Annotated in this window: 54 protein-coding genes (2 of these 54 cut by a window edge); 20 read left to right on the forward strand and 34 right to left on the reverse strand. The window is 47.3% G+C overall.

From position 1 onward, the window contains the following. The 12 genes from BCF53_RS06370 to BCF53_RS06425 all read right to left on the reverse strand — a co-directional run. Positions 1-731, reverse strand: partial view of a hypothetical protein gene (locus BCF53_RS06370; protein ID WP_132700693.1) — the 5' portion only. Its footprint begins 247 nt before the window's first position; only the first 731 of its 978 coding nucleotides appear in the window; the start codon lies at positions 729-731; its stop codon lies beyond the left edge, outside the window. Next, a complete protein-coding gene (locus tag BCF53_RS06375) occupies positions 731-2,773 on the reverse strand; it encodes a glycosyltransferase family 47 protein (protein ID WP_132700695.1) in 2,043 nt (680 codons plus the stop codon). The genes BCF53_RS06370 and BCF53_RS06375 overlap by 1 nt, the downstream gene beginning before the upstream one ends. 17 nt (positions 2,774-2,790) lie before the next feature. Beyond that, on the reverse strand, positions 2,791-3,747 hold the full coding sequence (locus tag BCF53_RS06380; protein ID WP_132700697.1) for a sulfotransferase family protein: 957 nt from the start codon (positions 3,745-3,747) through the stop codon (positions 2,791-2,793). Continuing rightward, positions 3,748-5,940 carry a coiled-coil domain-containing protein gene (locus BCF53_RS06385; RefSeq protein WP_132700699.1) on the reverse strand — a complete coding sequence of 731 codons (2,193 nt, stop codon included), beginning with the start codon at positions 5,938-5,940 and terminating at the stop codon, positions 3,748-3,750. A gap of 11 nt (positions 5,941-5,951) precedes the next feature. Then, entirely contained in the window at positions 5,952-7,085 is a 1,134-nt protein-coding gene (locus tag BCF53_RS06390; protein ID WP_132700700.1) for a hypothetical protein, read from the reverse strand. Positions 7,086-7,237: 152 nt separating this feature from the next. Beyond that, on the reverse strand, positions 7,238-8,725 hold the full coding sequence (locus tag BCF53_RS06395; protein WP_132700702.1) for a coiled-coil domain-containing protein: 1,488 nt from the start codon (positions 8,723-8,725) through the stop codon (positions 7,238-7,240). Between the two features lie 28 nt (positions 8,726-8,753). Continuing rightward, a complete protein-coding gene (gene rfbB, locus BCF53_RS06400; protein WP_132700704.1) occupies positions 8,754-9,848 on the reverse strand; it encodes a dTDP-glucose 4,6-dehydratase in 1,095 nt (364 codons plus the stop codon). Then, the gene (gene rfbD, locus BCF53_RS06405; RefSeq protein ID WP_132700705.1) at positions 9,841-10,734 is read right to left on the reverse strand and encodes a dTDP-4-dehydrorhamnose reductase; all 894 of its coding nucleotides are present in this window, start codon (positions 10,732-10,734) and stop codon (positions 9,841-9,843) included. The genes rfbB and rfbD overlap by 8 nt, the downstream gene beginning before the upstream one ends. Continuing rightward, positions 10,731-11,291 carry a dTDP-4-dehydrorhamnose 3,5-epimerase gene (gene rfbC / locus BCF53_RS06410; protein WP_132700706.1) on the reverse strand — a complete coding sequence of 187 codons (561 nt, stop codon included), beginning with the start codon at positions 11,289-11,291 and terminating at the stop codon, positions 10,731-10,733. Before rfbC ends, rfbD begins: the two co-directional genes overlap by 4 nt. After that, a complete protein-coding gene (gene rfbA / locus BCF53_RS06415) occupies positions 11,291-12,211 on the reverse strand; it encodes a glucose-1-phosphate thymidylyltransferase RfbA (protein WP_132700938.1) in 921 nt (306 codons plus the stop codon). The genes rfbC and rfbA overlap by 1 nt, the downstream gene beginning before the upstream one ends. A gap of 49 nt (positions 12,212-12,260) precedes the next feature. Then, on the reverse strand, positions 12,261-13,001 hold the full coding sequence (locus BCF53_RS06420; protein WP_132700707.1) for an ABC transporter ATP-binding protein: 741 nt from the start codon (positions 12,999-13,001) through the stop codon (positions 12,261-12,263). After that, positions 12,998-13,768, reverse strand: coding sequence for an ABC transporter permease (locus tag BCF53_RS06425; RefSeq protein WP_132700708.1), 771 nt, complete (start codon positions 13,766-13,768; stop codon positions 12,998-13,000). The genes BCF53_RS06420 and BCF53_RS06425 overlap by 4 nt, the downstream gene beginning before the upstream one ends. Before the next feature lie 355 nt (positions 13,769-14,123). On the opposite strand from BCF53_RS06425, the gene BCF53_RS06430 reads away from it, so the two are divergent. After that, positions 14,124-15,488 carry an MBL fold metallo-hydrolase RNA specificity domain-containing protein gene (locus BCF53_RS06430; protein WP_207902666.1) on the forward strand — a complete coding sequence of 455 codons (1,365 nt, stop codon included), beginning with the start codon at positions 14,124-14,126 and terminating at the stop codon, positions 15,486-15,488. A gap of 326 nt (positions 15,489-15,814) precedes the next feature. Here BCF53_RS06430 and cysD read toward each other — a convergent pair whose 3' ends face one another. The 11 genes from cysD to BCF53_RS06485 form a co-directional block, all read right to left on the reverse strand. Next, positions 15,815-16,732, reverse strand: coding sequence for a sulfate adenylyltransferase subunit CysD (cysD, locus tag BCF53_RS06435; protein WP_132700709.1), 918 nt, complete (start codon positions 16,730-16,732; stop codon positions 15,815-15,817). A gap of 95 nt (positions 16,733-16,827) precedes the next feature. Further along, positions 16,828-17,613 (reverse strand): 3'(2'),5'-bisphosphate nucleotidase CysQ, encoded by a 786-nt coding sequence (gene cysQ / locus BCF53_RS06440; RefSeq protein ID WP_132700711.1) that lies wholly within the window; start codon positions 17,611-17,613, stop codon positions 16,828-16,830. A 15-nt stretch (positions 17,614-17,628) separates the two neighbouring features. Next, positions 17,629-19,365 (reverse strand): SLC13 family permease, encoded by a 1,737-nt coding sequence (locus BCF53_RS06445; RefSeq protein WP_132700712.1) that lies wholly within the window; start codon positions 19,363-19,365, stop codon positions 17,629-17,631. 9 nt (positions 19,366-19,374) lie between these two features. Further along, the gene (gene cysN, locus BCF53_RS06450) at positions 19,375-20,781 is read right to left on the reverse strand and encodes a sulfate adenylyltransferase subunit CysN (RefSeq protein WP_132700713.1); all 1,407 of its coding nucleotides are present in this window, start codon (positions 20,779-20,781) and stop codon (positions 19,375-19,377) included. An 11-nt stretch (positions 20,782-20,792) separates the two neighbouring features. After that, positions 20,793-21,410, reverse strand: a complete 618-nt coding sequence (gene cysC / locus BCF53_RS06455; protein WP_132700714.1) for an adenylyl-sulfate kinase — start codon at positions 21,408-21,410, stop codon at positions 20,793-20,795. Between the two features lie 40 nt (positions 21,411-21,450). Next, positions 21,451-22,620, reverse strand: coding sequence for a nucleotide sugar dehydrogenase (locus BCF53_RS06460; RefSeq protein WP_132700716.1), 1,170 nt, complete (start codon positions 22,618-22,620; stop codon positions 21,451-21,453). Between the two features lie 274 nt (positions 22,621-22,894). Then, positions 22,895-23,647, reverse strand: a complete 753-nt coding sequence (locus tag BCF53_RS06465) for a hypothetical protein (protein ID WP_132700717.1) — start codon at positions 23,645-23,647, stop codon at positions 22,895-22,897. 27 nt (positions 23,648-23,674) lie between these two features. After that, positions 23,675-24,523: a glycosyltransferase family 2 protein gene (locus tag BCF53_RS06470; RefSeq protein ID WP_132700718.1), complete on the reverse strand. Its 849-nt coding sequence runs from the start codon at positions 24,521-24,523 to the stop codon at positions 23,675-23,677. Between the two features lie 150 nt (positions 24,524-24,673). Further along, positions 24,674-25,324, reverse strand: a complete 651-nt coding sequence (locus BCF53_RS06475; protein ID WP_132700719.1) for a hypothetical protein — start codon at positions 25,322-25,324, stop codon at positions 24,674-24,676. A 223-nt stretch (positions 25,325-25,547) separates the two neighbouring features. Further along, positions 25,548-26,342, reverse strand: a complete 795-nt coding sequence (gene apbC, locus BCF53_RS06480; protein ID WP_132700721.1) for an iron-sulfur cluster carrier protein ApbC — start codon at positions 26,340-26,342, stop codon at positions 25,548-25,550. A 56-nt stretch (positions 26,343-26,398) separates the two neighbouring features. Beyond that, positions 26,399-27,802: a mannose-1-phosphate guanylyltransferase/mannose-6-phosphate isomerase gene (locus BCF53_RS06485; protein WP_207902667.1), complete on the reverse strand. Its 1,404-nt coding sequence runs from the start codon at positions 27,800-27,802 to the stop codon at positions 26,399-26,401. A gap of 180 nt (positions 27,803-27,982) precedes the next feature. Between BCF53_RS06485 and metG the strand changes: the two genes are divergently transcribed. The 9 genes from metG (at position 27,983) to BCF53_RS06530 (ending at position 37,300) form a co-directional block, all read left to right on the forward strand. After that, positions 27,983-30,037, forward strand: a complete 2,055-nt coding sequence (gene metG / locus BCF53_RS06490; RefSeq protein WP_132700722.1) for a methionine--tRNA ligase — start codon at positions 27,983-27,985, stop codon at positions 30,035-30,037. 204 nt (positions 30,038-30,241) lie between these two features. Further along, a complete protein-coding gene (gene rsxA / locus BCF53_RS06495; RefSeq protein ID WP_132700723.1) occupies positions 30,242-30,823 on the forward strand; it encodes an electron transport complex subunit RsxA in 582 nt (193 codons plus the stop codon). 3 nt (positions 30,824-30,826) lie between these two features. After that, positions 30,827-31,420, forward strand: a complete 594-nt coding sequence (gene rsxB / locus BCF53_RS06500) for an electron transport complex subunit RsxB (RefSeq protein ID WP_132700725.1) — start codon at positions 30,827-30,829, stop codon at positions 31,418-31,420. Then, the gene (gene rsxC, locus BCF53_RS06505) at positions 31,417-33,207 is read left to right on the forward strand and encodes an electron transport complex subunit RsxC (protein ID WP_132700726.1); all 1,791 of its coding nucleotides are present in this window, start codon (positions 31,417-31,419) and stop codon (positions 33,205-33,207) included. The genes rsxB and rsxC overlap by 4 nt, the downstream gene beginning before the upstream one ends. Continuing rightward, the gene (gene rsxD, locus BCF53_RS06510) at positions 33,207-34,235 is read left to right on the forward strand and encodes an electron transport complex subunit RsxD (RefSeq protein WP_132700727.1); all 1,029 of its coding nucleotides are present in this window, start codon (positions 33,207-33,209) and stop codon (positions 34,233-34,235) included. The genes rsxC and rsxD overlap by 1 nt, the downstream gene beginning before the upstream one ends. Then, positions 34,228-34,905: an electron transport complex subunit RsxG gene (gene rsxG / locus BCF53_RS06515; protein ID WP_132700729.1), complete on the forward strand. Its 678-nt coding sequence runs from the start codon at positions 34,228-34,230 to the stop codon at positions 34,903-34,905. Before rsxD ends, rsxG begins: the two co-directional genes overlap by 8 nt. After that, entirely contained in the window at positions 34,902-35,612 is a 711-nt protein-coding gene (locus BCF53_RS06520; RefSeq protein ID WP_132700730.1) for an electron transport complex subunit E, read from the forward strand. Before rsxG ends, BCF53_RS06520 begins: the two co-directional genes overlap by 4 nt. 29 nt (positions 35,613-35,641) lie before the next feature. Next, the gene (gene nth, locus BCF53_RS06525; protein WP_132700731.1) at positions 35,642-36,277 is read left to right on the forward strand and encodes an endonuclease III; all 636 of its coding nucleotides are present in this window, start codon (positions 35,642-35,644) and stop codon (positions 36,275-36,277) included. A gap of 90 nt (positions 36,278-36,367) precedes the next feature. Next, positions 36,368-37,300, forward strand: a complete 933-nt coding sequence (locus BCF53_RS06530; RefSeq protein WP_132700733.1) for a DegV family protein — start codon at positions 36,368-36,370, stop codon at positions 37,298-37,300. A 27-nt stretch (positions 37,301-37,327) separates the two neighbouring features. Here BCF53_RS06530 and BCF53_RS06535 read toward each other — a convergent pair whose 3' ends face one another. Both BCF53_RS06535 and BCF53_RS06540 read right to left on the reverse strand, forming a co-directional pair. Continuing rightward, positions 37,328-38,335, reverse strand: coding sequence for a DUF4062 domain-containing protein (locus BCF53_RS06535; RefSeq protein ID WP_132700734.1), 1,008 nt, complete (start codon positions 38,333-38,335; stop codon positions 37,328-37,330). 66 nt (positions 38,336-38,401) lie between these two features. Next, positions 38,402-39,001, reverse strand: coding sequence for an NUDIX hydrolase (locus BCF53_RS06540; protein WP_132700735.1), 600 nt, complete (start codon positions 38,999-39,001; stop codon positions 38,402-38,404). A 107-nt stretch (positions 39,002-39,108) separates the two neighbouring features. Between BCF53_RS06540 and BCF53_RS06545 the strand changes: the two genes are divergently transcribed. Both BCF53_RS06545 and BCF53_RS06550 read left to right on the forward strand, forming a co-directional pair. Next, positions 39,109-39,639: an NUDIX hydrolase gene (locus BCF53_RS06545; RefSeq protein WP_132700736.1), complete on the forward strand. Its 531-nt coding sequence runs from the start codon at positions 39,109-39,111 to the stop codon at positions 39,637-39,639. A gap of 129 nt (positions 39,640-39,768) precedes the next feature. Then, positions 39,769-41,145, forward strand: coding sequence for a WS/DGAT domain-containing protein (locus BCF53_RS06550; RefSeq protein WP_132700738.1), 1,377 nt, complete (start codon positions 39,769-39,771; stop codon positions 41,143-41,145). 52 nt (positions 41,146-41,197) lie between these two features. On the opposite strand, the gene BCF53_RS06555 is transcribed toward BCF53_RS06550, so the two are convergent. Continuing rightward, positions 41,198-42,088, reverse strand: a complete 891-nt coding sequence (locus BCF53_RS06555) for an esterase/lipase family protein (RefSeq protein ID WP_132700739.1) — start codon at positions 42,086-42,088, stop codon at positions 41,198-41,200. A gap of 6 nt (positions 42,089-42,094) precedes the next feature. After that, positions 42,095-44,110 carry an SDR family oxidoreductase gene (locus tag BCF53_RS06560; RefSeq protein WP_132700740.1) on the reverse strand — a complete coding sequence of 672 codons (2,016 nt, stop codon included), beginning with the start codon at positions 44,108-44,110 and terminating at the stop codon, positions 42,095-42,097. A 120-nt stretch (positions 44,111-44,230) separates the two neighbouring features. Between BCF53_RS06560 and BCF53_RS06565 the strand changes: the two genes are divergently transcribed. Beyond that, positions 44,231-44,929 (forward strand): FFLEELY motif protein, encoded by a 699-nt coding sequence (locus tag BCF53_RS06565; RefSeq protein ID WP_132700742.1) that lies wholly within the window; start codon positions 44,231-44,233, stop codon positions 44,927-44,929. Here BCF53_RS06565 and BCF53_RS06570 read toward each other — a convergent pair. Next, positions 44,896-45,675, reverse strand: coding sequence for a tetratricopeptide repeat protein (locus tag BCF53_RS06570; protein ID WP_132700743.1), 780 nt, complete (start codon positions 45,673-45,675; stop codon positions 44,896-44,898). The two genes, BCF53_RS06565 and BCF53_RS06570, sit on opposite strands and share 34 nt — an antisense overlap. Before the next feature lie 103 nt (positions 45,676-45,778). Here BCF53_RS06570 and BCF53_RS06575 point away from each other — a divergent pair, with 103 nt between their 5' ends. Next, positions 45,779-46,234, forward strand: coding sequence for a phasin family protein (locus BCF53_RS06575; protein ID WP_132700744.1), 456 nt, complete (start codon positions 45,779-45,781; stop codon positions 46,232-46,234). A 192-nt stretch (positions 46,235-46,426) separates the two neighbouring features. Next, positions 46,427-47,620 (forward strand): patatin-like phospholipase family protein, encoded by a 1,194-nt coding sequence (locus tag BCF53_RS06580; protein WP_132700746.1) that lies wholly within the window; start codon positions 46,427-46,429, stop codon positions 47,618-47,620. A 9-nt stretch (positions 47,621-47,629) separates the two neighbouring features. Here BCF53_RS06580 and BCF53_RS06585 read toward each other — a convergent pair whose 3' ends face one another. Further along, positions 47,630-48,241 carry a TetR/AcrR family transcriptional regulator gene (locus BCF53_RS06585; RefSeq protein ID WP_132700747.1) on the reverse strand — a complete coding sequence of 204 codons (612 nt, stop codon included), beginning with the start codon at positions 48,239-48,241 and terminating at the stop codon, positions 47,630-47,632. 123 nt (positions 48,242-48,364) lie between these two features. Between BCF53_RS06585 and BCF53_RS06590 the strand changes: the two genes are divergently transcribed. Beyond that, positions 48,365-48,700 (forward strand): phasin family protein, encoded by a 336-nt coding sequence (locus BCF53_RS06590; protein ID WP_132700749.1) that lies wholly within the window; start codon positions 48,365-48,367, stop codon positions 48,698-48,700. A gap of 171 nt (positions 48,701-48,871) precedes the next feature. After that, positions 48,872-49,654, forward strand: coding sequence for a hypothetical protein (locus BCF53_RS06595; RefSeq protein ID WP_132700750.1), 783 nt, complete (start codon positions 48,872-48,874; stop codon positions 49,652-49,654). Positions 49,655-49,700: 46 nt separating this feature from the next. Here the strand turns inward: BCF53_RS06595 and BCF53_RS06600 are convergent, their stop codons facing one another. Beyond that, positions 49,701-50,150 (reverse strand): hypothetical protein, encoded by a 450-nt coding sequence (locus tag BCF53_RS06600; protein ID WP_132700751.1) that lies wholly within the window; start codon positions 50,148-50,150, stop codon positions 49,701-49,703. A gap of 196 nt (positions 50,151-50,346) precedes the next feature. Here BCF53_RS06600 and BCF53_RS19190 point away from each other — a divergent pair, with 196 nt between their 5' ends. From BCF53_RS19190 to BCF53_RS06610, 3 genes are all read left to right on the forward strand, one after another. Continuing rightward, on the forward strand, positions 50,347-50,499 hold the full coding sequence (locus BCF53_RS19190; protein WP_165901829.1) for a hypothetical protein: 153 nt from the start codon (positions 50,347-50,349) through the stop codon (positions 50,497-50,499). 112 nt (positions 50,500-50,611) lie between these two features. After that, a complete protein-coding gene (glgC, locus tag BCF53_RS06605; protein WP_132700752.1) occupies positions 50,612-51,853 on the forward strand; it encodes a glucose-1-phosphate adenylyltransferase in 1,242 nt (413 codons plus the stop codon). A gap of 2 nt (positions 51,854-51,855) precedes the next feature. Beyond that, positions 51,856-53,337 carry a glycogen synthase gene (locus BCF53_RS06610; protein ID WP_132700753.1) on the forward strand — a complete coding sequence of 494 codons (1,482 nt, stop codon included), beginning with the start codon at positions 51,856-51,858 and terminating at the stop codon, positions 53,335-53,337. Positions 53,338-53,365: 28 nt separating this feature from the next. Here BCF53_RS06610 and BCF53_RS06615 read toward each other — a convergent pair whose 3' ends face one another. The 4 genes from BCF53_RS06615 to guaB form a co-directional block, all read right to left on the reverse strand. Next, positions 53,366-54,562: an MFS transporter gene (locus BCF53_RS06615; RefSeq protein ID WP_132700754.1), complete on the reverse strand. Its 1,197-nt coding sequence runs from the start codon at positions 54,560-54,562 to the stop codon at positions 53,366-53,368. A 3-nt stretch (positions 54,563-54,565) separates the two neighbouring features. Beyond that, entirely contained in the window at positions 54,566-55,072 is a 507-nt protein-coding gene (gene tadA, locus BCF53_RS06620) for a tRNA adenosine(34) deaminase TadA (RefSeq protein WP_132700756.1), read from the reverse strand. A gap of 57 nt (positions 55,073-55,129) precedes the next feature. Continuing rightward, positions 55,130-56,707 carry a glutamine-hydrolyzing GMP synthase gene (guaA, locus tag BCF53_RS06625; RefSeq protein ID WP_132700757.1) on the reverse strand — a complete coding sequence of 526 codons (1,578 nt, stop codon included), beginning with the start codon at positions 56,705-56,707 and terminating at the stop codon, positions 55,130-55,132. Between the two features lie 101 nt (positions 56,708-56,808). Continuing rightward, on the reverse strand, positions 56,809-57,671 hold the 3' portion of the coding sequence (gene guaB, locus BCF53_RS06630; RefSeq protein ID WP_132700758.1) for an IMP dehydrogenase. Its footprint extends 607 nt past the window's final position; 863 of the gene's 1,470 nt are visible here — the last part of the coding sequence; its start codon lies off the right edge, out of view — the gene reads right to left on this strand; its stop codon occupies positions 56,809-56,811.

Consider the following 57,671-nt stretch of genomic DNA (forward strand, 5'->3'; position numbering starts at 1 on the left):
GCCAAACTCTTTCCTTCCTTAACTAACTGCACCTTAAGGTTACACATACTTGGCCCGATAGAAGAAAGAGCCAAAACCTCAAGAGCTCTTTCACTTAAGACCTCGAAAGAAAAAGAGAATGAATGGTCTAAAGAAACATAATCATCCACGCTTATTACTTTTGGCAACCTTGGGTAATTTTCCGATTCAGCATAAGCCCAACAATCTAAACTATCAAAATCTAATTCATTTAGACGATGGTATAACACTTTCGCATACTCTCTAGCGCCAAATGAGTTTGTATGCACTACATCTCTAAGATACTTACTTGGTTCAACAACTATATCGCGAAGGTGTTCACACATATCTATAAAAGGGATAGCTAGTAAATTGCAACAATCAACAACCTGCTTATAGCACTCTCTCTGACCCTTTAAATCATCCGCCCTTGGAAAATGGACCCAAACTGGAAAAACGCCATTTTTTAGCAAATGCAAATTAAAACGCTTTATCTTCTCCTCACTAAAAACTTTCATGCTGGGAGTCAACCAATCAACAATACAAACGTCAGGCTTTGCCTTAACTAGACATTCGGCATATGCGTATCCTGCATAATCGAAGTGACTTGCTCCATATGAAAGTCTTTCAATTTCTACTTCCTCACACGGGGCATACAGCCTTTCTAAGTGATAAAAATAACCGCCCTTATCTTTTTGTGCTGTAACACTAGCACCGTAACAAAGCAATTTCATTAGCTCTCCCATGAAATGAGATTATCCATGGTTTTGAATAACTCAACTAAAGATGCACTACGACACTCAATTTCATCTTGAGTCATTCGCCCTAAATGCTCAAATAAAGCAGAGTCAATTTCACCAGTCCATAAGACACTTTGATTCAGTAACTCTCGACCCAGATTATTTTCCGAAAAAACAGACAAATCACCTAAGAAAACCACTGGAATAGAACCAACAGCGATAGACTCCCAAAAGCGTAAAGTATTAGGGCCCGCACCAATCGGGCATAATGAAAACTTAGAATCACTCAAAATCAAATTATAGCGATATGTTCTTTCCTGATGTTGATCCAAATATGCTGACTCAACCTTCCTACTTAACACCTGCTCTTCATACACTACTTTATTGAAGTGCCACTCACTACCTAAATCGACAAACACATCATCTCGACCAGATTCCTTAGCAGCTTCAAACAACCTAATACGGCTATCATCTAAATAGTGAGGCATATGAGCGCCAATAAACGAAGCTAAAAGCTTCTTTTCAGCAACAGGCTTTCGCTCCATACCTTTGCTTCGTTCAGGAGTTACATAATTTACAGCTATAAGCATCCAGCCATGCAGACGCAGCTCAGTACCAACTTCTTGCTGCTTCAACTCACTCTTTGAGTCCTTATGGGAAAGATGCAAATCAGTTACCCCAAGCTCTTGAGCAACCTCTAAAATCCTCACCCAGTGAATATGCTGGCAAACAGAATGAACCCTTAATTCAAAGCCATTATCAGAAGCAATAGCATTATAATATGCGAGAAGCGACTTAATCCTTGAAAGATATTTATCAGGGAAAACTTTCTTATCTATATAAGTCGCCCATGGCAGAGGAAGGTATGTATTAATTACTTTAACCTGAGAGTCGATATGATCTCCTGCGCGTATACTCTTATGATTATTGTAAGCTTGGAATTCTGTCGCACATGGGTACTGCCAAAAATTAACGTCATCCGCACTTCTCGGCTTATCTGACACTTCGTCAATATAAGATTCAACTATTATTGGAATTAACCCATGCACATTGGCAAGCTGAGGATTCTTACTATAAATATCTATTGGTAACGAGTTTCCCAATCCTCTTTCATAGCCATTTCTAAATAAAACAGCACCTTCATTTGAAGTCACTGTGAAGTTAGCATTAAATTTGTATAACATGTCACCCGATTTAAACGCATTCAAAGCTAATTCGGCACTAACAGACTTAAACTGAGCAGACACATTTTCCGTAAACTTGTTTTTTTCTTGCTGTTCTTTAATGCTTTCTCCTATCCACTTCTCCATAGATTTATTAATTGCGACCTTGTTCAATTTATTACTACGCTTTGTCCATACATCAAAATCTAAACTCGCCTCATCCTCTAGGTTATCGCCAGGGTAAACATAGGCAACCCCACCTAACAGGCGATCGTCAAGCTTCTTATCGTATGTTCTCATTTGGGATTCATGCATATGAATGCTTCGTAAGTGTTTTACTGGGTTAAACACCTTCCAGCCATAAATAGAGAACAAATAAGCGATTTTATTGTCGCAACGGGGTACACCCATGGGAAAATGCAGCAATGAAAGCAAACTGGCTGGCACTTCATCTTCAACCCGAACAGCCCATGTATCTTGAGACCAATGCGGGTTTGGGTGCATCTGGGTAGTACCCTGCAAATACTCCCAGCGAGATAGAGCAAGAAAGCCATTAGGCTCTTGTAACACTTCGCGAATAAGAGGTAAGGTATCGTCAAAATAGATATCGGAATTACACAATATACTAATTCCACTACTACACTTTTCTTGCGTTAGTTCCAGCCAACTTCGGTAGGTGAGACGTGAATTAATGTACAGCACCTGAATATTATCGGTTTCAACAGCGCACTCGCACCCATCATCGATAATTACAAATAACTTATCTATACTCTCATTTGTTGCATTCTTAATTAAACAAGCGTCAATTTCTCGCTGTCGTGCAACATCATTACATTGGTAATATGAAAAAAATACATTAATAGGCGGCTTCATGCTAAATATCTTACTTCCTAGTTAAATCCAAATTTTGCTGATATCTTTGGAAAAGATTCAGACATTTTTATCTCATTTTGGTAAGCCTCATCTAATTGCCTACGACTACGAGGACCAATTATATTAGATGACCTTCCACTATCACCTGTTACTCTAAAAATAGGGTAAAGAATATCAAAGCTTTCATCATAAGGAAGGTTAAGCTTTTCTGTCATTTTCATCATTTCATTGTGCGGCTTGGCAGTGAAATCTTCATATAAGAAAATTTCATCATCTGAAAACTGAGAAACAAGCACCAAAAACCGGCGACAATATTCCTCAAAACTCTTTGGTGAAAAATGAACCCAGTTATTTTTTACTAATGAAGCATATGCATCTATTGGGTTTCGAATTGTGAGTATAGATTTAACGTCATACGACTCGGAGAGAATCTGAGATACCACACTCTTTTGCGGCAGCTTTTCTGAAACGTTGAAGTCTGAATGAGTATGATCTCTTAATACAAGATGGCCGCCACTCTCATGAACATGTTCGAATACTGCGTCAATACTCTGTTTGAATATTTTTTTTGCCAGCGTCTTCTGATTAGGGACAGATGCATATTTAGACAAAGAAACAATGTCACTGGGTGAATATTTTGGCTTTTCACGCCCCAATGCAAGATCACTATAAGGATGAACTTCACTGAGTAAGAAAACGTTTGGCATTGCCGACATACATTTAGATATCAGGGTACCACCGCTGCAAGCCAAGTGATGTATAATTCTAATAGTAGGCTTCCTGGATGAGTGCTTCTGGCAGGCCTGCTCGCACCGGACCAACAAGGAATTGGTATCAACTATAGTTTCAATGTTATCTGGGACTCCAATATTCTCAGATTCATTTGGCTTTAATGAGGAAACAGAAGACGCCTCTATTAAGCCAACAGACTCATCAAGCAGCCTTTTAAACTCCTCAAAACTAGATGGCATCACTCAACTTCCTTCATGGGTATTATTAGCTTCTAAAAGTTCTGGGTGCTCTTTTTGCAGCTGAAAGTAATACTTTGAAGCCAATGTTAACTTTTCCTTTAACTCAGCTACTAAATCTACTAGACCCCTTTCTGATTCAACTTTCTCAGCATATAAGCTCCGTAGTTCGTCCAAATCTATTTGAGACTTAGCAAGCATCTTCTGACCCAAGCTAACCGCTCTATCTTTTTCTTCCAGCTTAGCTCTTAGCTCTTCTAATTGTTCCTTCAATGAATGAGCCCAATTATTATGCTCTTGGTACCTAGTATGCTCCTGATCACGCTGCTTTGTTACTTCTTCTAGTGAATTTTCTAAATTAACCTTCTCTTCACTTAATGAATTCAAGTTCTGCTGAAGCTTTCCAATTTTTACAGTAATTACTTCCGCCTCTTCCGTAAGCATTTGGTACTTTTCTTGGAAGCTACTAAGCTCATTGCTTAACGCTGAATTTTTATCAGTTTTTAGTTTAAGCTCCTGTTCAGTGTGAGCCAATAGCTCCTCTTTCGCACTTAAGGATTGCTCAATTACAGCTAAACGTTCATTAGCCTGTACGGCCTCAGCTCTCGCAGACTGAAGCTGCTCCGTGGCATCAACCAGCTCCACCTTTAAGGTATTTTTTTCTTCAGATTCTTTCTGGGAAAATAATTGAAGTTTATTAATCTTATTTTCCAGCGATTGTTGCTCTTGCGCTGAAGCGAGCAATTTTTGTTCTTTCTCTGCCAAGATATTTTCTAAGCGTGTAACACTAGACTTGTACTGAGAGTTTTCAGCTTTCAAACTATCCAGGCTTTGCTTTAGTTCCTTAGCTCCTTCTATCAGAGCTTCTTCACTGGATTTCAGTGTTTGAATTTGACTTTCAAGTTCGGAAGCTAACGCTTTGAAGGTATATTTTTCTTCGGTCTCTTTCTGGGAAACCGATTGAAGGTCACTAATCTGGTTTACTAGTGACTTTTGCTCTTGCTTTGAAGCGAGCAGCTTTTGCTCTTGCTCTGCCAGGGTACTTTCTAACCGTGCAACGTTAGACTTGTACTGAGACCTTTCAGCATCCAAGCAATTCTGGTTTTGGCTTAGTTCCTTAGATATTTTTTTCAGAGCTTCTTCACTTGATTTCAGAGTTTGAACTTGGTTTTCAAGCTCGGCAACTAACGTTTTACCGGCATCGCGTTCTAATTTTAAATTACTCAGCTCTGTTTTAAGAGAGTCGATTTGATCCTTCTGCGATACAAGTAATCCATTAAACTTAGCCTTTTCTGCTTCTAAGTTCTTGGCTATTTGGTTGGCGTTTTTATCTGCCTGAGTTTGCCTGGCTATAGCATTTTTCTTATCAATTTCAAAAGCAGCTGCTTTGTTGGTTATTTCCAGCAACTGAGCGCTAAGATTAGATTTATCGAGCTCTAGCTGGTTAATCATCTTTTGCAGTTTAACTTGCTCATCATCGCTTGCCTTTTTAAGCGCATTATTTTCAACCGCAAAACTTTCACACTTAAGCTGTAATGCCTTGTTTTTCTCTCGAAGTGCTTTTAACTCTAGCTTATTTGTATCTTTCACAAAGGTATAGCTTGTAAAGATGGAGCTTTCTTTAGCTTCATGCGCTAGTGCAAAGGCAGCCTTTAACGGCTGAATGTCGTTAAAAGGTACTTCCGCAGAGGGCATTTCGGCATCATTTATTGAAACAGCCTGTACCACTATTACAGTAAATTTATTTAACCACTCTGCATTTATAGCCGCCAATATGGAATTTTCTGCACCGTTCAGTTGCAATACAAGTATGTTTTGATTGCCTTCTTGTAGGCTTACACTTTGCAGTAAATCATTAATGCCTATGGCTTCTACTTCAGCATGCTCAACCTTTAGGTTCTTAAACAGCTTTTTAAATGCCAGCGGCTCTACAATACTGCTGAATTGCTGTGGCACAGAATTGTAAAAGGTTACATTTTTGGTTTGCTCAGCCACAACCTTGTTCACAACGCTTACTGTGCCGGAACCGTTAGTTTTAAGCGATAACTGCTGAGCCACACTTGGGTTAGCTTCCACCAGGTGTATGCTCTTCGCATTCAGTTGATGGTAGCCTTCAAGTTCGGTACATTGGCCAGCACCTATGTGAATAATAGTGCCTACATTATTCAGCGGTATGTTTAAATTTTTCAAACTGTTCATAGGCGGTTCACTTATTTAATACAAACGTTAATGTTCATCTGGTTGTTAGCTGGCTTCTGGTAATTGGTAAAAAGCCAATCACCCAAATCCTGGAATAACGCTTCACTGTAGCCGTTGGTACCGTTGGGTTCGCTGTTTAAAACAGCGTTTACCTGCTGAAGCACCAACAATAACTGGCCATGCAAAGTTTGCTCATTGGCTTCATACAGTTTTAACCCTAACCTTTTCGCCTCTCGGTTTAGCCATACATTGCTCATACTAATAACCGTAAGTTTATGCTGAGCGGCTAGCCATAGTACGCCCGAGCTTTGGTTCTTATAGGCATGTTCGGCATAGTTAAACAGCACTGCATGTGAGCGACTAAATAGCTTGTGCAACTCATCATGACTCATAAATTGATCAACTATCGTTAAACGCGAATGCTCTGCCGCCAATTGTTTAAGCCGGCTATCAATAGCACTCAGTACGGCCGAATTATTTGTAACTGTATATTGCACTACAAATTCAACATCGCTAAATGCCGGGTTTACCACCAAGCTCTTAGCAATTTTTGGTAGATCACCAAAGCCTTTGTCGAGTTTGGCATCACCGCTAAACAATATAACCCGCCTATTTTCACCGGCACTCGGCTGCTTCTGTGCTGGTTTACTACCGAGCAGAATGCAGGGGTGAACATCTAACGGCTGTGACAGTATTTTTGAATATACTGCAGCTAGCTCACCATCTGCGGCGTAAAGCTGTACATTTTTAAACTTGTTTAAGTACTTAAATGCCAGTTCAAAATTCAGTGCCACATTCGCACCGTTACTACCCACTATATTTTGGCTGTTATAAGGGTTGTACATTAAGCCAACAACAATAGGGGCTTTAGTCAATTCAGTATTTTTGAAACCTTCCAGCGCTAATGCCAGAGCGTAAGCATGCTGCCAGTTAAGCGTATGAAACCAAAATAGAACAGGCTGATTAAAACTTTTATAACGCTGCAGTACTTCGGTGTACTCTACCGATAACAACCGGATGTAAGGTTGCGTACTGGCAATATCGGCCGGCTTATAGAAATACTGATAAAAATCTGTACCAAAGTGTTTATAAAATTTGCAATGCCTGGCATTTAACGTTGCTACATATTCATCCGGGCAGTCCATATGGCCATACACATGGCAACAGGCTTTTTCACCGGTTACCAGGCGAGTACTCAACATTGCCTGTAGAGCTGCCGGGTGATGACCGCCCAGCTCTCTTAAGGCTGGGTCGCATAGCACAATCGTTAGCATCGTTAAGCGCTACCCAAGCTAGCTTAGTGCTTAAGCTTTGATAGCAAAGCAACAGAGTTTTTTAAGCGCAAGCCAGCAGGCGCTGACCGTAATGGTAATTGGCGCCATGTTCCCTGTTCGTGCAGTTTGCCGTAGTAAAACTCTAACTCTTCCTGTAATTGGTTAATTTGCAGCATACTCAGTTCATTTTCAGCCGTTAGCTCAGCCACTTGGGTTTGCAGGGTTTCAGCCGCAGCATTGGCTTTGTTAAGCTCGCTGAGTGCTTTTTGTGAAGCTTCGTCTGCTTTCGCGGCATGATCTTTCTGCTTGCTAGCCTCTAATACCGAGGTTTCTAACTCTTGTTGTAGCTGGTTAATTTGTAGGAGCAATAGCTCGTTTTCGGCAGCTAAATTTTGGTGCTCACCTTTTAGTTGACTTGCTTCTTGCTTTATAGAGGCATTCTCAGCTTCTTTTTGAGCAAGGCTTTCTTGGGCTTGTTTACTTGCTTGCTCCAGGCTGATTAGCTTACTAACTTGCTGTTCCAGCTCTTCCTGCAGCTGATTGATCTGCAACAGGCTCAACTCACTCTCATTTGTCAGATCTTTATTCCGCTCAGCCTGCTCAGCTAACGCTGCTTTAACTGCGTTGTATTCAGCAGCCTTCTGTGCGAGCTCATCTTCAGCGCTACTTAGCTGTTTCTGTTGGCTTTTCAGCTTACTTCCGGCCTGCTCCAGTTCTTCTTGCAGCTGATTTATCTGCAATGCGCTGAGCTCACCTTCAGATGAAAGCTCTGTTATTCGTGTTTGTAGATCTGAAGCGGATTGCTCCAATGCAGTTTTGGCAGCTGTATTTTCACTTGCTGTGTTTAGCAATAATTGCTGCCACTTTTTCACCCTTGCTTTCAGTTGTGCTTCCGCTACGTCTGTTTCTATCGCGCTTGCGCTTTCCAATTGCTCCAGCAATAACTGAGCTGCCGGGAAGTACTCCAGCTCTACTGTACGGGCGTAACAGGCCGCTACATCCGTAAGGGGCAGCGCAGTGCTATTTGTATGTTGTGAACCTTCTGCCTGAAGGTTAGGTATTTCGTTGGCAAGAACGGCCAATACTTCCTTCCCGCGGTTAAGAAGGGATTCGCTATTGAACATAAAGGCTGAACCCATATTTGCCATGTAGGTTTCGAACAGCTGATTATTCGCGGCTAACCAGGCATCAACCTCGTCAGCAAGGCTGGCTGCGGCTGATAATGCCCCATACTCGGGTGCAGAGTAAAAAAGTGCGTATGTAAGCGGCTGTTGCTCGTTTATTTTGGCAAGTTCAGCAACGGGCAAATCAGCCTGCCAATCTTCTTGAATATAAACCAGTGTACTATCTGCGCCTACGCTACCAGAACCGCCGGCCTTAGCAGATAAGCGAGATTGCAGTGACTGAAAGGAATCAACCAGCTCTACGTTGCCTTTGGTAGCCGTAAAGAGTGACCGAAAAGCGCTTATAAAACGATTTCCGTTTAAACCACAGGCGATTATTAGTTTCATTCTTAATTGCTCTCTATTCCGCAGCTTTTTAATTATGGGCACTATTTAAAATAGCGCTCCACCATGCATCGTTTGCCAGGTACCATTGAAGGGTTTTATTAATACCTGTTTCAAACGATTCCATTGGCTGGTAACCCAGCTCTGCCTTAGTTTTAGTTGCATCTATGGCATAACGCCTGTCGTGCCCGGCCCTATCGGTTACAAAGGTAATGAGCTGCTCTGCATTACCTTTAGCGGCAAGCTGTGCAGCCGGGTATTTCTTTGTAAGGCTATGGTCTTCTGCAAAGGCTTTATTCATCAGCTTGCATACAAGGTGAACTATATCTATGTTCGCCCATTCGTTGTGGCCACCAATGTTATAGTTTTCGCCCACCTTCCCTTTGTTTAATACAAGGTCTATGCCGCGGGCGTGATCTTCAACATAGAGCCAATCGCGAATCTGCTGGCCATCGCCATAAACAGGCAATGGCTTATCGTGAAGAATATTGGTGATAAGCAGCGGTATTAACTTTTCCGGGAAGTGATAAGGGCCGTAATTGTTAGAACAATTAGATGTTGTTACCTGCAAGCCATAGGTATGGTGGTATGCGCGCACCAGGTGGTCGGATGATGCCTTACTTGCAGAATACGGCGAGTTTGGCTCATAGGGGTTTGTTTCTTTAAATGGCGGGTCGCTGGGTGCAAGTGAACCATATACTTCATCGGTAGAAACATGGTGAAAACGATGATCAACCGCCGGTTGAGCATTTGTTTTAGGGGTATCTATCCATACTTTTTTTGCTGCCTTAAGCAAGCTGTAGGTGCCCAGAATGTTGGTTTCTATAAAGGCATCTGGCCCTGTTATAGAGCGGTCGACATGCGATTCTGCCGCGAAATGCACCAGCGTATTTATACCGTGCTCGCACAGCAGCTGCTCTACCAATGCGGTATCGCATATATTGCCATGAACGAAGGTTAGTTTAGGGTTAGATATTACATCGTTCAGGCTGGCTTTATTACCTGCGTAGGTTAGGGCATCTAAAACCACTACCTTGTCATTCGGGTAGTTGGCCAGCCAATAATGAACAAAGTTTACGCCTATAAACCCTGCACCACCTGTTACTAAAAGCGTTTTGTTAGTCATTAGCACTGTTACTTTCTGAAATTCTTTTTACATCATCCAACATAAACGATAGCTGCTTACGCCAGTGTATTGTAGCCAAACCGCTTGCCAATTCTGCAGGGGCTTTATCGAGCACTGAATAATGCGGGCGCTTAGCGGGTGTTGGGTAGTCGCTGGCCGGTATGGGCTTTATGGGTATTGCACTACTTAACAGGCCTTTTTCTACTGCAAGCTCTTGTATGGCAATTGCAAAATCGTACCAGGAAGCTACACCTGCATCTGTCCAGTTATATAGGCCATTTAGTTCCGGCTTAACAGCTATTGCCCATAACCATTGTGCCAGGCCTTTGGCCCAGGTTGGCGTGCCTACCTGGTCGTACACTATTCCCAGCTCCGGTTTTTCACGCATTAAGCGCAACATGGTTTTTACAAAATTGTTGCCATTGGCCGAATAGACCCAGGCAGTACGCACAATAAGGCTGCTTTCAGGCAACAGCTTTGCAACTGCTATATCACCCGCTAGCTTAGAGGCGCCATATACGCTAACCGGGTTTGGTTTACTCTCTGCTGTATAGGGTATTGTTTGTGTACCATCAAAGACAAAATCGGTTGAAACATGAAGTAAACGGGCTCCGGTTTGCCTACATGCCTCTGCTATATTGCGGGCTCCATCGCGGTTTACTGCGTAGGCGTTTTGTACATCTGCCTCAGCTTTATCTACGGCAGTATAGGCAGCTGTATTAATAACAACTTCTGGTTGAATACGTTGAATAGTATCTGCCGTTGCATGGGCATCGGTTATATCCAGATCTTCAATCCCTAAAGAATAGAGCTCAACAAAGGCTGGATTGGTTTGGCTTAGCTCCCAGGCTAATTGACCACCTTTGCCGGTAACAACAACCTTCATGAAGCCGTCTCGGTAAACGCTGGTGCAGAAAGGAATGGCAACCCTGAGTTATCTTTTTCAGAAACTATGGGGTTTTTACCATTTATAAGCGGCCATTCTATGGCCAGGTCTGCATCGTTCCACTTTACTGAAACATCGTATTCTGGCGCATAATAGTCGGTACATTTATATACAAACTCGGCTGTTTCACTGGTCACATAAAACCCATGTGCAAAGCCTTCTGGTACCCATAGCTGACGTTTGTTTTCTGCGGATAGAAAATACCCTACCCACTTACCGAACGTAGGTGAAGCTTTGCGCATATCAACGGCTACATCGAACACTTCTCCCTGAACAACTCGCACCAGCTTTCCTTGCGTATTCTTTGTTTGGTAGTGAAGACCCCGTAAAATCCCCTGGGTAGACTTTGAGTGATTGTCCTGTACAAAAGGTTTTGCACCTGTAACGTTCGCGAACTCATCCGCACGGAATGTTTCCATAAAAAAACCGCGATCATCACCAAATACTTTAGGTTCTAACAGCTTTACATCTTTAATGGGTGTTTCTATAAATTGCATTAAGACTTAACCCTTTTCAGCAGTTCACCAGACTTTCGGGTTTTATCATTTAGTACATCAAATAAATACCTGCCATAGCCTGTCTTTTTTAGGCCCTCGGCAATAACCGCCAATTGCTCATCACCAATAAAGCCCATTTGATAGGCCACTTCAGCTGGGCTACCAATTTTTAAACCCTGGCGTTTTTCTATCGCCTGTACAAATTGAGAGGCTGCCAGCAGGTTATCGTGCGTGCCAGTATCTAGCCAGGTAAACCCACGCCCCATAATTTCTACATTTAGCAAGCCCTGCTTTAAATAAAGCATGTTAAGGTCGGTAATTTCCAGCTCTCCACGCTGTGAAGGCTTTATTTCTTTAGCTAAATCGACCACGTTTTCATCATAGAAGTACAGACCGGTAACTGCGTAGTTCGATTTAGGTTCTTTAGGTTTTTCTTCCAAGCTGATGACTTTGTTATTGTCATCAAACTCTGCCACTCCATATGCTTCGGGGTTATCGACTCTATAGCCGAACACAGTCGCCCCTGAATCACGCTGAGCAGCATGTTGCAGCAAATCAAAAAAACCATGACCGTAGTAAATGTTGTCGCCCAGAACCAGTGTAGAGGGGTGACCATCCAGAAATTTTTCACCCAGAATAAATGCCTGAGCCAAACCATCCGGGTTAGGCTGCACGACATATTCCAGGTTTACACCCCAGCTGCTGCCATCATCCAGCAATCGTTGAAAGCTTTCTAAATCTTGCGGGGTGGTAATAACCAGAATATCGCGTATACCACTGAGCATTAGAGTGGTTAACGGGTAGTAGATCATTGGCTTATCGTAAATAGGCGTGAGCTGCTTGCTGATACCCTTGGTAATAGGGTACAGGCGGCTACCAGAGCCACCTGCTAATATTATGCCTTTGCGTTTCTTTGCCATACCCATACCCAATTGTTCATTATTAATAACGCTGTAGGTCACTACTGCTCTAAAGCGAATCCATAAAATCCTGATACTTTTTAGCGACTCTCCGGGTATTGCCAGAGGCCGCTACTGTACCCTGCTCAATCCAAATCGCTCTCTTACAAAGCTTTTTGACTTGCCCAGCACTGTGACTTACGAACACCACAGTTTGCTCGCCATTTATGCGCTGCAGTAGTACGTCTTCTGCCTTCTTTTTAAAGTGCTGATCACCCACACTGAGTACTTCATCTATTAATAGAAGATCTGTTTCACCTTTAACGCCTACCGAAAAGCCTAAACGCGAGCGCATGCCGGAGCTGTATGTTCTAACTGGCTGATCAAAAAAATCCCCCAGTTCAGAAAACTCCTGTATTTCAGGTATAAGCTTTTTTGCTTCCTTCTTTTTAATGCCTTGTAGCATAAGGCTTACCAAGGCGTTATCTCTGCCGGAAAGCTCACCATCAAAACCCAACCCAAGAGCTAATAAGGATCTGTTATTAATACCGGCAAACTGTAACTTGCCTTTATCGTGCTTGTATATTCCAGCCAAAATCCGCAATAGAGTCGACTTGCCACAGCCATTACGCCCCATCACACCAAAGGTTTCACCCTTATTAATTGAAAAGCTGATGTCCTTTAGTGCTGAGTGCCTGAACCTGCCCAGCAGACTCGTGCGCGTTGCATATGTTACGCTTAAATTTTCAGCAAACACTGCAACACTGGCATTTAGATTATCTTGCGCGGCTGAGGATATTGGACTATTCATGACAAAACCTTACGCGCTATAAATTTGCTTTGAACGGAATACAAGAAATGCATAAAAAACAACGCAACTAATGAACCCAGTAAAATCCACCCCAAATGGGCTATATCCGGAACGGCAGAGAACATTAATACCTGCCGGTAGGCATCTAACAAGAACGCCATTGGGTTATAGGTGAGCAGTAAATGCTGAGCCCCTGCTTCTAATGAGCGCACATCCCAGAACAAGCCACTTGAAAACATCAAAAAAGTTGTAGCCAAACTAATGACCATACGTAAATCACGTACATAAACAACAACCAGTGCTGCAAGCATAGCTAATGGCAACATAAGCAGGAAATTTACCGCAACAATCAATAGAAAATACAGCCAGTGAAAGGATGGCTCATACCCCTTAGCAATGAGCGCTATAACCATAAACAAAAACACGACCATTTGTTTCTGGGTGTTTTCCTCTACAACTACATAAGGGAAAATATGTTTTGGAAAGTCTCGCTGCCCCATAATACCTTTGCCACTGATTAGAGCATTGGCACTAGAGTTGATAGTCTTTATAAACCACAAAAATGGAATTTTGCCGACCATTAAGAAAACAATGAAATCGCCCCTACCTGAACCCAGAAGCACCTCGAACACGAAGTAAAACATGGCTACAAACAACATGGGTTCAATTACCCACCATAGATAACTCAGCACTAACCTGGATGCCTCGCTCTTCAACTTCATACTGGCCAGTGTTTGTGCAAGGGTTAAGCTTTGAAAATAATTCATACTTTAGAAGACATTACCAAAATTACACTTTTAAGAAGCAGCTCGGTAGTTAAGAGAGCATATGCTTCAGGAAAAATTGAACTACCATAGCAGCACTTTCGTGCATTTTTTGGACTAGCCAATCACAAACTCATGTAAAACCACAAATGGCGAATACTACATTGTTTCTGCACAGTTAGTGAATACATTTGACTACCATTTTAGTCATATCGTTACCGTTAAGCACCACCCAAACCAAAAAATCTATAGATTGCTTATTTGTTAAACAACCGAAACTATTACCAAAATTCCAACACCATTAAGCCATCGATATATGGTAATTTGGCACCACAATCATGTTAAAAGGATTTAACACTTGGAACCTATCAATATTCTTCATCATGGCGCTGTGAGTGGCGTTACCGGCAGCTGCCACCAGTATGTATCGGAATCTACCAACCTGCTCATCGATTGTGGCCTGTTTCAAGGGAGCGAAGCAGCACAGATTGATTTAGCCAACTTTCCGTTTGATGTTAGCCGCCTGAACGCCGTTGTGTTAACACACGGCCATATAGACCATATTGGCCGCATTCCCTGGCTGATCGCTGCTGGCTTTCGTGGGCCTATTATTTGTACAAAGCCTACTGCAAAGCTGCTGCCCATCATTCTGCGCGATGCGCTGTCTTTTCATATTCCCGGAAACGACACACTCATGAATTCCGTTATGGCGCGGTTAGAGCGTCAAATTATTGGCTATGATTACAACACTTGGTTTAAGCCTGATAATACTTCTACAGGTTGCACCCGTTTAAGGCTGCGGCCTGCCGGCCATATATTGGGCTCTGCTTACATTGAAATTGAAGAAAACGGCCACCGCACTGTGTTCAGTGGCGATTTAGGTTCGCCCGGTGCCGTATTTGTAGAACCGCCCGCCTCACCTGAACGTGCTGACACACTCATCATTGAAACCACCTATGGCGATAGGCTTCACACCCAGCGCAAAGAGCGCGAACAGCTGCTGGCTAAACTGATTAACCGGGCGCTTTCAGATAATGGAACATTGCTTATACCGGCGTTTTCACTGGGCCGAACGCAGGAATTACTCAGCATCATAGAAAACCTGCTGCACAACGGCAAAATTAGCTGGCACAGCACAACAGCCCTGCCTGTTATTTTAGATTCACCCTTGGCAGGCGAGCTAACTTCCGCATACCGATCACTGGCCAACTATTGGCCAGAAGAGCTGATAACCCGCAGGAACAGCGGGCGAATGCCATTGGCTTTCGATAATCTAATCACCGTAGAAGGCCACTCAGAACATAAAAAACTGGTTAAGCGTTTGGCGCAAACCGAGCAACCGGCCATTGTTATTGCCGCCAGCGGTATGTGCCAGGGCGGGCGCATTATGAACTACCTGGAAGCACTACTGCCCCTGAAAACAACTGAAGTTTTGTTTGTGGGTTATCAAGCCAAGGGGACGCTGGGTAGCGAACTACAAAATAGCAAACCGGGTGATACGGTGCGGGTTAATGACCAGCAAATAGAAGTAAATGCGCAAACCTGGTCGATCAGTGGGTTTTCGGCCCATGCGGATCAGGCTGATTTGTTAGCATTTATTGAAGGCATTAAACCAGAACCTGCTGAAATACGGCTGGTTCATGGCGATGAACAGGCTAAACGTACTTTTGCTGGTTTGATTAAAAAGGCGTTGCCGCGAGTGAAGGTTGTTGTGCCGGGGTGATGTTGTGGGTTGGGGTTGATGTCGGGCTACCGCGCAGGCGGGGATCCATCGTTCCATGCCACCTTAATAATGGATTTCCGCCTTCGCGGAAATGACGACTGTGGTATTTCTATTACTTTGAGTAAATACGTTTGCTGAGTCATACCAGTGCATTTTCCCATTGAAACCAGACGCTGCAATCCTTTCAAAGAATCCCGTTTATTTATTCCGGACAGTAGTGCGCCTTCGCGGTGGTCCGACATTTCGGGATGACGCGCTATTAAGCGCGCAAATCAGACCACGGTCGCCTTTCCGAAATGTCGAAGCACCGCGAAGGCGGGAATCTACTAGAAGTAGCCTTCCTGCTTTTTCTTTTCCATTGAACCGGCGGAATCGTGGTCGATTACGCGGCCCTGGCGCTCACTGGTCGTCGTCAGCAGCATTTCCTGAATCACTTCTGGCAATGTTGTGGCTTCGCTTTCTACAGCACCGGTTAGTGGGTAACAGCCCAAGGTACGGAAGCGTACCATTTTCATTTCTGGCACTTCACCTTCTTTTAATGGCAGGCGATCGTCATCGACCATAATCAGGCTACCATCGCGCTCGACTACCGGGCGCAGTGCTGACAGATACAGCGGCACCATTGGGATGTTTTCCAGGTGGATGTACTGCCAAATATCCAGCTCTGTCCAGTTGCTGAGCGGGAACACACGAATACTTTCGTTTTGGTTCACCTTGCCGTTGTAGTTATCCCACAGTTCCGGGCGCTGGTTTTTTGGGTCCCAGCGGTGGTTTTCATCACGGAAGCTGTAAATACGCTCTTTTGCCCGGCTTTTTTCTTCATCGCGGCGTGCACCACCAAAGGCAGCATCAAAACGGTATTTATCCAGTGCCATTTTCAGGCTCTGGGTTTTCATAATATCGGTATATTTGGCGCTGCCGTGATCAAACGGGTTGATGTTGTTTTCTACACCTTCCTGATTGATATGAACAATCAATTCCATACCCACTTCTTTGGCCATGCGGTTACGGAATTCAATCATTTCTTTAAATTTGAAAGTTGTATCAACATGCATCAGCGGGAACGGCGGCTTGCCCGGCAAGAACGCTTTTTTGGCCAGATGCAGCATTACCGAGCTGTCTTTACCAATGGAATAAAGCATCACCGGGTTTTCAAACTCGGCCGCAACCTCACGAATAATATGGATGCTTTCAGCTTCAAGTTGCTTAAGGTGTGTTAAACGTTCTTCAGATAATTGAGTCATTTTCACTTCCTAATCGGGTGCATACAAAATGCACTCTTTGTATTCAGGTTACACAACGGCAGGCTAGCCATGCCGCTTTTAAAATTCAAAGGCTGTTAGCTTGCCCAGGTACTGTCCGGTTTTGCACAACAAATAAAAAACGGGTTCAAGATATTTTCTTTCTGGTTATAGGTTAACGGCAATAGCGATTCATGCTGCAAACACTGGCCCCCTGCACCGCGCAGAACGGCATCTGCTGCGCCGGTATCCCACTCGCTTGTTAAACCCAAACGCGGGTACAAATGAGCTGCGCCTTCAGCAACCAAACAGAGTTTTAAAGAGCTACCCATGGAAACAATGTCGCAATTGGGCATGTTAGCAACAAACGTTTTGAACTCGTCACTCTGGTGCGAACGACTGCCTACCACCTTCCATGTAGCGCCCTGCTCCGGTATTTTCGCCACAGCAATTTTCTCGGCACCTTCTGCCGTCACTTTTTCAGCCTTGCCGGTTAAGGTGCCGCCGTGGTAAAGCCAGTTTAGTACAGGTGCATAAACAACACCCCAAACAGGTTCGCCATTTTTAATAAGTGCGATATTCACTGTAAACTCACCGTTCTTTTTGATGAATTCTTTGGTGCCATCCAGCGGGTCTATCAACCAGTATTCAGCCCATTGGCTACGCTCTTGCCAGCTTATATCAGCTGCCTCTTCGCTCAAAACAGGCAGCTCTGGTGTTAGTTCCTGAAGGCCGGCTACAATCGTTTTGTGCGATGCAAGGTCGGCTTCAGTCAGCGGGCTGGCATCCTCCTTGGTATAGGTTTCAAAATCTCGCTGGTAGATTTCCATAATCGCATTACCGGCACTGCGTGCCAGCTCGATTACTTTTTCAAATGGAACCATAAGTACTCCTAAACTCTAAAACCTGCCTAATAAAAAGACGATTGAAACAGTTACCGCTGCTGTTAAGCACAACAAAGGCAAGCCGCTTTTAAAATAATCACTGGGCGTATAATTACCCGGTGCCATAACCATTAGATTTGTCTGATACCCAAATGGCGATATAAAGCTGCTCGATGCCGCAATCATCACTGTTAAAGCTACCTGATCTACACTTAAGCCAGAAACATCACCTATTGCCAACGCGAACGGCAACATTATGGCGGCTGCAGCGTTATTGGTTAGTAGCTCTGTTAGCAGCCAGGTTGCAATATAAATGGAAACCAGAGACGTAATTGGCCCATTAATGAGCGGTCGCAATACCTCTACAGCAGACATAGCCAAGCCACTATCTACACTCGCTTTTGCTATCGCTAATGATGCAATAATTACCAGCAATAAATCATAAGGCAATTGCTGCACTGCATTTTTTGGTGTCGTAATGTTTAGTAACAACAACATAATTAAGTAAATTGATGTTGCCTTTAACAAACCCACCGAAGTAAAAGCGCCAATAAAAATAGCAGCCAACAGACCTATAATTGAACAAGCTTGAACTAAGGCGGCTTTTGTTTGCTTAACCTGGGATTGGCTCAGCAACTGGAAATCGCGTGCCGCATTAGAGTTTGACCAATGTGGCCCCGCACACAACACCATCATATCGCCAGGCTGTATGTTCCACTCACCAATCCGCCCTAAAATGCTTTTATCCTGATGCGCAACACTGACGATTGAAGCGTTATAAGACTCTCGAAAATCAATTTCTTTTGGTGTTTTGCCCGCCAAACCACTACTGGAAGGAACAATCACCTCATAGAAATTCAGCTCTGCCTGATTCGGTAATTCATTGATACTCATATTGAGCTGAGCCAGTTCATTACCTAAATGTGGCGAACCACTGAAGTGAAGTTCATCACCTTTTAAAATGAGAGTCTGCGATGCAGCGTCAATGACATCACCATTTTTTCGCTGAATCTGATACAGGTAGCCGTTTTCCAACTGACGCAAACCGGCATCTATAAGAGATTTACCAACAAAATCTGAATTAGTCAGAGTTGCGCGGAACAAATAGTTGCCATGTTGCGGTAGCGGTTCACTGCCACTTTTGAGCTTTAACTGCCTAATTAAGAATACGAAGTAAGCAATAGTCACAACCAGTATGGGAAAGCCAACGATTGCAGGGGAAAACAACGACAAACCATGCTCTACCTGATGCGATTGCAGCAACCCCAGCACAACAAGGTTTGTTGATGTTCCCACTAACGTTAAAGTTCCACCCACAATAGCGGCATAGCTTAACGGCAGTAAAAACTGATGCGCTTCCAGGTTGTTTTTTCTGGCCCATTGGCGAATTGGCTGAATGAGTAACGCAACAACCGGCGTGTTGTTGAGTACGCCGCTGATCAACGCAACCGGCATAAGAACCCGTAAAGAAAACCCAACCGCGCCCTGCCACTTAGAGGGCAAAAGCGCTTTTACCAGGCCATCAATTAGCCCGGCCTCAAAAAGGCTTTTTGAAATAACCAACATAACAATGAGTGTTAAAACACCTTCGTTGAGAATACCCTGAAAGGAATCCTCAACGCTGTTCACGCCAGTTAAATACAGCAACACAGCACCAACAATAAAATAGCGCCAGGCACGATTGTGATCTTTATAGGCAAATGCCAGTACTGAGATCAGCACCAGCAATGTCATCCATGCTTGCCAAACCATACTATTAGCCTAGATCTCTTTACAGCACCATTCCGGGAAGTGCTCGCGAATATAGTGGTTTAGCGCACGCTCCGCTTCGCTGTAGTCACGACCACCATGACGCATTTCGGCCGCAGATTTACCGCGCAACATACCTGCACCAACTGTAATATTTGTAAGGCGGTCAATCACAATGAAGTTGCCGGTGGAGCGCAGTTTATCGTATGCATCAAAGATCAATGCATCGTTCGTGTTCAGCACGCAGCGGCCAATTTCGTTGAGCCCCAACACATTTACACGGTTATGCTCCAGAGTGTTTACATCTACCTGGAACTCAATATTTTCAATACGACCCGGTGTTGTTAAGGAACCACACTTAATCAGATATTCTTTACCTGGCGTTAAGCGGTTTTCACTCATCCAGATTAAATCGACATCTACCCGTTTTGCGAGTACCGGTGATGTTCCGTTTGCCAGCATATCGCCGCGTGAACAGTCAATTTCATCTTCCAGCGCAACCACAACTGGCTGGCCAGTCACTGCTCGGTCTGCAGGCTCACCGGCTACATGAATAGACTTCACCTTAGAGGACTTGCCACTCGGGTAAGAAATCAGCGAGTCACCAATTTTTAATGGGCCATTGCGCAATGGGCCGGCAAAACCACGGAAGTTAAGATCTGGGCGGATAACCGTTTGAACCGGTATACGGGCACCTTCAAACTCTGCCGCATCGATAATTTCAACAGAATTTAACCATTCCATTACCGTTGGGCCGGTATACCAAGCCAGGTTTTCAGTCTTGTTTACGACGTTATCGCCCTTCAATGCTGAAAGCGGAATAAATTTAATTTCCGGGATATTCAGTTGCTTGGAAAACTCCAGATAGTCTTCTTTAATCTTCTCGAACACTTCCTGTTTGTAATCAACGGCATCCATTTTGTTTACGGCAATAATGACGTTTTTAATGCCTAGCAAAGAGCAAATAAAGCTATGACGGCGGGTTTGGGTAAGCACACCTTTTCGTGCATCAATCAGAATGACAGCCAACTGGGCCGTAGATGCGCCCGTTGCCATGTTTCGGGTGTACTGCTCATGCCCCGGAGTATCGGCAATAATAAACTTACGCTGCTCAGTACTGAAAAAGCGGTAAGCAACGTCAATGGTAATGCCCTGCTCACGTTCTGAGGCGAGGCCATCTACCAGCAAGGCTAAATCTAATTCACCTTCACCCGCTTTACCGATGCTTTGGCTTTCTTTGGTAATAGCAGCAAGTTGATCTTCAAAGATCATTTTAGAATCGTGCAGCAAGCGACCAATCAGGGTAGATTTACCGTCATCCACACTGCCGCAGGTAATAAAACGAAGTAAATCTTTATGCTCATGCTGATGCAAATATTCTTCAATGTTTTCTGCAATTAGGTCGGAATGGTGAGCCATTTTTGGTTCCTTTAGTTCAGAGCTTTTAATATAGCTTTTACACTGTCTTCGATATTAGAGCTGGAAGTATTGATTACAACTTCCGCAGTTTCAGGGGCTTCGTACGGGTCGCTGATACCGGTGAAATTTTTAATAACGCCTTGACGTGCCTTTTTATACAAGCCTTTAGGGTCGCGAGATTCACAGACATTCAATGGAGTATCCAGAAAAACCTCAACAAACTGGCCATGCTTAAACATTGAACGGACAATTTGCCTGTCCCGCTGATAGGGTGAAATAAATGCACAGATGACAATTAAGCCAGCATCTACCATCAGCCTAGCTACTTCACCAATGCGGCGAATATTTTCTGCACGATCTTTCTCGCTCATGCCCAGGTCTTTATTTAGGCCGTGACGAATGTTATCGCCATCAAGAAGAAAGGTAGCCGCATTGTTTTCAAACAAGACGGCATCTAGCGCATTCGCAATCGTAGACTTACCTGAGCCAGAAAGGCCAGTCAGCCATATGCACTTGGGGCACTGATTCAAACGATCTGCACGCATTTCATTGGTTATGGTTGAATGGTGCCATACGGCATCGGATGCCAGGTCGGTACACTTAACCTCATAAGGGGATTTTTTATTCATCCATCATGCCCTTTTCCATTTCTAATCTTTACAAATTTGATTAATCGTTACCGAACAGATCACGGGTATAGACTTTGTCTATAACGTCTTCTAGCACCTCTGATGGGCGGTTAGCCACGATAACATCAGAGATGCGCTTAAACTCCTCCAGGTCCTTAATTACTTTAGACCTGAAGAATTCAGATTCGGTTAGAACTGGCTCGTAGACTACTACCTCAATACCCTTGGCTTTTATTCTCTTCATAACACCCTGAATAGCAGATGCACGAAAATTATCAGAACCAGCCTTCATTACTAAACGAAATATACCTACAACTCTTGGGTTTCGCTTGATAATAGAGTCAGCAATAAAATCTTTACGGGTAGTATTGGCGTCGACAATAGCGCGCACCATGTTATTTGGTACATTCTGAAAGTTCGCGAGCAATTGCTTGGTATCTTTTGGCAAACAATAGCCGCCGTAGCCAAAACTAGGGTTATTGTAATGATTGCCGATTCGGGGGTCTAACCCAACGCCTTCAATAATCTGTCGTGCCTGCAAGCCGTGAGATTCAGCGTAGGAATCCAACTCGTTAAAATAGGCAACACGCATGGCCAGGTAGGTATTGGAAAACAGTTTAACCGCTTCAGCTTCAGTAGAATCAACAAATAGTGTTGGAATTTCCTTTTTAATTGCCCCCTCAGTCAGCAACTGAGCAAAACGTTCAGCCCGTTCGCTTATTTCACCCACGATAATACGGGATGGATAAAGATTATCGTACAGCGCTTTACCTTCACGTAGGAACTCCGGTGAGAACATCAGGTTCGGCACGTCTAAGCGTTCACGGGCTTCCTTGGTGTAGCCTACCGGCACTGTAGATTTAATAACCATTACTGCATTTGGGTTAATTGCTACTACCTGATTAATTACGGCCTCTACACTGCCGGTATTAAAGTAGTTAGTTTGTGGGTCGTAATCCGTTGGCGTAGCGATAATGACGAATTCTGCGTCTTTGTATGCGCTTTCGGCATCCAGTGTCGCCCTGAAGTTCAAGGCTTTGTTAGCTAAGAATTCTGAGATTTCAGCATCTTCAATTGGCGATTGCTGCTTGTTCAACAGGTCAACTTTCTCTTTAATGATATCAACCGCTACCACCTCGTTGTTTTGAGCGAGCAACATCGCATTAGAAAGACCTACATAGCCGGTACCTGCAACTGCTATCTTTGTCATAAATATTCCTTGGTCGCTAGTCGACCTATGCTTATGTGTGGAAATTGAATGGAGTATACAGGCTGAAAAGCCTTGTTAGAATAGGAATTCAGGGGGGATAAACTCAACGAATAATTATATGCTTATGCCCGCAATGGGTAATATTACTGCAATATTGATCAACTATAAGACACTTAACAGGCCCCATCAAAACACTTATTGGCAACCCTTCATCATTGTGTCAACTGCTCTTCAGCCCCCTATACTTCTAGCAAAGCCCTTCCATTAAAGCGCATTAATACTGAAAATCCTTTATAAACGAAGCCCGCTTCCACTTACCCCAGTGAGCACCTTCAATTTCATGCATATCCGGCCGACCATGAAACATTACCACACGTGCATTTTCAGGAAGCTTCGCTTGACCCCATCGGGCGGTGGTTATGCCCTTTTTCGCTAAACCATCACCAAATGGCGCTATGCCTTTGGAGTAACAATCATATTTATAAGAAACAATTTTATCGCCATCAAAAAACTTAGGCTGCCCTTTCGGGTAATAGCGATCTATCCAGCATTGATCACTTTCTTTACCTATCTCCTTCCGAATCTGATCGTGATCCCCGGCTACGATGCTGTTCCATATCTCAGGACGGTGATTAATCTTCACGCGATAAACCGATGTTTGAACCAAGCCCAGCCTGCTTTTGTGCTTGTCTCTTGCAAAAACTAAAGGCTCTTCCGGTAAATCTTCTATGAGAAAATCCAAGCTTCCGGTTATTAGAATATCCAAATCCAGAACAATTGCGGTATCGCCATTAGGCAACCCCAGAAACCCCTCACTAAATGTTCTCAACTTATTCCAGTTACCCTTGAATGGCTTGCCATAGGGTAATTCATGAACCGTGATCTCCGGCCTAAGCTCAATATCCTCTGCAGTAACGCAATGAAACTCAAAAGGGTAAGAGAACTGCGCCTTAACCGAGCGATACAGCCTTTCTACGTTTTCTGGTGAATACAACTCACCCCAGTGATAACAGACAAAATGATTCATACTTAAACTGAAAACCTTTATGAATAGTTAAAAACCTGTAATACCCAAACGACTTAACTCGGGAAACCGATCACATAGGGCCAGCCACTGAGTTCTGTTACGATCTTCACGAATATTTTCATACCTTAGTGAAACTTCTTGAGTACCCGGAAGGCTTTTCATATACCCCCCCTTACTCTGAACGACTTGTATACCGGTTCCATTAAGGAAGCCCATAGCTTTAAACCACAAGTCGTCTGCCTTCGGGCATAATTTCATATACAACTCAGTGTCAACAACTTGCTTGTTTAAGCAACCTGCTGGATACAACACTCCCGCATAACCCAAAGGTATAGAGTGCTGCAAATCGGTATCCTGTTCGATTTTGCTTCGCCACCGCTTATAATTCACAACTTTCCCGGAATCGTCCTTAGTTACAATACGAATACGGTATGCGGCGATCACGTCAGGGCTTTTTAAATAGGCTTGCCACAAATCATTTAACCAGAAGGATGAATACATTTCATCGTCATCACAAGTAACAATTATTTGATCGGGAAAACGAAGGAGCGAGGGAACTAGCTTACAGTGAGAACTATCCATTTCAGTAAAAGCAATTTCGAACCTTGGCCCCTCTAACGCTAAAAGAGATTGCGGCAAAGCTTCCTTTAGAGACTCATGCAGCCAAAGAAAGATTTTTTTCGGTGGCTTTGCTTGAGACAACAAACTCAGCACCGTATAACTTACCCGATTTAACCGAGAGGGTATTGTCGTCAAACTTACGATAACATCTAATTCTTCAGCATTAACAGAATGCAGCCCCTGAATAGGCAGTTTTTTCAGTCTGATCATCTCTGCATACGCAGATATGTTTCTTTTAATTTTTCTGAAAGACATACAAATCTCGCATACATGAATCAAAATGCACTTAGCTTAGATATTGCATTATCTAGCAAAGAAGAATACTTTTACAGCAGAGCCATAAATTAAACAGCTGAGAAACTAATTTTTTATATCAACAACACACCCAATCACGGGAAAGCAAGATCACATAGCAAAGCTCTGAGTTTTAATTTCTATTGCACTATTCGCACTAGTTCCAGACTCCAAACCTACCAAATCATCAATTAAAATAACCTTCTTGCGTGTTTTTGGAGACATCCTAACCTCACTAAAAACCAAGTTTTCACGTAAAAAAGGAATATCAGCACCCAGCTCATTAAGGCAACTTATCAATCGATTAGAGTTTTGACTAATTTGCTCATAATTAACAACCACAACCTCATTGCTGGAACGCGCCAAACCTTCCCAAAACTCATAATAATGCCTGTAATCATTAAGAAGCATCTGATAATTAAGCAAGGCTTGATTTTTATTCGCAAACCAGTTTTTTCTCAGCCCATAGTTCATCAAAGAACATACGGCGTGATTGACATCTTTTTTGATCACAATATGCTTTGTGTTTTTAGGAAACTTAGCCAAAGAATTCAGCTCTGATAAGCTTGATGAACAAACAGAGTTGCCAAATTCTACTTTCACATAGGGTGGCATAGCTTCTTTATTCTGGTACCACCGAAAATGCTTGTGTGATGGGTGATTTCTTGCCGGGTCAAATCTATTAATAACATTTACATTTAATGAATCTAGACAGGCGAGAAGATAATTCGTACCACTCCGCTGGATACCATGATGAGCCAAAACAAACTCACCTCGTCGTGCCTTCCCACTTAGCGAGTACAAGTGCTTATATCGAACTTGAGCCTTAGACAATTTTTTATAGAACTTTATCAACAGGGCGCCTCCAATCTTAATCTTGACCAAACTCTAAACCACAAGACGAAGAGCCAAAACCTCGATCAAAATCATTCCATTAGATACGCCCCAGAACTACACAAACCTTACCTATTGTTAACATAAAGAATTAAGAAATCGTAATATCCGGGATCTCTGAATCTTCTTTAGCCAACGCCTGCATCACGTTTTCTGCAAGGGACTTATAACAACCGCCAATATCATCATGTGCTAACAGGCTTTCCGGCTCACCGGCATCCATAGATGTACGCACCTGCAAGCTAAGCGGTAGCTGACCAAGCAGTTTTACGCCGTACTCTTCAGCTAACCGCACACCACCCGAGTCACCGAAAATATGCTCTTTGTGGCCGCAGTTAGAGCAGATATGCACGGACATATTCTCTACAACACCCAGCACAGGTATATTCACCTTCTGGAACATTTCAATGCCCTTCTGAGCATCTAACAAAGCGATATCCTGCGGAGTCGTTACAACAACAGCGCCGTCTACACTCACATTCTGAGCCAATGTCAGCTGAATATCACCGGTACCCGGTGGCATATCGACCACCAGATAATCTAAATCTTGCCAAACGGTCTGGGTTAGCAATTGTTGCAGAGCCCCTGCCGCCATTGGACCACGCCAAACCATCGGCGTTTTATCGGTGACCAGATAAGCGATACTCATGGTTTGCAGGCCATGTGCAACGATGGGTGCCATGCTATTGCCACCGACGACTTCCGGCTTTGTGCCATCAGCCACGCCCAGCATCATCGCGATGCTCGGGCCATAGATATCGGCATCCAACAAACCAACCGTATGTCCCTGCTCTTTCAATGCTAACGCCAGGTTAACTGCAGTTGTCGATTTACCAACGCCACCCTTTCCGGAAGCAACGGCAATAATTTTTTTAACATTTTCCATAGTTCACCTTAACTTGATAAATCGACAACCCATTCTTAACTAACCTTCACCGGCTATCAGCTGCGACCGTATCGGTCGGTTAGGCGAATAATATCGTCTTCACCCAAATACGCTCCGGTTTGAACTTCAATCAGCTCCAGAGGGATTTTGCCCGGATTTTCCAGTGCGTGAACCTCACCCAGCGGAATATAGATCGACTGATTTTCAGTCACCATTTGAACGGTATCGCCTACGGTTACATTGGCGGTGCCTTTTACGACAATCCAGTGCTCGGCACGGTGGTGGTGCTTCTGTACAGACAGCTTTTCACCCGGTTTCACCATAATATTCTTAACATGGTATCGGGTACCTTCGTTAATGGTTTCGTATGAGCCCCACGGGCGATACACCTTAGTATGAACCTCGTGCTCTGTGCGGCCCGCTGCCTTCAATTGATTCACCACGTGTTTGATATCCTGTGCGCGGCTGCGAGGCATTACGGCGACAGCATCTTTCGTTGAAACAATCGCCAGGTCTTCAACACCCACCGCCGCAATCAACTGGTTTTCACTGCGGATAAAGTTGCCTTTCGCTTCATGAATCAGCACATCCCCGAACAACACATTGCCTGATTCATCTTTTTCATTCAGGTCGTAGAGTGCGGCCCAGGCACCGATATCATTCCAGTCACCATCATATGGCACCACTACGGCACGGGTGGTTTTTTCCATAATGGCGTAGTCGATGGAATCGGATGGAGATGCCTCGAACGCTTCAGAATCGATACGGATAAAGTCGAGATCCACCTTATGGCCGTCGAACGCCTTTTTCACGGAGGTATAGATTTCCGGCTGGAATGCATTCAGCTCATCCAGGTAGGCCTGAGCAGAAAACACAAACATACCGGAGTTCCAGTAATAGCTGCCCGCGGCTACATATTGCTCTGCGGTTTCAGCATCCGGCTTTTCTTTAAAAGCTTTAACGGGGCTAACAACGCCCTTCTCTTCTGCCTGAATATAGCCATAACCCGTCTCAGCATAGGTTGGCTTCACACCAAAGGTGACCAACTTACCATTTTTGGCTTGCTCGACGGCTAAATCTAAGGCTGCAGCGAATTTATCGTGATCGCGAATGACATGATCTGCCGGCAACACGACCAAAATAGCATTGGCATCGCGCTCCAGCGCCTGAAATGCCGCCAGAGCGATGGCTGGCGCTGTGTTACGGCCCGCAGGCTCCAGTACAATATCAGCTTTAATGCCAGACTCAGTCATCTGCTGAGCAATCAAAAAACGGTGTTCATCGTTACAAACAACAATAGGATTGGACGACATACCTGTCGATACCGAACGCTCGGCGGTTTGCTGAATCAGGCTTTTTTCAGCATCAAACAGATTAATACATTGCTTTGGGTACAGTTCACGCGATAACGGCCACAAACGACTACCCACACCACCGGCTAACAAAACTGGAATGATCACAGTTAATTCCCTTTCAGTAAGTAAAATTCTGGGCAATTGTTACCGCTATTTGCGCTGAACGCAACTCGTCAGCAGGGATGACGGCATAAGATGCTTAAGTTAGAATGGCCTGCTTGTTTTCGGGCTGCCAGGCTCGTTTAACTTTTGTACACCACCCATTCACAAGGAATAATTTCTCGCATGACAGCTCAACGCAAGATACTCGTCACCAGCGCCCTCCCATATGCCAACGGTCAACTGCACCTCGGGCATATGATGGAACAGATCCAAACCGATATTTGGGTTCGCTTCCAGAAAAGCATGGGCCATCAGTGTATGTATGTTTGCGCCGACGACACCCACGGCACCGCTGTTATGCTGCGCGCAGAAAAAGAAGGCTTCACCGCTGAAGAGTGGATTGGCAAAATGAATGCCGACCACAAAGCCGCGTCTGAAGGCTTTCTGATTGCTCACGATAACTACTACAGCACGCATTCTGATGAAAACCGCGAGCTTTCCGAGCTAATTTACAACCGGCTGAAGGCCAATGGCCACATTAAGGTTAAAACGATTCGTCAGCTGTACGACCCGGAAAAAGAGATCTTTCTGGCCGACCGCTTTGTTAAAGGCACCTGCCCTAAGTGTAAGGCAGAAGATCAGTACGGTGACGCTTGCGAAGTCTGTTCGGCAACTTACGAAGCTAACGAGCTGATCAACCCTAAATCGGCCTACACCGGAGCAACACCCGTTGAGAAAGAGTCTGAACACTACTTCTTTGATTTACCCCAGTTCCAGACCATGCTGCAGGAGTGGACCCGATCCGGCACCCTGCAAACCAGCGTTGCCAACAAACTGGCAGAATGGCTCGATTCCGGCCTGCAAGCCTGGGATATCTCGCGCGATGCCCCTTACTTCGGCTTTGAAATCCCCGGTGCGCCAGGTAAATACTTTTACGTTTGGCTGGATGCCCCCATCGGCTATATGGCCAGCTTCCAAAACCTGTGTGCCCGCACTGAAGGCCTGGAATTCGATGACTACTGGGCAAAAGATGCCGATGCCGAGCTGTACCACTTTATTGGTAAAGACATCATCAACTTCCATGCCCTGTTCTGGCCGGCCATGCTGACCAGTGCCGAGTTCAAAACACCGGACGGTGTCTTTGCCCACGGCTACATCACCGTGAATGGCGAAAAAATGTCGAAGTCGCGTGGCACCTTCATTATGGCCAGCACTTACCTGAAGCACTTAAGCCCGGAATCACTGCGCTATTACTACGCTGCCAAACTGGGCCCGGGTGTGGAAGATATCGACCTGAACCTGGAAGACTTCGTACAGCGTGTGAACACTGATCTGGTCAATAAATTCGTTAATATAGCCAGCCGCTGCGCCGGCTTTGTTAAGAAGGCTGGCGGTCAGCTTTCCGACAACATTGCTGAACCAGAGCTTCTGAATCAGGTTTTGGCTGCGAAAGACACAATCACCGGCTTTTATGAGCAGCGCGAATACAGCAAAGCCGTGCGTGAAATCATGGCGTTGGTCGATAAAGCCAACGAGTACATTCAGGCTAAAGCCCCGTGGTCGCTGGCAAAAGAGGAAGGCAAAGAACAGGAAGTACTGGATATCTGTTCAATGGGCATCCATCTGTTCCGGGCCCTGACCATTTACCTTGGCCCTATTCTTCCAGCGCTGAGCGATAAAGCCCGCGCATTCCTCAATGTTGAAAGCCTGAACTTCACCGATGTCGACAACACCCTGACCGGGCACAGCATCAACAAGTTTAAACCGTTGATGACCCGCATCGAAATGAAGCAAATAGAAGCTCTACTGGAAGAAAGCAAAGAAGACGCAGCTCGCGAAAGCGGCAAAAAAGCGCCAGAGAAGACCGTTTCGAAAGAAAACAAAAAGTCTGCTCAGGCCAACCAAAGTGCCGAGCACATTGAGTTCAATGATTTCACCAAGGTCGATCTGCGTATCGCGAAAGTGATTTCAGCCGACCACGTTGAAGGTGCCGATAAACTGCTGCAACTGCAATTGGATGTGGGCAATGGCGAAACCCGTCAGGTGTTCTCTGGTATTAAAAGCCACTACCAACCGGAAGATTTGATGGGTAAAAACCTGGTTCTGGTTTATAACCTGGCACCGCGCAAGATGCGCTTTGGCATGTCGGAAGGCATGGTGCTGGCCGCCGGTGAAGGCAAAGACCTTTGGATTATGGAAGGCAATGGCGACATTCCGCCGGGAACTAAAATCAGCTAAACCACTCTATCTGATATGAAAACTGAGCGGTTCCTAAGGAGCCGCTTTTTTCATTGCGGTCTATAAAAGTAGATTTTTGGTCAGTTCGAGTTAAAAATTACATCGACATTCCAAATAGTTATAAAAATACCCAGCAAACCTTCTTGTGAGGCATATCCAAACTCCCGATAATAGCGTCACAATTTTGGAGTACTGTTTCTTTCGATGAGTGAATACATTCTTCTATTAATAGGCACGGTGTTAGTTAACAACTTTGTGCTGGTTCAGTTTTTAGGGCTATGCCCCTTTATGGGCGTTTCCAATAAGCTTGAAACGGCGATTGGTATGTCTGCTGCAACCACCTTTGTGTTAACGCTGTCTTCTGTTGCCAGTTATGTGGTTTATACATTCCTGCTCCTGCCGTTAGGACTAACCTATTTAAAAACCATCAGCTTTATTCTGGTGATCGCCTTTATGGTGCAGTTCACCGAAATGATGGTACGCAAAACCAGCCCGCTGCTTTATCGCGTACTGGGTATTTTCCTGCCGCTCATTACCACCAACTGTGCTGTATTGGGCGTTGCACTACTCAACATCAGCCGCCAGAACACGCTGATGGAAAGCTTCCTGTATGGTTTTGGCGCTGCTGCCGGCTTCTCGCTGGTGCTGATTCTGTTTGCCGCCATGCGTGAACGCATCAATCTTGCCGACGTTCCCAAACCGTTTCAGGGTGCGGCTATCGGCTTGATCTCTGCCGGCATTATGTCGCTGGCCTTCATGGGCTTTTCCGGTCTGGTTGCGGGGTAACACATGCTTCTGTCTGTTATTACGCTGCTGGTATTGGCAGCTATTTTTGGTGCTCTACTGGGCTTTGCCTCTATCCGCTTTAAGCCGGAAGGCAACCCCATTGTCGAAGAGATTGATAACCTGTTGCCGCAATCGCAATGCGGTCAATGTGGCCACCCCGGTTGCCGCCCTTATGCCGAAGCGGTCGCCAATGGTGAAGAAATTAATAAATGTGCGCCGGGTGGTGAAGCCACCATGCTGGCCATTGCTGATCTGCTTGATGCAGAACCACAGCCACTCGATGCCGAACACGAAGCCGACCCGGTTAAACAGGTAGCGGTGATCAGAGAAGCCGAGTGCATCGGCTGTACTAAATGCATTCAGGCCTGCCCTGTTGATGCCATTCTGGGTGCCGCCAAGCAAATGCATACCGTGATTGAATCTGAATGCACCGGCTGTGATCTCTGCGTAGAGCCTTGCCCGGTTGACTGTATTGATATGGTTCCGGTGCAGACAGACATTAAAACCTGGCACAAAGATAAGCCGAACAGCTACCTGAACCTGATCGCCACCGACAAGAGTGGTTTGTTGATTCCGAACAGCGAGACAGTTGCATGAACCAGCAGGCAAACCTGATTACAACCGGCAAAGTTTGGTCGATTCCCGGCGGCATTCACCCTGCCGAGAACAAATCGCAATCCAACGCTACGCCGATCGAAACCCTGCCGGTGCCTTCAGAGCTGTGGTTGCCACTGACCATGCATATTGGTGCAGAGGCGTTACCAATCGTTAAGGTTGGCGATACCGTCTGTAAAGGTGAACTGATTGCACAGGCGCAAACAGGCATTTCTGCCAGCGTTCATGCGCCCACTTCCGGCCGTATTACCGCCATTAAGCCACACCCCTTTGCGCACGAATCCGGCTTAGATGCGATGGCTATCTGCATTGAAAGCGATGGTTTGGACGCCTGGCGCAAGCAAACTCCATGGAAAGACTGGCAACAGCATTCCGCCGAAGAAATTCTGGAACGCATTCACAATGGTGGCATTACCGGGCTGGGGGGCGCAGGCTTCCCGACCGACATTAAATACCGCAACAAACACGCCGCCGTGCATACACTGCTGGTCAATGCAGCCGAGTGCGAACCCTATATTACGGCCGACGATGTACTGATCCGCTATTACGCCAAAGAGATCCTCATGGGCGCGCAAATCAGCCAAATGCTGTGCAGCGCGGAAACCATCATCATAGGCATAGAAGACAACAAGCCAGAGGCGGCCCAGGCCTTCCGCGAAGCGGCGAAAGAACTGAACTTACCCGTTACCTTAACGGTTGTGCCGACCAAGTACCCTTCCGGTGGCGAGAAACAACTGATTCAACTGACCACAGGTTTGGAAGTACCGGCTAAACGCTTACCAAGCGATGTGGGTGTACTGTGCCAAAACGTGGGCACCCTGCGCCAAATCTACCGCACTGTTGTTCACGATGAGCCGCTGATCAGCCGTATAACCACGGTAACCGGCAAGGCAGTCAATAAACCCGGTAACTATGAAGTACTGATCGGCACCAGCATTGAAACGCTGCTTAATCAGGCTGAAGCACACCTGAAGAAGGCCGAGCGCGTTATTATGGGCGGCCCTATGATGGGCTTCGCCATCCCGGATATTGCGGCACCGATTGTTAAAGCAACCAACTGCATTCTGGCGCCAACAAAGAAAGAGCTGCCTGTTCCTATGTTCGACAACCCCTGCATCCGCTGTGGCATGTGCGAACAGGTGTGTCCGGTTAACCTGCTGCCGCAGCAAATGCTTTGGGCGTCGCGCAACCGCCAGCTGGATAACGCGGCATTGCACAGCCTGCCGGATTGCATTGAGTGTGGTGCCTGCTCGTTCGTTTGCCCAAGCAACATTCCTCTGGTGCAATATTTCCGTTATGCCAAGGGCGAAATTCGCCAGGAAGAACAGGATAACCGAAAAGCAGAGCAAGCCCGCATTCGTTTTGAAAACCGTCAGGCACGGCAGGAACGCGAAAAGATCGAGAAAGAAGAGCGCCGAAAAGCCCGCGCGGAAGCCGCAGCAAAAGCGCTGGCAGCCAAGAAAGAGGCTCAACCGGAAGGTGCGGCCCCGGCAACCGATGCTGAAGACCCAATAAAAGCAGCCCTGGCCCGCGCAGCCGCTAAAAAGCAGGAAAAACAAGCCAGTGCAGCCAGCAAGAGCATTGACGAACTGAAAGCGGATGTCGAAAAAGCCAAAACCAAGCAAGCCAAGGCGCTGGAGCGACTGGCCGAGGCTGAAAAGGAAGGCTCAGAAATGGTTAATGCCCTGCGCAAAGCGGCAGGCAAACTGGAAGAAAAAACAAAGAGCGCTGAGCTCGCGCTACAGCAGGCACAGGAACAATCAAACTAATGCTGTCTAAAACATCTCCGCACATTACAGGTAGTAACTCAGTCGGCAAGGTCATGGTGACACTCTTGTTGACGATGATTCCGGGTTTCGCATGCCTGGTTTATTTCTTCAGCTGGGGCTATCTGGTCAACCTGATACTGGCGTCGGCCACTGCCCTTGCGGTAGAAGCCGCCATCCTGAAAACCCGCAAGCGGCCGGTTCTGTTCTTCCTGAAAGACAGCTCCGCGCTGGTGACCGCAGCCCTGCTGGCCTGCGCACTGCCACCACTGGCCCCCTGGTGGCTGACGGTAACCGGCGCTGCAATCGCCGTAATCTTTGGCAAGCAACTGTTTGGTGGCCTTGGCCAGAACCCCTTCAACCCGGCGATGGTGGCTTACGCCTTACTGCTGGTCTCGCTGCCGGTATTTATGACCACTCGCTGGGCCAATGTTGATCAACCCAGTAGCCTGCTGGAAAGCCTGCAGATCATCTTCAACCTGAGTGCTTCCGGTATTGATGGTATAACCGGGGCCACGCCACTCGATAGCTACAAACAGAATATTGCCCGGCTGACGTCTGCCGATTTACTGGTTGCCCCCCTGTTCAACGGCCAATGGCCAATCGGGTGGGCTCAGGTGAATATTGCGTTTCTGATTGGCGGCCTGGTCATGCTTTGGCGCCGCATTATTACCTGGCATATTCCGGTTTCACTGTTGGCTACGCTGGCCGTTATGGCTCTGCTGTTCAGCCATGATGCCGATGCCAAGGTGCCCGTCTTAATACACCTGCTTTCCGGCTCTACCATGCTGGCGGCGTTCTTTATTGCCACCGATCCGGTATCTGCCGCCACCAGTAACAAGGGTAAACTCTATTATGGCGCGGGCATTGGCCTGCTGATCTACCTGATCCGAACCTGGGGCAACTACCCGGATGCCACCGCCTTTGCCGTACTGCTAATGAACTTCGCTGCACCACTGATTGATCATTACACCCGGCCACGGGTTTATGGCCACACCAATGCAGTAAAGGGGTATAAGAGCGATGACTGATACTGCGCAAATCACACTGGGCGAAGCGATTAGAAAATCGGCGATCGGTTTGGCGATCTTTGCCTTCTTCACGGCCGGCATTATTGCGATTACCCAATCCCTAACCGCCCTGCAAATATCGGAAAACGAAAAGAACTTTGAAGCCCGGCAGTTGCTCTCGTTACTACCCGAAGGTTTTGAAGCAGAACAACTGCTGGAAGGCGCGCGACCGCTGAGTTCGGTTGAAGTGCAACAATTGGAGCTACTGGCCGTAGATGCCAGCGAACCGTTCTTTATCGCCGAAAACCCGGCAGGTGAGGTGGAAGCAATTATTCTGCCGGTCAACGCACCAGAGGGCTATACCGAGAGCATTCGCTTAATCGTTGGTATCAATACCAACGGAGAGGTCATTGGCGCCCGGGTAACCAAGCATAAAGAAACACCCGGGTTGGGTGACCAGGTAGAAATTACAAAATCGAACTGGATTCTGGGCTTTAACGGGAAATCACTCGCTAACCCTGAAGCCGGCCAATGGCAGGTTAAAAAAGACGGCGGCGATTTTGATCAGATGACCGGCGCGACCATTACCCCAAGAGCCATCGTCAAAGCGGTAAAACAGGCATTGGAATTTTACCAGCTGAACCAAACCATTCTGCTCAATGCAGCGCAAAATCAGGGAGCTAACTCATGAGTACTCAGGCTTCAACACTCATCAAAAACGGCTTGTGGAGTAACAACGCCGCACTGGTGCAGATACTGGGCTTATGCCCAATGCTGGCGGTTACCGGTACGGTGGTCAACGCGTTGGGCCTTGGCCTGGCAACCATGGTCGTTCTGGTGGGCTCTAACGTTGCGGTTTCGCTGATCCGGAATTATGTTTCCGAGGCTATCCGCCTGCCCGCCTTCGTAATGATTATTGCCTCTTTCACCACCTGCGCTGAACTGCTGATGCAGGCCTATACCTACGAGCTCTATCAGGTTTTGGGCATCTTTATTCCGCTGATCGTTACCAACTGTACTATTTTGGGCCGCGCGGATGCCTTTGCCCGTAAAAACCCGCTGATACCTTCGATTATCGATGGCCTGGCCATGTCTGCCGGCTTCCTGGTTGTTCTGGTATTGCTGGGCGCTATTCGGGAAGTGATTGGTCAGGGCACCCTCTTTACCAACATGCACCTGATCTTCGGTGATATGGCGCGTAGCTGGGAAATCGAAGTATTTAAAAACTACCCTAACTTCCTGTTTGCCGTGCTGCCGCCGGGCGCATTTGTCGGCCTGGGCTTCCTGATTGCTGCGAAAAACTTTATTGATGATCGCAACGCTAAAAAGAAAGCGGCCATGAAAACCGACGAGCCGGCTGTCTCCAGAAGGGTACGTGTGACCGGCAACGTGGGTTGAGCTGCTGCCCTTACCGTTGAGAAAACTCCATGAATAAAGAGATCCGCACCGAAATTTTCACCCGTTTCCGAAATGAAAACCCGAAACCGGAAACAGAGCTGAATTACAGCAACCCTTTTGAGCTGCTGGTTGCGGTTGTGCTCTCTGCCCAGGCAACGGATAAAGGCGTCAATAAAGCCACCGATAAGCTATTCCCCGTTGCCAATACTCCGGAAGCCATCTATGCACTTGGTGTTGATGGCCTGAAGGAATACATCAAAACCATCGGCTTATTCAATGCCAAAGCCGAAAACGTACATAAACTCTGCAAACAGCTGATTGAGCAGCATAATTCGGAGGTGCCTCAAACACGCGAAGCACTCGAAGCCCTGCCCGGCGTTGGCCGGAAAACCGCGAATGTAGTACTGAACACCGCCTTTGGCCAGCCGACAATGGCGGTAGACACCCACATATTCCGCGTCAGTAACCGCACCAGGATTGCCCCGGGAAAAAACGTTGTAGAGGTGGAAAAGCGCCTGGTACGTCTGGTGCCCAAAGAGTTTTTACTGGATGCCCACCACTGGCTGATTCTGCATGGGCGCTATACCTGCGTTGCCCGCAAACCCAAATGCGGCAGTTGCATCATTGAAGATTTGTGCGAATATCGGGATAAAACGACCGATTAGCGGTTATTTTCTGCCATTTAAAGCGCCAGCCCCCTTAAATTAACAAAAGGTTACAGCTAAACTCCGATTACCTAGTTAAAAGGCCCGCACATGAAAGTAGGCATATTAGTTGATGCAACCTGTGACATCCCGACCTCAATTCTGAGCCGTCACAACGTCACCATATTGCCGACCATGCTGAATCTGAAGACTGAAGCCTTTCCTGATGCTCGCCTGGTAAACGATACGCTCAGCTTTTACAACGAGCGGCCCAACACTGAAATCAATGAAGCCTCGTTCAACTCAGCCGGTTTTGAAGAATTAAAGACTCTGCTGGAAGACAAACTGCTGTATACCTGCGATCACCTGATTTTTATTGCGCCTCACATGAAGCTTTCCAGCACGCTAAAAAACATCCGTGAAGCGTTGTTCGATCTACAACCAAGGTTACAGAGCCTGCGCAGCCAGGCATTGGTAAACACCCCGTTTAAGGTACGGATCATTGAAAGTGAACAGGCCTATGCAGGCTATGGACTGGTGTTATACGAAGCACTCCGGCTACTCAATGAAAAGGCCCGCTCAGCGGACCAGATTAAGGCTCCGCTGGATGACTTTAAACGCACGGTCGAAACTTATATCTTCCCCGGACAGATTAACGACGCCCAACATCACCTTTCAGTGCCACCCTTCAACCAGAGCTGGCTGAACCTGAAGAAACAGCAACTGATGCATTCTCAACCCATCTTTAAGATCGATCAAAACGGCTTCCGCTATATGACCAATATTCGCGGAACCAATCTGGAGAACAGTTTTCTGGAGTTTGTCTACGACTACCTGACCCGCACCAGCCTTGGCAACCATCTGGTTAACATCAGCTACGCGGGCAAGCTTTCTCAGCTGCGGGTGACACCTGCGTTCAAGCAATTACACGAGCATGTAAAAGCCAAGCGCGGGCGTTTGGTCTATTCAAATATGAGCCCCAGCAGCGCGACGCAACTGGGGTTAAGGGCGCTTTCCGTTTCGTTTTCCGGTGACAAGATTTAACAGAGTTCCGGGTGCCAAGGCCGGAAGTTACATGGCCAAAACCAGCTGCTCACCTTTCGGCGTTAGTTGCCAGCGGCCTTCTTTATCAAACTGAATCAAATTCAATTTTTTGAGTTTAAGCTTTATTCGGTCGAACGAAGCTGGATCAATGCGGATATCTGAAACCGCATGACAGCCGGGCCAGGCGAATTTTGCTTTGGTCAGCACAGCCGCCATCAACGGCGAGGTGATCGCCACTTTGACCTTCGATTCCGCCGAAGGTGACAGCAAAGAAACCCCGATATATTCGAACAGCTGCTTAAATTCTATCTGAATAGAATCATCCAGCTGGCGCAACCGCCCTTCACGGAAGGCATTACATTGATACTTCAGCATCAGGGCTTCGCAGTCTTTGAATACCTCGGCAGCATCAATCTGAGCCGGGCTGCTTTTTTGTGACGCCAGCTTGCGGGATAACAGATTGATTTGCTCTTTGAGCTTATCAATCACGCTGGTATCGCTTTGAGCGACCTCACTGCCCGCTTTAACCCAACCACCAGAAGGGTGAGTTTCAAAAACCTCTTCCAGGGCGCGCTCGGCGGCATCTCGGAGGCTCACTTCATCGTTCCAGTAATACACCTGCTTTGATTTAAGCAGATCGATAAAACCCGTTAAACGCTTCTGATCGAACAGATCAAACGATGGTTTTTCATCGCCACGGTAAACCAGGCTGACGATAGGCTTACGCTTAGCCTGCGCAGCTGCATAAACAGCGTGCAGGTAACTGACACCACGTTCACTCAGGGCGCCATATTCACTGCCCACCAGCAGAAACACGTAGTTGGCATCATCAAGGCACTGAAGGTTCAGTTTATGGATATAGTTTTCCGGAACGGACGGGTAAGCCAAGCCATTAGGAATACCACCCTGCCCGAGGATGGCTTCAGAAACGATCTTTCTTTCTTCAAAAAGGTTACGCTCTAATGATGCTAACAACACCAGCATTCGGTTATTTGATAAGGTAACGATAAGACAACCCTTCCCTGTAATGGCCATACTTTTCGGCAGAAAATACTATCACATCGCTATTTTTGCGCCTATAGCCATCATGACCTGTTAGCACTAAAGCAGTTTTGAAAAATCCGGCACTGGCCATTGCGTTCCTTCCACCAGGTTTATCAATTCAAGCAATACCATCGCGGTTAACCCCCAAATGTGCTTATCCTGATAGTAAAAGTGTGGAATGTAGAGCTCCATCGACCCGCGGGTAACCTTTTTAAGCTCTGGAGCCTCTTGCGCAAAGAACTGCCAGGGCACCGTGAATATTTCGGCAATCTCATCATCATTTGCGGTTGTGTTTACCGGCTCATCAGCAACACCCACAATAGGAAACACCTGAAAGCCAGCACGGGAGACAACCGTTGAAAGCTGGCCGACCGATTTAAAAAGGTGCGGTGCAATACCCACCTCTTCATGGGTTTCGCGCAGAGCTGTATGCAGCCGGCTTGCATCCACCTGCTCGCTCATACCCCCAGGAAAGGATACCTCCCCGGGGTGGCTTTTTAAATGGGCAGCGCGCACGGTCAGCAGAACCTCGGGCTCGTCACCCAACAGCATAGGTACCAGAACGGCAGCGTAGCTAGAGGCTTGCGGAACAATTCGTGGCCGGTGCTGATCTAGCGAAGTTATCAGCTTTTGGCGAAATTCAATTGCGTTTGTCATGCGCTAATCATGGCACATTTAGACTGAACTGATGAGATTAAATCGATCACTTTTATCGAATCAGGAATGTTGATACTCTGAACGTCTAATTCTAATGTAAGCCAGAGATGAACTACTGCAGTGTATGTGGCCACAAGGTCACCATTAAAATACCAGAAGATGATCACCGCCCTCGCCACGTTTGCGAGAACTGTAACACCATCCATTATCAGAACCCGAGGCCCATCACCTGTACACTGCCCATCGCACCCGATGGCCGTATTGTATTGTGCCGTCGAAATATCGAGCCACAGAAAGACCTCTGGACACTGCCCGGCGGCTTCATGGAGAACGGTGAAACAACCCTTCAGGGTGCGCTGCGGGAAACCTGGGAAGAAGCAGAAATTCATGCCGAAACCGGCGAGCTGTTAGCCGTGATCAGCCTGCCTGCCTGGGATCAGGTGCATATCTTCTATACCGTGAAAATGGCCGATTACAGCTATTCAACCACGCCTGAAACCAATGAGATCGAACTGTTTGATGAACAGCAAATTCCGTGGGATGAACTGGCCTTCAAAACCGTTGAAAGCGCCCTTAAACACTATTTTCACACCTGCAAAACCGAGCATTTCGTGTTGAGCTCGAGCGTCGCCCCCTAATTCGCCGGGCGGCGATGCCTGCCACCTACCCTTTCTACCAGTGCACGATATTTTCAAACCTCAGACAACCATTTCATTTTGACCTGCTAACCTGTATTTTAAGTGCAACGCATACAGGACCTTCTAAAAATGGACAGCGTTTTTACGAGCGATACCGAGCAAGCCGCCTGCCCGATGGCCAGCGTTGATCACGCCTGGCTAAGAATGGATACACCGGTCAACCCAATGGTCATTAACGCGGTGATCAGTTTTAAACAACCGCTCAACACTGAAGACTGCATCCAACAAATCACCAGCCAGCTACTTTCTAATAAAATCTTTCGCTCCAAGCCGGGTTCTTCGATATACGGAGCGCAATGGCAACAAACGAAGGTCGACGAAAGTTACCATTTTTCGATTTGTCATCAACGCCTGAAGGATGACCAGGCACTGCAGGCACAGGCGACCGATTTCATCAATCAACCTCTGGATCACAACCGCCCATTATGGCGCGTATTGCTCGTCCCCCACTGTAAATCGGGTGGCGCGCTTGTGGTTCGTATCCATCATGCCTATGCCGACGGCATGGCACTGATGAAGGTATTGCTGAAGCTGATGGATGAGCGTGAATTAATTGAATACTATGAAAAACAACAGACAAGCAAACAAAAGAAGCCTCGTAAAAACAGAACCGTAGCGCTGTTTTCCAAACTGCAAAACTACATGCCCGGCAATGGCAAATGGCTGGAAGCTCTCGGCCTTGTCGATGAACTCACGACCGAGCTGCTGAAACTGGGGCTCAGCCCGGGCGAAGAAAACGCCTTCAAAAAACCGGGCTTGTGCGGCAAAAAACAACTGGTGTGGACCAAGCCGTTAAACCTCGACGAAGTTAAAACCATTGCAAAATTTCAGCATGCCAAAGTCAATGATGTTCTGCTCAATTCAGTTTCCGGCGCATTCCGACGCTATCTGAAATCGATTGATCAACTCTCCGCCTGGTCCGAGATGAAGGCGGTAATCCCAGTGGATTTGCGTCAGCATGTAAATGCCAGGGAACTGGGGAATTACTTCGGCCTTGTATTCTTATCGCTGCCTTTGGGAACCGAAGACCCGATTGAACGCTCCAGGCTGTTGCATAAGCGGATGAACGCCCTGAAAGACAGTAAACAGGCCTGGCTAACCTTCCAGCTACTGCAGCTTGCAGGCTATCTGCCTGAAATCATTGAAAAGGAACTGATTCAGCTTTTCAGTAGTAAAGGCTCCATGGTAATGACCAATGTTCCGGGGCCGCAATTCCCGCTGCACCTTTCAGGCAACGAGATTGATCAGATCATGTTTTGGGTGCCGCAATCTGGCAGTATCGGCATTGGCGTAAGCATTCTTACCTACAACAACCATGTTCAGTTTGGTTTGATGACAGATAAACAAATCATCCCCAACCCGGAAAAGCTGATCGACTTTTTCACCGAAGAATTTGAATCTCTGTTGCTGGAAACGCTAATGACAGTGCAATGGCCGAGCGCCTAGTGGGCTGTGCGTAAAGTTCGGTAACTGTTCGCACGGCCCACTAGCTTCATAGCTACAGATCACCGGCTTTTATTTGATTGCACAACAGCTCATGCGCGGTAGTGTTCAGGGTTGCACTCATGTGCCCACGCGCATTGATTGCCAGGCCTGGGCGGTCTATCAATGATAACGACGGCGGTATGACGATGGTATCGTGCGTAGAGTGCAGATAGAAAGTTACGGTTTTGCTGCCATCGTCTCGTGCGTTCAGGTCTTTTAACCATTGGCTGCCGGGTGACATTTGTGCTGCATTTTCAGAATGCGTCATAAGGTGATAAAGCCTGGCAAGCTGTGTACCCTGATAAGGCGTATTCACTGAATAATGCCGAATCGCCTCTTCGCCGCTATCCGCCAGATAGGCTCTCGCCGCAAGGCCGCCCATACTGAAAGAGACCAAAACCAATTCCACCTCTTTATTAAGCGCCCTTACTCGCGCCACTTCGTCAGCAATCTGTGCTGCATAATCGTCGATCGAACCAAAAGGATGTTCAAACTCAACGTAACTGAAGGAAATGCCGTTTGCGGCCAACTGCTTTTCAAAGAAGTGCCAGAAGCCGTTATTGCACATAAAGCCATGCAGCAGAATGACATGCTGCCCTGCAACCTTATGACGATCTGAATTCCCCGGGTGCGCCTTCAGCTGATACCAGGCATACAGCAGTGTAAAACTATAGAACTCGGTCCAGCAGTAAACGACTAATGCCCGCAGCGTCATCCGGTAGTCTTTTTGCGTAAAGGCAACATAAAGGCAAACGCTGGTAATAACCACAAAGCGAATGGCCAGCATACCCCCCAATGCCAAAAACACCCCCGAGACAAAACCCGCCACGGTTAAAAGACTGACAAGATACAGCAGGGAAAACTCTGCCAGATGCCAGATTCTGATCAGGGAGCGAACGGTCATCATTGCTTACCAGTGAACACCTTTCATTAGCGATGCAAACATGAGCTGAGCCGGTGAAGGTTGCGGCGCTTTGGCTTTTTCGCCGGAACCATCCTGCTTTTTACCTTTATCTGCCTCTTTAAACAGGCGGAAAGCGGTATTCATAATCTGCCGCTGAGTTTTAGGTGACAGCGCATGCACAACCTCTGCAAACTTACCAAGCCGGGTCGAAACCCGCTCACTGCGCTTCAGCACCGCCTCGACCACCAGTTCTGCGGCCTCTTCCGGCGTCAGGGCGGGCACATTGTTATACAGCGCGGTGGGTGCAATCATCGGCGTACGCACCAGCGGCATATTTATATTGGTGAAGTGGACCTTATGATCGGCCAGTTCTGCAGCGGCACAACGGGAAAACGCCTCAAGCGCAGCTTTCGAGCCAACATAGGCAGAAAACCTAGGTGCATTACTGAGCACACCGATCGAAGAGATATTTATGACGTGTCCGCCACCCCGCTCTTCCATAAGCGGAATGCTTTTCAACACCATAGAGACCGCGGCAAGATAATTCAGCTGAATAGTCCGTTCGAAATCATGCAGACGCTCCAAAGACTCGGTAACCGGTCTTCTGATCGAGTGACCGGCATTATTAATCAAGTAATCAACGCCTCCCAATTGCGCCTTGATGGAAGAGAACAGGTTATCGACATCCTGTTGCTGGGTAATATCGGCCACGTAGCTGTATACCCGGCCACCGGCTTTTTCAATTTCTGCATGAGCGGCCTGCAGTTTTTCCGGATCCCGCGCGCAGATAATCACCACGGCACCGACCTGTGAAAGCCGCTTTGCCGTGGCTTTACCAATTCCGGATGAACCACCAGTGATAAGAACAACCTTGTGGTTCAGTCGGTCTTCCAGCGTTTTTTCGGTAAACAGTGCTGCATCCAGATTACGTTCCCAATAATCCCATAAGGCGGGCGCGTAGGTTTCCAGATCCGGAACGAAGATGCCGGCCTTTTCCAGCAGTTGCTCAGCCTTGCGGTTATCGTACTGGGTTGGCCAGTTGATGAACCGGAACAGGTCTTTGGGAATGCCCATACTTTCAAGCAGGTCATCCACAATCTCCTTAACCCCTGGAATCGCGGTTAAGTTCTTCCGCAGCATAATGGGGACCAGCTCGACCAGGCGGGCGTTGATCCTTACATCAAACTCCGGGGAATGAGCAGAACGCGCAAACAGATTTAACAGCTGACCAAAGCGCCAGTGCTTTTTATCGGTCAGGTGGAAGGCTTGGCCGTCCTGATCCGGCTCAAAGGCCAGCTGGCTTATTGCATTCACAACGAAATCGACGGGTACCAGGTTAAAATAGCCGCCCTCAAGCCCCAGCAAAGGAAACCAGGGAGGAAGCGCCTGACGAATACTTTTCAGCATATTGAACAGGTAGTACGGGCCATCGACCTTATCCATCTCGCCGGTTTTAGAATCACCCACAACAAAGCTTGGGCGGTAAATCCGATAGGCAAAATCTGTTTGATCACGAACAATACGCTCGGATTCATGCTTGGTTGAAAAATATGGATGGTCCAAACCGGTTGCTTCGGTAAACATATCTTCGCGGAACACACCCGGGTAAAAACCTGCCGCTGCAATCGAGCTCATCAAATGAAAGGTTTTCACCCCAATCTCACGTGCAAATTCAACCGCGTATTGGCTTCCCTGTACGTTCACTGCGTACTGCGAATCTCGGTCCGCTTTTAAATCGTATATCGCTCCAAGGTGAAAAAAGTGATCAACACTACCGGCCATTTGTGCTTTTGCTTCTTCACTGACACCCAGTGCCGGTTCACTTAAATCACCCTGGATAAACTTAACCTTGTCGCGCAGGTGTTCATTGGTTACCGTTTTTTGCAGAACCTTATCGGCTTTTTGCAGCGAAGCTGGCCGAACCAGGATATAGAGGGTGTGAATTTCAGGGCGAGACTCTAATAAACGTGCAACAAGGCGGCGGCCGATAAAGCCGGTACCGCCAGTAATAAACACCTGCATATAACTATCCTTATTTAATCAGTTTTATTTATATTGATTAAAAGCTAGTACCAGACAAAATAAGAGTCAATTTGACAATGACAATATGGCATCAATTACATTGCTTTGAGCACAATCTACATGAGAAAAACGAGTAAACAGTTCGAAAAGGCGATCCACAATCACCTTTCCGATATTCAGAACATCAGGATCACGCCAACGTTCAGGCAACTGCAACGCTGGCAGTCTGAGCGCCTGTTTGACACCCATCGTGAGCTCTATCAGCAACCTAAATTTCAGCCGGCGATGCGCTTTTTTTCTGAGGAGCTGTACGGTACCGAGCACTTCATGCAACGCAATAATGAGTTGATAAAAGCACTGCCACTCATGTGCCGGACGATGCCCGCGCAAATTTTACGGATTGTCGAAAACGCCGCTCTGTTGCAGCGGGTCAGCCTGCAGCTGGATGCGCAACTGCTCACCCACCTGCCCGCCGGTATTTCAATAGAACATTTAACGCTGCAGCAATGGGTACAGGCTTATGCCCAATGCGACAACAGGCCGCAAAGGCAGCAGCAGCTGGATTTAATTGAAAGTATCGGTAATGACCTGGCCGCCATCATTCACATCCCCATGATTACCGCATTGCTAAATTGGGCTGAAAAACCGGCAAAACTGGCGGGTTACGGGGAGATACACCACTTCGTCATTACCGGTTTCAGGGCATTTAAACGGCTGAAAAACCCACAGGATTTTCTGCAGCCGGTTATCAGCAAAGAACGGCAACTCTCCGGCCAGTGGTTTGCTCAGGCTTCATCCAGCTCTTTGCGCGCCAGGTAATAATCCATCGCTTCGAGTGCATCTATCGGCGTGTTTTCGGTGGCCCGCTGATACAGGTTGACCGCATCCTTTAAGCGTTTTTTGCCAAACATTTTTAGCAGGCCGTCAGCAAATTCAGTTATGGCGCTCACCGAATAAGGTGCCAGCTCGATGGCTTTCTGGTAATGCCCGAGCGCGTCATCGGCAGAGGACGAATAGGTCAATTTTGCGGCCATTTTTCCAAGCTTACCGATGATCTCTGCCTGATAGGTACCCAGCGAGGTATGGGCATCGGCATGATCGGGCTCCAGCTGCAGGCACTCTTTAATCGCATGCTGAACCTTACCGGCTAACCCTTCTGCCAATGCCTTGGTAATTGAAATAAATTGTCCGTATCGCCCTAATGCATAGGCCAGCTGGTAATACAGGTTAGCCCTGCTCTCCTGCTCCTCGCGCAGCGCTGTTTCTGCCTGTTGTGCACAGGCTTTCAGGCTTTCTGTCTTCTTTTCCGCATCCGCTTCCAGGTAATAGGCATAGGTTGCGCTGGCTTTCAGGTAAAGGCTGGCGCCACCAGGCAGAACTTTGGCTTTTTCTGCACTCTGCAGATATTCACCATTGTGAAACAGCAGCCAGGCCGCCAGCAGATCTTCATCTTTTGGCCGCGCTTCACAGTCTCCGGCGTGCAGACGGCCCCATTGCTCTTTCATGGATTCCATCGTCAGTGGGGTGAATAGAGGCTTGATATCTTCAAAATTGATCTGAGTCATCCTGATTTCCCTAATAAAGCCGGATTAGTGTGTTTACTCTAATAATCAGGAATAGATTAAAGATGTAGCCCGGTCAAGCGGCTCTCATACAGGAGACAACATCATGTCAAAACTATCTAAAAACAAACTTACCGTTGCAACACAGACAACGAAAGATACCGCTCGTCAGATGTGGATGGCAGGTTTAGGTGCCTTTGTAAAAACCGGTCAGGAAGGCGGTCGACTGTTCTCCAGCCTGGTGGAAGAAGGCGAACAGTTTCAGGAAAAAGTATCCAACAAAGCCACTGATCAGGTGAATGGCACTGTCGATTCGGTAATGACTCAGGCCTCTGGCCAATGGGATAAGCTGGAAGCAATTCTGGAAGATCGCGTCATTAAAGTACTGGATAAACTCGGTGTACCAACAAAAGACGATGTATCTGAACTGATCGAGAAAATCGACAAGCTTCAGGCTGCGGTCGATGGTACTGCAAAGAAAGCACCGGCCACCCGTGCTAAAAAACCAGCAGCGCCTAAAGCAGTAGCCGAAGAAAAAGCAGCGGAAGCAAAAGCTGAATAAAAACTGCCACCACCTAGTGGCGCATGTGCAAAATAAGGTCACTGTTGGCTTCGCAGTTCGATGGGTCTCAGCGTTGGTAAAGCTTGAAAGAGCACCACTATTCCAACGCTTTACCGCCTTAAACTCCATTGAACTGCAGCGCTCCTTAGAGACCGAATTTCCCGCATGAGGCACTAGTGAAGGAGGTGTGTGATGGTTAATCATAAAAAAACGATCGCCCTAGCGTTAGCCGGTGGTGGTCCGCTCGGAGGGCTCTATGAACTTGGAGCCCTTATGGCAATTCAACAGGCCTTACCAACATTAAAACTGCATCAGTTACCGATGTATGTTGGCGTCAGTGCGGGTTCTGTCATTGCATCAGCACTGGCCAACAACTTTGCCATCAATGACATTGCAAAAAATTTGTTGCGGCCACAGGTTGCTGACCACCCTATTCATCCCTCCCTGTTTTATAAACCGGCATGGAAGGAGTATATGGCGCGCCTTTCTCGTTTACCGGCGCTAAGCCTGGAAGCCGTCAGCGACTATTTTGTTCAGCCGGATGATGAAACCCTACTGGAAAGCTTTACCCGACTGAAAAGGCTGCTGCCTTCCGGTTTTTTCAACAATCAGCCCATTGAGCAATACTTACGAAACCTGTTTGAGCAACAGGGTGTGAGCAATGATTTCCGGCAACTGAATTCCCGGTTAATGGTAGTTGCGGCCGATCTGGATAAGGGCAACTCGGTTGTTTTTGGCCAGCATGGCTGGGATGACGTCCCGATTTCAGTCGCGGTACAGGCCTCAACCGCCGTGCCTGGGCTTTATCTACCGGTTAAAATTCACGACCGTTATTTTGTTGATGGCGTCCTCTACAAAACCGTACACGCCTCAGCCGCCATAGATGCCGGTGCCGATTTGGTTATCTGCATTAACCCGGTAGTGCCCTATGAGAACAACAACTTCGACGACACTCGGGCAGAGCAAACGTCGATTAAAAACGAAGGCAGTATCGGCATTATCAGCCAGGCATTACGAGCACTGGTTCATTCGAGATCTACCACCGGTTTCCGGCAGTACGATTCAGATTACCCGGATAAGGACATTCTGCTGTTTGAACCCAGCCCTACCGATGCCGAATGGTTCTTCACCAACGAGTTCAGCTTTAAAAACCGCAGCAGTCTGGTGGAAAAAGCCTACAAGGCGACGCTTCAGGATTTAGCGGGTCGCAGAGAAGCCCTGAATGAAGTACTAGCGGGTTATCGATTAGAAATAACCGAAGAGAGCCTGGTTCCGAACAACCGGGAGATTCTCGAATGCAGAAAACGACGCAGGAAGCTGAGCCCACATATGCTTCAACTGCGAAAATCTCTCAACAAGCTGGAGCAACAGCTCGAAGAGCCTTAAGCCCTTCTGTTATGCCAGCTTCATCAGTTGTTCAACCTGCAGCTGATCACTGGCGCGCAGGTATGGCAGTATTAACCCCAATATTTGCGTCAGGGCGGCCTGTTCTGCGTTTGATTTCAACCTTCCGGCTGGCAACAGCCGGCTGAAATCCTGCCAGAAAAAGGCTATGAAGGTTACCTGCCGAGCCAGGCGCTCGGTATCACCCCGTGTCGCCACCATCACCCCCTGCATTTTCAGGCGGCTGAACACCCCTTTCTGATGCTCTTCCACACTGGCAGTGACCTGCTGCATCAGAAACCGGACGTGCTCAATGTGCTCAACCAGATAATTCTGATTCAAAAAAATAAAGCGATAGCTTTCTGCCAATGCAAACCACCGCAGCCACCAGCTGACCCAATCGTCCAACGTTATTTGCTCAGGCATCGTTAACAGCGGGTCGAGCCGTTGCTGAAACCTTTTTAACAGCTGAACAATCATTTCATCTTTATTTTTATAGTGGTAGTAAAGGTTGCCAACGCTTATATCAGCACCATCAGCAATGCCATTGGTCGTAACCTTGGCAGGACCAAGTTCATTCAGCTGGTTCAGCGCTTCAACCAGAATGCGTTCAGAAGTTTTCACTTACGGCCTGCGAGTCGGTGGGTTGTATTTCTATTAAAGCATGTCAAATTGACATTATTAAAATGCAACCTAACTTTATTAGAGGCTTGGTTAACAATCACATCAGTAAAAACAGGATTAAGTATGAAAAAAGACTCCTTTGCACAGCAGATTTGGTATGCAGGACTGGGTGTTATCGCTCGCGCCGAATCGGAAAACACTGAGTGGCTGCAAGACTTCATCAAAGAGGGAGAAAAGTACGAAGAGGCCCGTATAGACGAGCTAAAAGCCAAATTGAGCCAGTTTGAAGATAAAACCGTTGGCAGCACCAAACGCAAATTTGACGATATTGAAAAAAGCTTTGAATCTAAAGTATCGCAATCACTTTCCAAGGTGGGCTTAATGTCCAAGTCTGAATTTGAGACGCTGAAAGAAAAGCTCGAGCAACTGGAACAGCAAATTAACGACCTGAAAAGCTAGTGGCGCATGCGCGATGCGAGTGGGCCATGCGTAAAGTTCGGTCACTAGAGCCTGATAACGCCCTGATTTGGGAATAATGCTTCATTTAGTTAACAATGCGCCGCTAAACTATAAGCAACTGACTTCCGGTTTTCTTAAATAAACCAATCATACGGCGGATTTAACTGACAGATGGGTTCTACTAACACGCTCTTAACGGTGATTGGCCTGGCAATTCTGGCGTTCATTATTCTGGGGATGCTGATTTCCCAGAGTAACCACCGCGCCAGAAAAGCCAGAAACGAGCAGATCAATCAACTGCAGCTGCAGCAACGCCGCCTGAACAACCTGTTACGCTCATTACCGGCCAGCTACCTCTCGGTTGAATTGCGCGACTTTATCTATCAGGCTTTGCAGCAAAACCTTAAGTCGCAAATTACCCTTGCCAGAAGCAGTAAAGAACACCTCATATCCGATTTGGAGCAGGTGAGCGCCGAACGGCTTCGTGTGCGTGACAACCCTCCTGCAGCAGAAACCCTGAAGCTCACCGCAGATCAGGCAAGCCTATACCGGGGCCTGCTTAAGTCACTTTATCAGTTCATCCGAAGAAACTACGAAACCGGCCGTCTGAATAAAGACCACGCGGAAAAAATTATTAATCAGGTCGAGTTAAAGCTGATTGAGACCGCTGTTGACTACTTCACGCTGATTGGCGGTGAATTTCATGCCGAACAGAAGTACCGGCAGGCCAGAAACGCCTACCAGAAAGCCCTGGATGCCATTGAAGGTTCAATTTACTCATCTCGGTTCAAGCAGCAGACGGTTAAGCTCCGCAATGAACTCAATAAGCTGGTCGATGAATGGCGTGAAAACCGGGATGTGGTCAGTAAGGCTGCGTCTGAAAAACTGGCCGGAGGGTTTGAATCGTTTGTGGAAGAACAGGACAGCTGGAAGAAAAAACAGGACTACGAATAACCACCAGCTGAATGACTTACACTTTGCTCGTTTTCAGCAAAACCCGTTAATTTCGCTCATTCCTTGCCTGAACAGAGAACTCAATTGGCTCACTCAGGGTCATAGATACGGTGGTATTACCGGCAACCTGGTACTGACTGCAGGCACTGTTTGAACATTGACCAAAACTTACAACTGTACCCACAGGAATAGCTTCAAGCACCTCTTGCTGCGGGCCCACGCAGATCATCTTACCGGGGACCAGCGTCACGTTGCCGCTCTCCAGCTGCACATCGACAGACCACAAACACTGGCTGAGCACATCGGTATCGCCACTGGCTTCGGAACTGGCATGCGGCTTGACGGTGACCTTCGATGTACCGTTTAACTGTTGATCGAATAATGTTTTACCCTCCAGAACGGGGGCTTCAACCCGGTACAAGCCATCTGCAGAGGCGAAACCGGCTAAACCGGAAAAGAAACAACCAACAAGAGCAACCCTTAAACCGATGCGCATGACGCCCTCCTTTACTGTAAATCGTGTATTAGAAAAATATGATAACAAAGGCTAACCTACTTTTTATACTCGTGAAATAGGACTAATTGCCAACGTATGATTGATTCGATTCCGCTAAAAATAGACCCTTCCTCTGCCTTTCCATATGATAGGCCTATCGCTATTCTATTACTGATCAGATGAGGCTCCGTTACCAATGAACAAGCGCTTTCTAATTTTCATCATCATCGTGGTTCTGATCGTGGCTGTTCTCGTTTACATTGAGCTTGGGCGCGAAAACCCTTGGAACTCCGATGTCTTCTTCGGTTTATACAACACGGTGCCCACTGAGCAGACCGGCATCAGTTGAGTCAGATATAACAGATCTGGCTAACGGAAAAGCCAATAAAAACAATAAGAATGCCTATAGTTAAAGAAGTGATTCATTTACTTCCTCTGCAATGGCAAATTAAGGATCTGCAATGTCCGGAATTCTATCGATGATTCTTGCAGGAGGAGAAGGCACCCGCCTTGCTCCTTTAACATCTGTTCGGGCTAAACCTGCCGTGCCGTTTGGCGGCAACTACCGGATTATCGACTTCGTTCTGAACAACTTTGTAAACTCCGACCTGCTGCAGATCTTTGTACTTACTCAGTTCAAATCCCATTCTCTGAACAAGCATATGAGCCGTCGCTGGCAGATCTCCGGTCTGACCAACCGCTTCATCGATACCATTCCGGCACAGATGCAAATGGGTAAACACTGGTATCAGGGGACTGCCGATGCCATTTACCAAAACATTCTACTGGTTGAGCGTATGGACCCAGAAGTAGTCTGTGTATTTGGCGGCGATCACATCTACAAGATGGATGTGCGGCAAATGGTCAACTTTCACCGCAGTTATGCCAACGCAAAGCTGACCGTAGCGGCAATTCCCGTACCGGTTGAGCAGGCACATCAGTTCGGCATCATTGAAGTGGATGCCAACAACCGCATGACTGGCTTTGTTGAAAAGCCCAAAGGGCCGGTGCAGGAAATCCCTAAAATGCCGGGCTACGCTCTGGCCTCAATGGGCAACTACACCTTCGACGCCCAAACTCTGGTAGAGGTGGTAAAAGAAGATGCCGCCGATAACGAATCGAAGCATGATTTCGGCCACAGCATCATTCCCAAGCTCTACAAGGGCGGCAATGTTTATGTCTACGACTTCTCAAGAAACAAAATCCGTGGCGAACCTGAGGGCACCAGCAGCTACTGGAAGGACGTAGGCACCATAGATTCACTGTACAATGCCAATATGGATTTACTTGAAGTGGTGCCCCCCATAGACCTGTACAACCGCCATTGGCCCATGCGCAGCTACCACCCTGCTGTACCGCCGGCGAAATTTGTGCACGACAAAGCCGACCGTATGGGCCTGGCGATCAGTTCTATTGTCTCTGCCGGCTCCATTGTTTCCGGTAGCCTCGTGCAGCACTCCATACTTGGTTACAACTCCCATATTCACAGTCACGCTCAGGTAAAAGACAGCGTACTGTTTGGCAATGTCGATGTCGGTCGCAATTGCCGTATACGCAACGCAATTATTGATAAAAACGTTACGATCGCTCCGGGTACCGTTATTGGCGAAGACCCGGAACATGATCGCGAACACTTCCACGTATCCCCGAACGGCATCGTAGTCATTCCCCAAGATGCTCGAGTCGGCTTTAACGAAGGGTAAAAATGAAAATACTGTTTATAACTTCAGAAGTTGATGGCCTGGTAAAAACCGGTGGTCTGGCAGATGTTGCCTATGCACTGCCCAAAGCACTTATAGCTATGGGGCATGAGGTACAGATCGTCATGCCGGCCTATCGCAAAACCATTGAAAGCTGGCAGGACTGGCCAGCCAAAGAATTCAACACTCCGATCAGCCACTTCGTCACGGAAACTGTTCAGGCGTTCAGCGGCGAGTTCAAAGGTATTCCTGTGGTGGCCATGCATCACCGCGCCAGCTTCAGTCGAGAAGGCCTGTACGATGACGGTAACAATGCCTATTACGATAACTGCTTCCGTTTTTCAGTCATGACCAAGGCGGCATTGGAGTGGTGTAAGCTTGAAGACTGGCAGCCAGATATTGTGCAGGCAAACGATTGGCAATCGGCCATGGCGAGCTTTTACCTGGCCGAACACTACAAGGCGGACCCTTTCTTCAAGGACACCCGATCTGCTATCGCCATTCACAATGGCGCTTACCAGATGCATGCCGACCCACACTGGATGCACCAGCTGGGCATTGATCCACGCTTCTTCAACCCGGAAGATTTTGAAGACAATGCCCACCTTAACGTACTGAAAGGCTCTATTGGCTTTGCCGATGCAGTAACAACGGTTAGCCCGGGGTACGCTGAAGAGCTGACCACCGACCTTGGCGGCCATGGCCTGGATTACAAATTCAAAAGCTTGACCCAGCCTTTCCGCGGTATTCTGAATGGCTGCGACTATGATCAATGGAACCCGGAAACGGACATCTGGCTGAAATCACAATTTAAGACGCCTGATGACGGTGGCAAAGCCATCTGCAAACAGGATCTGCAGCAAGAGCTGGGGCTCAATCAAGGCGACCAAATACCGTTCCTCGGTGTTATCTGCCGCTTGGTGGATCAGAAAGGCATTCATTTGCTAATCCCGGTGTTCTGGAACCTGATGGCACATCACGATTGCCAGGTGGTCGTGTTGGGCTCCGGCGATGCAAAAATGGCGGCTGAGCTGGATGAGATTCAAAACCGCTACCCGGATAGATTCCGCTTTATCAACGGCTACAACATTGGGCTTTCTCACCGTATCGAGGCGAGTATCGATGCCTTCCTGATGCCTTCTATCTTCGAGCCTTGTGGCCTGAATCAGATATACAGCCTGCGCTATGGCACTGTGCCACTGGTCCGGGAAGTGGGCGGCCTGCGCGATACCGTCTGTAAACTGGAGTACTCTCGTGCCAATGCCGATGAAGCCACCGGCTTTATGTTCCAGCATTTGGATGAGGAGACGCTGCTGCAGGAAACTCTGCGTTTACTGGACGTGTACAAGCACGATAAAGAACTGTGGATGAAGCTACAGAACAACGGAATGGCAAAGCGCTTCACCTGGGAAAAATCCGCCAAGGAATACGAAAAACTCTACAAAGAGATTCTGGCGCTTCCCAAGATGAAACACCCGCTAGTTTAAAGGTGCCGAATAGGCCTGACCTTTTGGGTCAGGCTTTTTTCTCTTCGTGCAGGTTATCGTCTTTAACAAAGAACCAGGTCACCAACAGTGCCAGGAACGCCCAGAATGTTGCGACAAAATAAACCTTGCCTGTTCCATCCCACAACGCCCCCGCCATCAGGTTGCCGGCAAACAAACCGATACCTGCACCAATAGCAACATATAAACCCTGCCCGAAGCTGGCGCGAGACGCCGGAAACAGCGTGCCAATGCGGTGGACCACCACGGAATGCATAACGCCAAAGGTGATGGCGTGACACACCTGCGTAGCCAAGACAACAACGAAGCTATTCGGGAAGCTCGCCAGCATGAACCAGCGGCCAATGGTCACCAGTAGCGTAAAGATTAACAGCGAGCGCTCTGAATACTTTGAGAACAACCGGGCGATATAAATAAAGGTGGCAATCTCACAGATTGAACCGAAGCTGATCAAGAAGCCGCTCATGGCAGCAGAGGCACCATGCTCGCGCATGTAGAGATCGAAAAACGTATTGTAAGGCGCCATGCTGAATTGCCAGAGCAATATAACCACCAGTAGTGCCACCACCTGGCCCCAGTTCACGGGCGTTTCTTCTGCAACAGGCACACTGATTTGTTCATCGCCCTCAGCGGCAACCGGCTTTCGCTTTCGTTCCGGTATCAGGAAGGTAGAAATAAACATGAACAGCGAGACAATAGAGCCCAGCAATGGGATAACAATAACCGAGAACATATCGATCAAATAACCCAGCAACCATACGGTTGTGACGAAGCCGATAGAGCCCCACAGGCGAACCTGACCATAGCGGCTGCGTTGGTCGCCCAGAACAGAAATTGCGACAGACTCCATCTGCGGCAACACAGCCGATAAGAAAATACCAAACAAGCCAAATACGGTTAAATAAAACCAGAAGCCGGAACCAAACATCGACAGGAAGTAAAATACGCCAATCGCCAGATAGCCGACCCGAATGTAGACCATTCTGCGTCCGCTTTTATCAGCCAGGAAGCTGATTAGGAAAGGCGCAAACACGTTCACACCGTTCACAATCGCAACAATAATCCCCGCCTGCGCTGCACTCAGCCCGTTTACAGTCAGAAAGCGCGCAACATAAGGAATGAAGGTTCCAAAAAGCGCAAAATAAAACAGATAGATGGGGGATAACCGCCAAATCTTTTGATTGAGCGTCAGGTTAGACAAAGGCAATGTTTAATCTTCCTTATGAGGTTTAGCGGCTTGACGCAGTTGTTTTTTTCTTTCGCGTCGCTGCTGAAAAAAGGCGGTCATTTTAGCCGAACATTCATCCGCTAATACACCCGATTCAATAACAAATTTATGGTTCAGGTGTTCTAGCTTCTGTACATCCATAGCGGAACATATTGCACCGGCCTTGGTTTCAGCAGCGCCAAAGACCAGCCGCCCTATTCGGCTGTGTACCAGCAGGCCGGTGCACATGGTACAGGGCTCTACCGTTACATACAGCGTACAGTCTACCAGGCGGTAATTCCCGATGTTCTTCGCCGCTTCGCGGATGGCAACCATCTCGGCGTGGGCGCTCGGGTCGAGCGAGGTAATCGGCTGGTTGTAGCCTTCACCAATAACTTCACCTTCATAAACGACCACCGCACCCACCGGCACTTCGCCGTGCTGGGCTGCGGTATCGGCAAGCGCCAGAGCGCGACGCATGAAGGCTTGGTCAGACTGACGTGAACACATGTGTTTTTCTAACTCCCGAAAAAAAACCGACTTAACGTCGGGTTTCTATTTTCCGATTTATTCCCACTCGATCGTCGCCGGCGGCTTACCCGAAACATCGTAGACAACCCGCGATACGCCGTTGATCTCATTGATGATCCGGTTACTGACCTTACCCAACAACTCATAGGGTAAATGCGCCCAACGGGCCGTCATGAAGTCGATGGTTTCCACAGCACGCAGGGCAATAACCCACTCATAGCGGCGGCCATCACCCACCACACCAACCGATTTCACCGGCAGGAATACTGCAAAAGCCTGTGAGGTTTTATGATACCAGTCTGCCGCGTGCAGCTCTTCCATAAAGATGGCATCGGCTTCACGCAGTATATCGGCATATTCCTTCTTCACTTCGCCGAGAATACGCACACCCAGGCCCGGGCCCGGGAACGGATGGCGATACACCATATTATAGGGTAGGCCCAGTTCCAGACCGATACGGCGAACTTCATCTTTAAACAGTTCACGCAGTGGTTCGACCAGCTCCATCTTCATGTCGTCCGGCAGGCCGCCAACATTGTGGTGCGATTTAATCACATGCGCTTTACCGGTTTTTGAAGCGGCAGATTCAATAACGTCCGGGTAGATCGTACCCTGGGCAAGGAAGTCGACATCGGTAATTTTGTGCGCTTCTTCATCAAATACATTGATGAATTCATGGCCAATAATCTTGCGCTTGGCTTCCGGGTCGGCCTCACCTTTTAATGCGTTCAGGAAACGATCCTGGGCGTCAGCACGAATCACCTTAACACCCATGTTCTCAGCGAAGGTTTTCATCACCTGATCGCCTTCGTTTTTACGCAATAAGCCATTATCAACGAATACACAGGTCAGCTGATCACCAATGGCCTTGTGCAACAGCGCAGCCACTACGGATGAATCAACACCACCGGAAAGCCCCAACAGCACTCGGCGGTTACCCACCTGATCACGCACGGCAGCAATCTGATCTTCAATAATATTGGCTGGCGTCCATAAAGCATCGCAGTTTGACAGGGTGCGAACAAAGCGCTCCAGCAAATCCAGACCTTTCAGGGTATGGGTCACTTCCGGGTGGAACTGAACACCGTAGAAATGCTTATCTTCGTTAGCCATAGCGGCAATCGGACAACTTGGCGTTGAAGCCATCAGCTCAAAGCCTTCCGGCAGCTTGGTAACCTTATCACCATGGCTCATCCAAACATCCAGGTAGCTACCATCGCTTGAATCGCGATCGGACAGGCCCTTCAGCAGGCTGCCCTCACCTTCAACCTTAACTTCAGCATAACCGAATTCCTGCTCGTTCGAAGTTGAAACAACCCCACCAAACTGGTGCGCCATGGTCTGCATGCCGTAACAGATACCCAGAACCGGAACCCCAAGGTTAAACACGATTTCAGGAGCTGCCGGGCTGTCTTCTCTACCAACAGACTCCGGGCCACCTGAAAGAATGATACCTTTGGCTTTGAATGCCTTGATGTCGTCTTCTGGCATGTCGTAAGCGTAGATTTCGCAATAGACACCCAGCTCTCGAATTCGACGGGCAATTAACTGCGTATACTGCGAGCCAAAATCCAGAATCAGGACTTTGTCGGAATGGATATTTACATGGGTCATTTGGTCGGCCTTGGAACGGTTAATAAAAAGCGGGTTCACCCCGCAATTTTAAAAATCTGCGTGGCGGGCACTATAGCTGCCCGCCGTTTACTGCATGAAGTTTAGCCCATGCGGTAGTTTGGAGCTTCTTTAGTAATCTGCACGTCGTGAACATGAGATTCTTTCATGCCCGCGCCGGTAATCTGCACAAACTCAGGTATCGTGCGCATCTCTTCGATGCTCTTGCAACCGGTGTAACCCATTGCGGCCCGCAGGCCACCAATCTGCTGGTGAACAACGGCGCCCATTGGGCCTTTAACGGCGATACGGCCTTCAATACCTTCCGGTACCAGCTTTTCAACGCCGCTCTCAACTGCCTGGAAGTAACGGTCACTGGAGCCCTGCTTTTGAGACATCGCACCCATAGAGCCCATGCCACGGTAACTCTTATAAGAGCGGCCCTGGAACAGTTCAACCTCACCCGGAGATTCATCAGTACCGGCAAACATACCACCTGCCATTACCGCATAAGCACCGGCAACAATAGCTTTGGCAATATCGCCCGAGAAACGGATACCGCCGTCTGCAATCAGTGGAATACCATAGGGTTCCAGTGCTTCAGCTACATTGGCAACAGCACTGATTTGCGGCACACCAACACCAGCTACAATACGGGTCGTACAAATGGAGCCCGGACCAATACCGACTTTCACACCATCGGCACCGGCTTCTGCCAGGTCTTTGGCCGCAGCTGCTGTAGCAATATTACCGCCGATCACATCAACCTGCGGGAAGGTTTCTTTAACCCAGCGAACACGGTCGATAACGCCTTTACTGTGACCGTGAGCGGTATCTACAACGATAACATCAACACCGGCATTCACCAGCGCTTCGACGCGGTCTGGAGTATCCGCGCCGGTACCCACCGCTGCACCTACCCGCAGGCTGCCGTTTACATCTTTACAGGCATTCGGGTAGGTTTTTG

It is taken from the genome of Reinekea marinisedimentorum, assembly GCF_004341165.1.
Taxonomy (GTDB): Bacteria; Pseudomonadota; Gammaproteobacteria; order Pseudomonadales; family Natronospirillaceae; genus Reinekea; species Reinekea marinisedimentorum.

Bases quoted from the DNA above. Each gene is read 5' to 3' on its own strand.
- BCF53_RS06395 (WP_132700702.1), bottom strand. From the start codon at position 8,725: ATGAAACTAATAATCGCCTGTGGTTTAAACGGAAATCGTTTTATAAGC.
- glgC (WP_132700752.1), top strand. From the start codon at position 50,612: ATGTCCGGAATTCTATCGATGATTCTTGCAGGAGGAGAAGGCACCCGC.
- rfbD (WP_132700705.1), bottom strand. From the start codon at position 10,734: ATGAAGGTTGTTGTTACCGGCAAAGGTGGTCAATTAGCCTGGGAGCTA.
- BCF53_RS06420 (WP_132700707.1), bottom strand. From the start codon at position 13,001: ATGAATAGTCCAATATCCTCAGCCGCGCAAGATAATCTAAATGCCAGT.
- BCF53_RS06565 (WP_132700742.1), top strand. From the start codon at position 44,231: ATGAGAAAAACGAGTAAACAGTTCGAAAAGGCGATCCACAATCACCTT.
- cysD (WP_132700709.1), bottom strand. From the start codon at position 16,732: ATGACTCAATTATCTGAAGAACGTTTAACACACCTTAAGCAACTTGAA.
- BCF53_RS06385 (WP_132700699.1), bottom strand. From the start codon at position 5,940: ATGAACAGTTTGAAAAATTTAAACATACCGCTGAATAATGTAGGCACT.
- BCF53_RS06550 (WP_132700738.1), top strand. From the start codon at position 39,769: ATGGACAGCGTTTTTACGAGCGATACCGAGCAAGCCGCCTGCCCGATG.
- nth (WP_132700731.1), top strand. From the start codon at position 35,642: ATGAATAAAGAGATCCGCACCGAAATTTTCACCCGTTTCCGAAATGAA.
- rsxC (WP_132700726.1), top strand. From the start codon at position 31,417: ATGAACCAGCAGGCAAACCTGATTACAACCGGCAAAGTTTGGTCGATT.
- BCF53_RS06540 (WP_132700735.1), bottom strand. From the start codon at position 39,001: ATGACAAACGCAATTGAATTTCGCCAAAAGCTGATAACTTCGCTAGAT.
- tadA (WP_132700756.1), bottom strand. From the start codon at position 55,072: ATGTGTTCACGTCAGTCTGACCAAGCCTTCATGCGTCGCGCTCTGGCG.
- BCF53_RS06575 (WP_132700744.1), top strand. From the start codon at position 45,779: ATGTCAAAACTATCTAAAAACAAACTTACCGTTGCAACACAGACAACG.
- metG (WP_132700722.1), top strand. From the start codon at position 27,983: ATGACAGCTCAACGCAAGATACTCGTCACCAGCGCCCTCCCATATGCC.
- cysN (WP_132700713.1), bottom strand. From the start codon at position 20,781: ATGGCTCACCATTCCGACCTAATTGCAGAAAACATTGAAGAATATTTG.
- rsxA (WP_132700723.1), top strand. From the start codon at position 30,242: ATGAGTGAATACATTCTTCTATTAATAGGCACGGTGTTAGTTAACAAC.
- BCF53_RS06535 (WP_132700734.1), bottom strand. From the start codon at position 38,335: ATGGCCATTACAGGGAAGGGTTGTCTTATCGTTACCTTATCAAATAAC.
- rfbC (WP_132700706.1), bottom strand. From the start codon at position 11,291: ATGCAATTTATAGAAACACCCATTAAAGATGTAAAGCTGTTAGAACCT.
- BCF53_RS06580 (WP_132700746.1), top strand. From the start codon at position 46,427: ATGGTTAATCATAAAAAAACGATCGCCCTAGCGTTAGCCGGTGGTGGT.
- BCF53_RS06560 (WP_132700740.1), bottom strand. From the start codon at position 44,110: ATGCAGGTGTTTATTACTGGCGGTACCGGCTTTATCGGCCGCCGCCTT.
- BCF53_RS06530 (WP_132700733.1), top strand. From the start codon at position 36,368: ATGAAAGTAGGCATATTAGTTGATGCAACCTGTGACATCCCGACCTCA.
- rsxB (WP_132700725.1), top strand. From the start codon at position 30,827: ATGCTTCTGTCTGTTATTACGCTGCTGGTATTGGCAGCTATTTTTGGT.
- rsxD (WP_132700727.1), top strand. From the start codon at position 33,207: ATGCTGTCTAAAACATCTCCGCACATTACAGGTAGTAACTCAGTCGGC.
- BCF53_RS06555 (WP_132700739.1), bottom strand. From the start codon at position 42,088: ATGACCGTTCGCTCCCTGATCAGAATCTGGCATCTGGCAGAGTTTTCC.
- BCF53_RS06520 (WP_132700730.1), top strand. From the start codon at position 34,902: ATGAGTACTCAGGCTTCAACACTCATCAAAAACGGCTTGTGGAGTAAC.
- BCF53_RS06425 (WP_132700708.1), bottom strand. From the start codon at position 13,768: ATGAATTATTTTCAAAGCTTAACCCTTGCACAAACACTGGCCAGTATG.
- cysQ (WP_132700711.1), bottom strand. From the start codon at position 17,613: ATGGTTCCATTTGAAAAAGTAATCGAGCTGGCACGCAGTGCCGGTAAT.
- BCF53_RS06460 (WP_132700716.1), bottom strand. From the start codon at position 22,620: ATGACAAAGATAGCAGTTGCAGGTACCGGCTATGTAGGTCTTTCTAAT.
- rfbB (WP_132700704.1), bottom strand. From the start codon at position 9,848: ATGACTAACAAAACGCTTTTAGTAACAGGTGGTGCAGGGTTTATAGGC.
- rsxG (WP_132700729.1), top strand. From the start codon at position 34,228: ATGACTGATACTGCGCAAATCACACTGGGCGAAGCGATTAGAAAATCG.
- apbC (WP_132700721.1), bottom strand. From the start codon at position 26,342: ATGGAAAATGTTAAAAAAATTATTGCCGTTGCTTCCGGAAAGGGTGGC.
- BCF53_RS06590 (WP_132700749.1), top strand. From the start codon at position 48,365: ATGAAAAAAGACTCCTTTGCACAGCAGATTTGGTATGCAGGACTGGGT.
- BCF53_RS06610 (WP_132700753.1), top strand. From the start codon at position 51,856: ATGAAAATACTGTTTATAACTTCAGAAGTTGATGGCCTGGTAAAAACC.
- BCF53_RS06465 (WP_132700717.1), bottom strand. From the start codon at position 23,647: ATGAATCATTTTGTCTGTTATCACTGGGGTGAGTTGTATTCACCAGAA.
- BCF53_RS06600 (WP_132700751.1), bottom strand. From the start codon at position 50,150: ATGCGCATCGGTTTAAGGGTTGCTCTTGTTGGTTGTTTCTTTTCCGGT.
- BCF53_RS06470 (WP_132700718.1), bottom strand. From the start codon at position 24,523: ATGTCTTTCAGAAAAATTAAAAGAAACATATCTGCGTATGCAGAGATG.
- BCF53_RS19190 (WP_165901829.1), top strand. From the start codon at position 50,347: ATGAACAAGCGCTTTCTAATTTTCATCATCATCGTGGTTCTGATCGTG.
- BCF53_RS06570 (WP_132700743.1), bottom strand. From the start codon at position 45,675: ATGACTCAGATCAATTTTGAAGATATCAAGCCTCTATTCACCCCACTG.
- BCF53_RS06545 (WP_132700736.1), top strand. From the start codon at position 39,109: ATGAACTACTGCAGTGTATGTGGCCACAAGGTCACCATTAAAATACCA.
- BCF53_RS06445 (WP_132700712.1), bottom strand. From the start codon at position 19,365: ATGGTTTGGCAAGCATGGATGACATTGCTGGTGCTGATCTCAGTACTG.
- BCF53_RS06390 (WP_132700700.1), bottom strand. From the start codon at position 7,085: ATGGACTGCCCGGATGAATATGTAGCAACGTTAAATGCCAGGCATTGC.
- cysC (WP_132700714.1), bottom strand. From the start codon at position 21,410: ATGAATAAAAAATCCCCTTATGAGGTTAAGTGTACCGACCTGGCATCC.
- guaA (WP_132700757.1), bottom strand. From the start codon at position 56,707: ATGACCCATGTAAATATCCATTCCGACAAAGTCCTGATTCTGGATTTT.
- rfbA (WP_132700938.1), bottom strand. From the start codon at position 12,211: ATGGCAAAGAAACGCAAAGGCATAATATTAGCAGGTGGCTCTGGTAGC.
- BCF53_RS06595 (WP_132700750.1), top strand. From the start codon at position 48,872: ATGGGTTCTACTAACACGCTCTTAACGGTGATTGGCCTGGCAATTCTG.
- BCF53_RS06375 (WP_132700695.1), bottom strand. From the start codon at position 2,773: ATGAAGCCGCCTATTAATGTATTTTTTTCATATTACCAATGTAATGAT.